Origin of the sequence: Castellaniella sp., from assembly GCF_036379515.1 — a bacterium.
GTDB lineage: Bacteria > Pseudomonadota > Gammaproteobacteria > Burkholderiales > Burkholderiaceae_B > Castellaniella.
This window is the reverse complement of sequence record NZ_DASVGN010000027.1, coordinates 170,113-227,555: the sequence shown is the minus strand read 5'-3', so window position 1 is coordinate 227,555 and position 57,443 is coordinate 170,113. Positions and strand designations below refer to the sequence as shown.

At 62.4% G+C, this 57,443-nt stretch carries 49 protein-coding genes, 1 tRNA gene and 1 riboswitch (1 of these 51 running past the window's edge); of the genes, 29 read left to right on the top strand and 21 right to left on the bottom strand.

Annotation, left to right across the window (positions count from 1 at the left end):
• The 7 genes from murG to lpxC all read left to right on the top strand — a co-directional run.
• Window positions 1-1,004, top strand: the 3' portion of a protein-coding gene (gene murG, locus VF285_RS09270) for an undecaprenyldiphospho-muramoylpentapeptide beta-N-acetylglucosaminyltransferase (RefSeq protein ID WP_346952328.1). It extends 70 nt beyond the left edge of the window; only the last 1,004 of its 1,074 coding nucleotides appear in the window; its start codon lies off the left edge, out of view; its stop codon occupies window positions 1,002-1,004.
• Window positions 1,001-2,407 (top strand): UDP-N-acetylmuramate--L-alanine ligase, encoded by a 1,407-nt coding sequence (gene murC, locus VF285_RS09265; protein WP_346952327.1) that lies wholly within the window; start codon window positions 1,001-1,003, stop codon window positions 2,405-2,407. Before murG ends, murC begins: the two co-directional genes overlap by 4 nt.
• Entirely contained in the window at window positions 2,404-3,351 is a 948-nt protein-coding gene (locus VF285_RS09260; RefSeq protein ID WP_346952326.1) for a D-alanine--D-alanine ligase, read from the top strand. Before murC ends, VF285_RS09260 begins: the two co-directional genes overlap by 4 nt.
• Window positions 3,352-3,360: 9 nt before the next feature.
• Window positions 3,361-4,164, top strand: coding sequence for a cell division protein FtsQ/DivIB (locus VF285_RS09255; RefSeq protein WP_346952325.1), 804 nt, complete (start codon window positions 3,361-3,363; stop codon window positions 4,162-4,164).
• Window positions 4,161-5,387 (top strand): cell division protein FtsA, encoded by a 1,227-nt coding sequence (ftsA, locus tag VF285_RS09250; protein WP_346952324.1) that lies wholly within the window; start codon window positions 4,161-4,163, stop codon window positions 5,385-5,387. The genes VF285_RS09255 and ftsA overlap by 4 nt, the downstream gene beginning before the upstream one ends.
• A 68-nt stretch (window positions 5,388-5,455) precedes the next feature.
• The gene (ftsZ, locus tag VF285_RS09245) at window positions 5,456-6,631 is read left to right on the top strand and encodes a cell division protein FtsZ (RefSeq protein ID WP_346952323.1); all 1,176 of its coding nucleotides are present in this window, start codon (window positions 5,456-5,458) and stop codon (window positions 6,629-6,631) included.
• A gap of 250 nt (window positions 6,632-6,881) precedes the next feature.
• Window positions 6,882-7,805, top strand: coding sequence for a UDP-3-O-acyl-N-acetylglucosamine deacetylase (lpxC, locus tag VF285_RS09240; protein WP_346952322.1), 924 nt, complete (start codon window positions 6,882-6,884; stop codon window positions 7,803-7,805).
• Window positions 7,806-7,820: 15 nt separating this feature from the next.
• Here the strand turns inward: lpxC and VF285_RS09235 are convergent, their stop codons facing one another.
• The gene (locus tag VF285_RS09235) at window positions 7,821-8,318 is read right to left on the bottom strand and encodes a DciA family protein (protein WP_346952321.1); all 498 of its coding nucleotides are present in this window, start codon (window positions 8,316-8,318) and stop codon (window positions 7,821-7,823) included.
• Window positions 8,319-8,330: 12 nt separating this feature from the next.
• Here VF285_RS09235 and VF285_RS09230 point away from each other — a divergent pair, with 12 nt between their 5' ends.
• Both VF285_RS09230 and secA read left to right on the top strand, forming a co-directional pair.
• Window positions 8,331-9,329, top strand: coding sequence for a M23 family metallopeptidase (locus VF285_RS09230; RefSeq protein WP_346952320.1), 999 nt, complete (start codon window positions 8,331-8,333; stop codon window positions 9,327-9,329).
• A 107-nt stretch (window positions 9,330-9,436) separates the two neighbouring features.
• Window positions 9,437-12,184: a preprotein translocase subunit SecA gene (gene secA / locus VF285_RS09225; RefSeq protein WP_346952319.1), complete on the top strand. Its 2,748-nt coding sequence runs from the start codon at window positions 9,437-9,439 to the stop codon at window positions 12,182-12,184.
• 114 nt (window positions 12,185-12,298) lie between these two features.
• On the opposite strand, the gene mgtE is transcribed toward secA, so the two are convergent.
• The 4 genes from mgtE to VF285_RS09205 form a co-directional block, all read right to left on the bottom strand.
• Window positions 12,299-13,786, bottom strand: a complete 1,488-nt coding sequence (mgtE, locus tag VF285_RS09220) for a magnesium transporter (protein ID WP_346952318.1) — start codon at window positions 13,784-13,786, stop codon at window positions 12,299-12,301.
• A gap of 12 nt (window positions 13,787-13,798) precedes the next feature.
• Entirely contained in the window at window positions 13,799-14,203 is a 405-nt protein-coding gene (locus VF285_RS09215) for an acyl-CoA thioesterase (protein ID WP_346952317.1), read from the bottom strand.
• Between the two features lie 73 nt (window positions 14,204-14,276).
• Window positions 14,277-15,485, bottom strand: a complete 1,209-nt coding sequence (locus VF285_RS09210) for a M20 aminoacylase family protein (RefSeq protein ID WP_346952358.1) — start codon at window positions 15,483-15,485, stop codon at window positions 14,277-14,279.
• Between the two features lie 2 nt (window positions 15,486-15,487).
• Window positions 15,488-16,327, bottom strand: coding sequence for an inositol monophosphatase family protein (locus VF285_RS09205; RefSeq protein WP_346952316.1), 840 nt, complete (start codon window positions 16,325-16,327; stop codon window positions 15,488-15,490).
• Between the two features lie 98 nt (window positions 16,328-16,425).
• On the opposite strand from VF285_RS09205, the gene mnmD reads away from it, so the two are divergent.
• Window positions 16,426-18,294 carry a tRNA (5-methylaminomethyl-2-thiouridine)(34)-methyltransferase MnmD gene (mnmD, locus tag VF285_RS09200; RefSeq protein WP_346952315.1) on the top strand — a complete coding sequence of 623 codons (1,869 nt, stop codon included), beginning with the start codon at window positions 16,426-16,428 and terminating at the stop codon, window positions 18,292-18,294.
• A gap of 12 nt (window positions 18,295-18,306) precedes the next feature.
• Here the strand turns inward: mnmD and VF285_RS09195 are convergent, their stop codons facing one another.
• The gene (locus VF285_RS09195) at window positions 18,307-21,183 is read right to left on the bottom strand and encodes a bifunctional diguanylate cyclase/phosphodiesterase (protein WP_346952314.1); all 2,877 of its coding nucleotides are present in this window, start codon (window positions 21,181-21,183) and stop codon (window positions 18,307-18,309) included.
• A 475-nt stretch (window positions 21,184-21,658) separates the two neighbouring features.
• Between VF285_RS09195 and VF285_RS09190 the strand changes: the two genes are divergently transcribed.
• Window positions 21,659-23,629, top strand: coding sequence for a glycoside hydrolase family 31 protein (locus VF285_RS09190; protein WP_346952313.1), 1,971 nt, complete (start codon window positions 21,659-21,661; stop codon window positions 23,627-23,629).
• A gap of 22 nt (window positions 23,630-23,651) precedes the next feature.
• On the opposite strand, the gene VF285_RS09185 is transcribed toward VF285_RS09190, so the two are convergent.
• Entirely contained in the window at window positions 23,652-24,476 is an 825-nt protein-coding gene (locus tag VF285_RS09185) for a metallophosphoesterase (protein WP_346952312.1), read from the bottom strand.
• Window positions 24,477-24,546: 70 nt separating this feature from the next.
• Here VF285_RS09185 and VF285_RS09180 point away from each other — a divergent pair.
• Window positions 24,547-24,622: transfer RNA gene (locus tag VF285_RS09180), tRNA-Lys, on the top strand.
• A 129-nt stretch (window positions 24,623-24,751) separates the two neighbouring features.
• Here VF285_RS09180 and VF285_RS09175 read toward each other — a convergent pair.
• Complete coding sequence (locus VF285_RS09175) at window positions 24,752-25,063, bottom strand: hypothetical protein (RefSeq protein WP_346952311.1); 312 nt, start codon at window positions 25,061-25,063, stop codon at window positions 24,752-24,754.
• Between the two features lie 136 nt (window positions 25,064-25,199).
• On the opposite strand from VF285_RS09175, the gene VF285_RS09170 reads away from it, so the two are divergent.
• Entirely contained in the window at window positions 25,200-26,138 is a 939-nt protein-coding gene (locus VF285_RS09170) for a DMT family transporter (protein ID WP_346952310.1), read from the top strand.
• Between the two features lie 3 nt (window positions 26,139-26,141).
• Here VF285_RS09170 and VF285_RS09165 read toward each other — a convergent pair whose 3' ends face one another.
• Complete coding sequence (locus tag VF285_RS09165; protein WP_346952309.1) at window positions 26,142-26,996, bottom strand: thioesterase family protein; 855 nt, start codon at window positions 26,994-26,996, stop codon at window positions 26,142-26,144.
• A 97-nt stretch (window positions 26,997-27,093) separates the two neighbouring features.
• Between VF285_RS09165 and VF285_RS09160 the strand changes: the two genes are divergently transcribed.
• The 6 genes from VF285_RS09160 (at window position 27,094) to VF285_RS09135 (ending at window position 35,320) form a co-directional block, all read left to right on the top strand.
• Window positions 27,094-27,711: a DedA family protein gene (locus tag VF285_RS09160; protein WP_346952308.1), complete on the top strand. Its 618-nt coding sequence runs from the start codon at window positions 27,094-27,096 to the stop codon at window positions 27,709-27,711.
• Window positions 27,708-28,373, top strand: coding sequence for a response regulator transcription factor (locus VF285_RS09155; RefSeq protein ID WP_346952307.1), 666 nt, complete (start codon window positions 27,708-27,710; stop codon window positions 28,371-28,373). Before VF285_RS09160 ends, VF285_RS09155 begins: the two co-directional genes overlap by 4 nt.
• Window positions 28,349-29,722 (top strand): sensor histidine kinase, encoded by a 1,374-nt coding sequence (locus tag VF285_RS09150; RefSeq protein ID WP_346952306.1) that lies wholly within the window; start codon window positions 28,349-28,351, stop codon window positions 29,720-29,722. The genes VF285_RS09155 and VF285_RS09150 overlap by 25 nt, the downstream gene beginning before the upstream one ends.
• A gap of 62 nt (window positions 29,723-29,784) precedes the next feature.
• Entirely contained in the window at window positions 29,785-31,146 is a 1,362-nt protein-coding gene (locus VF285_RS09145; protein ID WP_346952305.1) for a TolC family protein, read from the top strand.
• On the top strand, window positions 31,143-32,201 hold the full coding sequence (locus tag VF285_RS09140) for an efflux RND transporter periplasmic adaptor subunit (protein WP_346952304.1): 1,059 nt from the start codon (window positions 31,143-31,145) through the stop codon (window positions 32,199-32,201). The genes VF285_RS09145 and VF285_RS09140 overlap by 4 nt, the downstream gene beginning before the upstream one ends.
• Window positions 32,201-35,320, top strand: coding sequence for an efflux RND transporter permease subunit (locus tag VF285_RS09135; RefSeq protein WP_346952303.1), 3,120 nt, complete (start codon window positions 32,201-32,203; stop codon window positions 35,318-35,320). Before VF285_RS09140 ends, VF285_RS09135 begins: the two co-directional genes overlap by 1 nt.
• Here the strand turns inward: VF285_RS09135 and VF285_RS09130 are convergent.
• On the bottom strand, window positions 35,281-36,279 hold the full coding sequence (locus VF285_RS09130; RefSeq protein ID WP_346952302.1) for a sodium:calcium antiporter: 999 nt from the start codon (window positions 36,277-36,279) through the stop codon (window positions 35,281-35,283). The two genes, VF285_RS09135 and VF285_RS09130, sit on opposite strands and share 40 nt — an antisense overlap.
• A gap of 12 nt (window positions 36,280-36,291) precedes the next feature.
• Window positions 36,292-36,480: riboswitch (yybP-ykoY riboswitch) on the bottom strand.
• Window positions 36,481-36,558: 78 nt separating this feature from the next.
• Between VF285_RS09130 and VF285_RS09125 the strand changes: the two genes are divergently transcribed.
• Window positions 36,559-37,203, top strand: coding sequence for a protein-methionine-sulfoxide reductase heme-binding subunit MsrQ (locus VF285_RS09125; RefSeq protein ID WP_346952301.1), 645 nt, complete (start codon window positions 36,559-36,561; stop codon window positions 37,201-37,203).
• Here VF285_RS09125 and VF285_RS09120 read toward each other — a convergent pair.
• Window positions 37,123-38,370: an MFS transporter gene (locus VF285_RS09120; protein WP_346952300.1), complete on the bottom strand. Its 1,248-nt coding sequence runs from the start codon at window positions 38,368-38,370 to the stop codon at window positions 37,123-37,125. The genes VF285_RS09125 and VF285_RS09120 overlap by 81 nt on opposite strands.
• Before the next feature lie 220 nt (window positions 38,371-38,590).
• Between VF285_RS09120 and VF285_RS09115 the strand changes: the two genes are divergently transcribed.
• From VF285_RS09115 to VF285_RS09105, 3 genes are read left to right on the top strand one after another with little or no spacing between them, the layout of a single operon-like run.
• Window positions 38,591-39,604 carry a methionine ABC transporter ATP-binding protein gene (locus VF285_RS09115; protein WP_346952299.1) on the top strand — a complete coding sequence of 338 codons (1,014 nt, stop codon included), beginning with the start codon at window positions 38,591-38,593 and terminating at the stop codon, window positions 39,602-39,604.
• Entirely contained in the window at window positions 39,601-40,254 is a 654-nt protein-coding gene (locus VF285_RS09110) for a methionine ABC transporter permease (RefSeq protein ID WP_414648109.1), read from the top strand. Before VF285_RS09115 ends, VF285_RS09110 begins: the two co-directional genes overlap by 4 nt.
• Before the next feature lie 18 nt (window positions 40,255-40,272).
• The gene (locus tag VF285_RS09105) at window positions 40,273-41,058 is read left to right on the top strand and encodes a MetQ/NlpA family ABC transporter substrate-binding protein (RefSeq protein WP_346952298.1); all 786 of its coding nucleotides are present in this window, start codon (window positions 40,273-40,275) and stop codon (window positions 41,056-41,058) included.
• Window positions 41,059-41,070: 12 nt separating this feature from the next.
• Here VF285_RS09105 and VF285_RS09100 read toward each other — a convergent pair whose 3' ends face one another.
• From VF285_RS09100 to VF285_RS09090, 3 genes are all read right to left on the bottom strand, one after another.
• Window positions 41,071-41,790, bottom strand: coding sequence for a hypothetical protein (locus VF285_RS09100; RefSeq protein WP_346952297.1), 720 nt, complete (start codon window positions 41,788-41,790; stop codon window positions 41,071-41,073).
• 120 nt (window positions 41,791-41,910) lie between these two features.
• Window positions 41,911-42,615, bottom strand: a complete 705-nt coding sequence (gene murU / locus VF285_RS09095) for an N-acetylmuramate alpha-1-phosphate uridylyltransferase MurU (protein WP_346952296.1) — start codon at window positions 42,613-42,615, stop codon at window positions 41,911-41,913.
• Window positions 42,615-43,658: an aminoglycoside phosphotransferase family protein gene (locus VF285_RS09090; protein WP_346952295.1), complete on the bottom strand. Its 1,044-nt coding sequence runs from the start codon at window positions 43,656-43,658 to the stop codon at window positions 42,615-42,617. Before VF285_RS09090 ends, murU begins: the two co-directional genes overlap by 1 nt.
• A gap of 180 nt (window positions 43,659-43,838) precedes the next feature.
• Between VF285_RS09090 and VF285_RS09085 the strand changes: the two genes are divergently transcribed.
• Genes VF285_RS09085 through rsmA form a run of 3 tightly spaced genes read left to right on the top strand, consistent with a single transcriptional unit; the run spans window position 43,839 to window position 48,581 of the window.
• Window positions 43,839-46,211 carry an LPS-assembly protein LptD gene (locus VF285_RS09085; protein ID WP_346952294.1) on the top strand — a complete coding sequence of 791 codons (2,373 nt, stop codon included), beginning with the start codon at window positions 43,839-43,841 and terminating at the stop codon, window positions 46,209-46,211.
• Window positions 46,208-47,764 carry a peptidylprolyl isomerase gene (locus VF285_RS09080; protein ID WP_346952293.1) on the top strand — a complete coding sequence of 519 codons (1,557 nt, stop codon included), beginning with the start codon at window positions 46,208-46,210 and terminating at the stop codon, window positions 47,762-47,764. Before VF285_RS09085 ends, VF285_RS09080 begins: the two co-directional genes overlap by 4 nt.
• A gap of 4 nt (window positions 47,765-47,768) precedes the next feature.
• Window positions 47,769-48,581: a 16S rRNA (adenine(1518)-N(6)/adenine(1519)-N(6))-dimethyltransferase RsmA gene (gene rsmA, locus VF285_RS09075; RefSeq protein ID WP_346952292.1), complete on the top strand. Its 813-nt coding sequence runs from the start codon at window positions 47,769-47,771 to the stop codon at window positions 48,579-48,581.
• Window positions 48,582-48,618: 37 nt separating this feature from the next.
• Here rsmA and gloA read toward each other — a convergent pair whose 3' ends face one another.
• The 6 genes from gloA to glyQ all read right to left on the bottom strand — a co-directional run bounded on the left by gloA (window position 48,619) and on the right by glyQ (window position 54,230).
• Window positions 48,619-49,014: a lactoylglutathione lyase gene (gloA, locus tag VF285_RS09070; RefSeq protein WP_346952291.1), complete on the bottom strand. Its 396-nt coding sequence runs from the start codon at window positions 49,012-49,014 to the stop codon at window positions 48,619-48,621.
• A gap of 85 nt (window positions 49,015-49,099) precedes the next feature.
• The gene (locus VF285_RS09065) at window positions 49,100-49,936 is read right to left on the bottom strand and encodes a SprT family zinc-dependent metalloprotease (RefSeq protein ID WP_346952290.1); all 837 of its coding nucleotides are present in this window, start codon (window positions 49,934-49,936) and stop codon (window positions 49,100-49,102) included.
• Entirely contained in the window at window positions 49,920-50,651 is a 732-nt protein-coding gene (locus VF285_RS09060; protein ID WP_346952289.1) for a lysophospholipid acyltransferase family protein, read from the bottom strand. Before VF285_RS09060 ends, VF285_RS09065 begins: the two co-directional genes overlap by 17 nt.
• A complete protein-coding gene (gmhB, locus tag VF285_RS09055; protein WP_346952288.1) occupies window positions 50,648-51,202 on the bottom strand; it encodes a D-glycero-beta-D-manno-heptose 1,7-bisphosphate 7-phosphatase in 555 nt (184 codons plus the stop codon). The genes VF285_RS09060 and gmhB overlap by 4 nt, the downstream gene beginning before the upstream one ends.
• Window positions 51,199-53,337 carry a glycine--tRNA ligase subunit beta gene (glyS, locus tag VF285_RS09050; protein WP_346952287.1) on the bottom strand — a complete coding sequence of 713 codons (2,139 nt, stop codon included), beginning with the start codon at window positions 53,335-53,337 and terminating at the stop codon, window positions 51,199-51,201. The genes gmhB and glyS overlap by 4 nt, the downstream gene beginning before the upstream one ends.
• Entirely contained in the window at window positions 53,334-54,230 is an 897-nt protein-coding gene (gene glyQ / locus VF285_RS09045) for a glycine--tRNA ligase subunit alpha (RefSeq protein WP_346952286.1), read from the bottom strand. Before glyQ ends, glyS begins: the two co-directional genes overlap by 4 nt.
• Before the next feature lie 154 nt (window positions 54,231-54,384).
• Between glyQ and VF285_RS09040 the strand changes: the two genes are divergently transcribed.
• The 3 genes from VF285_RS09040 to VF285_RS09030 are packed head-to-tail and all read left to right on the top strand — an operon-like array spanning window position 54,385 to window position 56,938.
• Window positions 54,385-55,152, top strand: a complete 768-nt coding sequence (locus VF285_RS09040; RefSeq protein ID WP_346952285.1) for a crotonase/enoyl-CoA hydratase family protein — start codon at window positions 54,385-54,387, stop codon at window positions 55,150-55,152.
• 14 nt (window positions 55,153-55,166) lie between these two features.
• Entirely contained in the window at window positions 55,167-55,970 is an 804-nt protein-coding gene (locus VF285_RS09035) for a CoA ester lyase (protein WP_346952284.1), read from the top strand.
• Entirely contained in the window at window positions 55,967-56,938 is a 972-nt protein-coding gene (locus VF285_RS09030; RefSeq protein ID WP_346952283.1) for a thymidylate synthase, read from the top strand. Before VF285_RS09035 ends, VF285_RS09030 begins: the two co-directional genes overlap by 4 nt.
• Before the next feature lie 49 nt (window positions 56,939-56,987).
• Here VF285_RS09030 and VF285_RS09025 read toward each other — a convergent pair whose 3' ends face one another.
• On the bottom strand, window positions 56,988-57,410 hold the full coding sequence (locus VF285_RS09025) for an OsmC family protein (protein ID WP_346952282.1): 423 nt from the start codon (window positions 57,408-57,410) through the stop codon (window positions 56,988-56,990).
• Window positions 57,411-57,443 lie beyond the last annotated feature (33 nt).

The following is a 57,443-nucleotide window of genomic DNA, read 5'->3' as shown; positions in this document are numbered from 1 at the left end:
CCGAAGTCTTGCAGGCTCAGGGCTGGCGCATTCTCTGGCTGGGAGATCCCGATCGCATGGAAGGGCGCCTCGTGCCGGAGCATGGCATTACGCTCCTGCCGCTGCGTTTTGGCGGCGTTCGCGGCAAGGGGCTGAAAACCTTGCTCAAGCTTCCTTTCACCTTGGCGGTGGCCTGCTGGCAGGTGCGTGTGCTGCTCAGGCAGCATCGCCCTGACGTCGTGCTCGGCATGGGTGGCTATGTGGCCTTTCCGGGCGGGATGATGGCTCGGTGCTCCGGTATCCCTCTGGTGATTCACGAGCAGAACGCCGTGGCCGGGACAGCGAATCGTTGGCTGGCACGGGTGGCCCGCCGTGTATTGGTGGGCTTTCCGGGGGCTCTGCCGGGGGCCTTGATGGTCGGCAATCCGGTGCGAGCCGCCTTCACTGCAGTCGAGCCCGCCACGCAGCGCTACGCCCGCCGTGTAGGCCGTTTGAATCTGCTCGTTCTGGGAGGGAGCCAGGGGGCTGCTCGCCTGAACGAGCTGGTACCGCAGGCCGTCGCGCGCCTGCCGGAAGAATTCCGGCCACGCGTGCGTCACCAGGCAGGTCAGCGCCACGCAGAGGCGGTGCGGCAGGTGTATGAGTCGCTCCCCATCGAAGCCGAGGTCTCCGCGTTCATCGATGACGTGGCGGCTGCCATGGCAGAGGCTGACCTGGTCATTTGCCGAGCCGGGGCGATGACGGTGGCCGAAGTCGCTGCCGTGGGTGTGGCCGCGCTGTTTGTGCCGCTGCCTGGCGCCATCGACGACCACCAGACCGCCAACGCCCGCTATCTCTCTGAGTGCGCCGGAGGCTGGATGATGCGCCAGACCGATCTGGACGACGCCTCGCTGGCCGCCTGGCTGCAGCCGCGCCAGCGGGCCGAGCTGTCCGCCGTGGCGACTCACGCCCACGAACACGCAAGTTTGAATGCTGCACAGCTCATCGCCGAAGCGTGCGTCCATACCCAAGAGGAATCGGCATGAAGCACCGCATACACCATATTCACTTCGTCGGCATTGGCGGCTCGGGCATGAGCGGGATTGCCGAAGTTCTGCTCAATCAGGGCTACGTCGTCAGCGGGTCCGACATCCAGGAAACCGCTGTCACGCAACGTCTGGCGGCGCTCGGGGCGCGCATTATGATCGGCCATGCTGCCGAGCATATCGCCGGCGCGGGTGCCATCGTCACATCCAGCGCCATTCATGCCGACAATCCCGAGGTCCTGGCCGCGCGAGCAGCCCACGTCCCGGTCGTGCCGCGTGCCTTGATGCTCGCGGAACTGATGCGCCTGAAGCTGGGCATCGCCGTAGCCGGTACGCACGGCAAGACGACCACCACCAGCCTGGTCGCCAGTGTGCTGGCGGCGGGCGGGCTGGACCCCACCTTCGTCATTGGTGGGAGGCTCAATGCAGCCGATGCCAATGCTCGCTTGGGGCAAGGGGATTACATCGTCGTCGAGGCCGACGAGTCCGATGCGTCCTTCCTGAATCTGTTGCCGGTGACCGCGATCATCACCAACATCGACATGGACCACATGGACACGTACGGACACGACGTCGCACGTCTGAAAAGTGCCTTCGTCGAGTTCACGCATCGTCTGCCGTTCTATGGCAGTGCCGTGCTCTGCGTGGACGATCCCAACGTGCGCGAGATCATTCCCTTCGTGTCGCGTTCGGTCACCACGTACGGCATTGATGCCCCCGCGCAAGTGCGGGCTCACGACATCCGTACCGATGGTACCGCCATGCAGTTCGTAGCTGAACGCCAGGGACCGGACGGCACCTTGCCGCCCTTGCCGGTGCGACTCAATCTGCCGGGCCGGCACAACGTGCTCAATGCCTTGGCCAGTATTGCCGTGGCCACCGAGCTCGGGGTGTCCGATGCCGCCATTCAGGAAGCATTGGCGCAGTTTCGTGGCGTGGGGCGGCGTTTCACTCAGATTGGGCGTTTCCCGGTATCGGCGGCCCAAGGCGGGGGCACCTATACGGTAGTCGATGATTACGGACATCACCCGGCCGAGATGGCCGCCACCTTGGCGGCCGCGCGCGGTGCCTGGCCCGAACGCCGCATCGTGCTGGCGTTCCAGCCGCACCGCTATACCCGGACCCGCGACTGCTTCGAAGATTTCGTGCGAGTTCTCAGTTCTGCCGATGCGGTCCTTCTGACGGAAGTCTATCCGGCGGGAGAACCCCCGCTGGTCGCTGCCGACGGTCGGTCGCTTGCCCGTGGCTTGCGGGTGGCCGGCAAGGTGGAGCCGGTGTTCGTCGAAAACGTGGCGGACATGGCGCCAGCCATTCGTGAATTCGTGCGCGACGGCGACGTCGTGATCATCATGGGTGCCGGCTCCATCAGTCGCGTGCCGGTTCAGCTGGGGAGCCCGCTATGACGACTTCCTTTGGACGTGTCGGGGTGCTGTACGGAGGGCGCTCGGCGGAGCGGGAAGTGTCGCTGATGTCAGGGACTGGCGTGTGCAAGGCGCTGCGCGACGAGGGCGTGGATGCGCACCTGTTCGACACCGGCTTGCACAGCCTGGCCGAATTGGCCGATCAAGGCTTCGAGCGCGTTTTCATTGCCTTGCACGGGCGGTACGGCGAGGATGGCACGATTCAAGGGGCACTGGAACTTCTGAACGTTCCCTACACGGGGAGTGGCCCGCTGGCCTCCAGTCTCGCAATGGACAAGATCGCGACCAAGCGACTGTGGTTGCAGCATGGCCTGCCGACCCCGGGCTTCACAACCTTGGCATGTGATGCGGACTCGAAGGGGGTGGAGGCCGAACTGGGTTTGCCACTCATCATCAAGCCGCCTCATGAGGGGTCCACGCTGGGGGTCACGCGAGTCGACCACGCTGAGCAGCTGCCTGAAGCGCTGGCCTTGGCCTGCCGCTTCGACGAGCAGGCCCTGGCCGAGCAGTTCATCCAGGGGCGCGAGCTGACGGTGGCGATCCTGGGCGCGGGCGCGCAAGCCCATGCGCTGCCGGTCATCGAGATCGTCGCACCGCAGGGCAATTACGACTACGAGCACAAGTACGTTTCCAACGACACGCAGTATCTGTGCCCGGCTCCGCTGGAGCCGGGCTTGGCGCAACGCGTCCAGTCCTTGTCCGAGCAGGCCTATCGCGCGCTTGGATGCGAAGGGTGGGGGCGTGCCGATCTGATGCTCGATGGTGAAGACCGTCCCTGGCTGCTGGAAATGAATACCTCACCAGGGATGACGGGGCACTCTCTGGTACCCATGGGTGCCAAGGCAGCGGGCATGAGTTATGGCCGCTTGTGTATTGAAATTCTGGCGACGGCGCGCTGCAAAGTGCGCCTGTCGGCCGTGGCCTAGGAGACGGATGTGTTTGCCGAAGCCCGCCTCACCAACCTGATTGCCAATCTGCTGGCCCTGCTGGCCGTGTTGGCGATTGTGGCGGGGGCAGTGAGCTGGGTCGTCCGGCGTCCGTATTTCGCGATCAAGAAAATCGAAATTGCACCGCTGGCCAGCCCCAGTCTGCAGTACATCACGCCGCTGAGTCTGCAGACGGCCTTGGCGGGCCGTGTCGAAGGCAATTTCTTTCTGGTGAATTTGAATCAGGTGCGTAAGCTCATTGAATCCACTCCCTGGGTTCGGCACGTGGCCGTGCAGCGTATCTGGCCTTCCACTTTGCGCATACGCATCGAGGAAGAACAGCCGCTTGCGTATTGGAACGAGAACCAGATGATCAATACCTGGGGTGAGGCCTTCACCGCCAATCGAGGGGAGCTGCCAGACGATCTGAAGCTGCCGCAACTCAATGGTCCGGACAGTTCGGAGCGGCTGGTGGTACAGCGCTACGCCGAGATCGTGCGTTGGTTCGCCCCGTTGGGCCTGAGTGTGCGTGAAGCCACTCTTACCCCGCGCTATGCCTGGGAAGTGACCTTGTCTGACGGGGTGCATCTGACGCTGGGGCGTGACCCGGCGGCTGATGTTGCCGACCCGCATGGCCGCTCAGGCGCATTGCCGTTTGCTACACGGATCGAGCGCTTCGTTCAAGCCTGGCCCGATCTGACCCGTAGGCTGGGAACCCGCCTGATTGCCAGCGCCGATTTGCGCTACCCCAATGGATTCGCCATCACGCTGGCGCCCGAAAACAACGCTACTAAGTCCTCGCCCAAACCATGACCCGTGACATCAAAGACCTGATCGTTGCTCTCGATATCGGCACCAGCAAAGTGGTGGCCGTGGTCGCAGAGATCCTGCCGGATGGCGGGTTTGAGGTGCTGGGCCTGGGGCAGCACGAGTCCGAAGGCATGCGCAAGGGGGTGGTGGTCAACATCGAGTCCACCGTCAACTCCATTCAGCGCGCCCTGGAAGAAGCCGAGCTCATGGCGGACTGCAAGATCCGCGAGGTCTACACCGGAATTGCCGGCAGCCATATCACCAGTTTCAACTCCAGCGGGATGGTGGCGGTCAAGGACAAGGAAGTGACCGCCACGGACGTTTCGCGGGTCATCGAGACCGCCAAGGCGGTGAACATCCCCACGGATCAGCAGGTGCTGCATGTGCTGACGCAGGAATTCATCGTCGATGCGCAGGAAGACATCCGTGAACCGATCGGCATGAGCGGCATGCGCCTGGAAGTCCGCGTGCACATCGTTACTGGTGCCGTCAGCGCAGTGCAAAACATCGTCAAGTGCGTGCGCCGCTGCGGACTCGAAGTGCAGGACCTGGTGCTGCAGCCGCTGGCCTCCAGTCTCGCGTGTCTGACGGTGGACGAGAAAGAACTGGGCGTGGTGCTGGTCGATATCGGTGGTGGCACGACAGACATCGCTATTTATACCGGAGGGGCGATCCGCCATACCGCCGTCATCCCCATTGCGGGGGATCAGGTGACCAGCGACATCGCCGCCATGCTGCGCACGCCCACCCCGGATGCAGAAGAGATCAAGCTGCGGTACGGCATTGCCAAGCAGGTGCTGGCCGACGCCGAAGAGATGATCGAGGTGCCGGGGCTGGGGGATCGCCCCAACCGCAGCGTCAAGCGGCAGGCTCTGGGCGCCGTGATCGAGCCGAGGCTGGAAGAATTATTTGGATTTGTGCAGCAGGTGGTGCGCGAATCGGGGTACGAAGAGCTGCTGTCTTCAGGTGTTGTCCTGACAGGCGGCACGGCGCTCATGCCCGGAATCGTGGAGTTGGCCGAAGACGTGTTTCTCAAGCCGGTTCGGGTCGCCACCCCGATGTATGAAGGGAGTCTGTCCGACGTGATGCGCAATCCGCGCTTCGCGACGGCGATGGGTTTGTTGACCGAGGCACGCATGCAGCGCGCTCGAGGTCGCAAAGTTGCGCAACAGAAAGGGACCGTCAAGTCCATTCTGGCGCGCATGAAGGAGTGGTTCATGAACTAGGCGCAAGCCTGGTCATGAATCTATCAGGGGCAAGTTGTTAAGTATCTCCGTACGTGAGGGAGTCAGTCATGATGAATTTCGAGATGTTGGATACCAGCCGCAACGGCACAGTGATCAAGGTCGTTGGAGTTGGCGGGGCTGGCGGCAATGCCGTCGCCCATATGATTCATTCCGGGGTGCAAGGCGTGGAGTTCATCTGCGCCAACACCGATTCTCAGGCGCTGGTGACCAGCGAAGCACCGGTGCAGATTCGTCTGGGCAACACCGGGTTGGGAGCGGGTGCCAAGCCAGACCAAGGTCGTGCGGCGGCCGAGTCCGCTCGTGAAGAGATCCGATCAGCACTGACGGGTGCACACATGGTGTTCATCACCGCGGGCATGGGGGGCGGCACGGGCACCGGTGCAGGCCCGGTGGTGGCTGAGGTCGCCAAGGAATTGGGCATTCTGACGGTCGGTGTCGTGACCAAGCCGTTCGTATTCGAAGGCAACAAGCGCATGCGCCTGGCCGAAGAAGGCATTCACGAACTTTCCCGCCACGTGCACTCGCTGGTCGTGGTCCTGAACGAAAATCTGTACGCGCTCATGGACGAAGACGCAACACAGGAAGACTGCTTCCGCGCGGCCGACGATGTGTTGCACAATGCCTGCGCCGGCATCGCCGAAATCATCAACGTCGAAGGCAATGTCAACGTGGACTTCGAAGACGTGAAGACCATCATGGGCGAGCAGGGTCAGGCCATGATGGGCACGGCAGTGGCTGCGGGCACGGACCGTGCGCGTGTCGCCGCCGAGCAGGCCATCGCATGTCCCTTGCTCGAAGGCGTGGATCTGCACGGCGCTCGTGGAATTCTGGTGAACATCACGGCCAGCCGTAGCCTGAAAATGCGCGAAACCCGCGAAATCATGGAAACGATCCGTGGCTACGCCTCCGAAGATGCAACCGTTATTTTCGGGACGGCCTATGACGAGACCATGGGTGAGAACCTGCGTGTGACGGTGGTCGCCACAGGGCTGGGGGCTGCGCTCAGCCGTCCGCAGCTGGTGTCGAACAACGCCAACATCGAAGTCCAACGCAATGGCACCGACAACATGCCGATCCATGGCGGGCATGATTTTGCCGGGACCGACGTGCCGTCTGTGATCCGCCATCGCAGCGCCACTGCGACAGCCCAGGTGTCCGCGTTGGAAAAGGCGGGCATGGATCACTTCGACATTCCTGCATTTCTGCGTAAGCAAGCAGACTGATCTTCCGGTTAGGCTTTCCGGAACCTCACATTAGGGCTGCATTCGTGTAGCCTGGCGTCTGGCGCGCATATCCCTGCCCCTGGGGATGTGCGCGTCTTCGCGTCTGGCCGGATTGGGCGAAATATCCGCCTCGTCGTGACGCCGATTGTTGCTTTTATCTCGTGGAAAACCCTCAGAGCGGTTACAATGGGGCCACTTTTGCGGCATGCGCCTTGCGGCGTGGTGCGCGCTTCTTTCGTCAAAGATTTCCATGCTCTTACAGCGCACCCTCAAACAAGCCATCTCGACCAAAGGTGTCGGTCTGCATTCGGGCCGGCGGGTAGAGCTCACCTTGCGCCCGGCCCCGGCAAACACGGGTATCGTGTTTCATCGGGTCGATCTCCCAGAAATCGTGGATCTTCCCGCGCGCGCAGATGCCGTGGGCGACACGCGCATGGCCTCCGTGCTGCAACAGGGAAACGTCCGCGTCTCTACCGTCGAACACCTGATGTCTGCGCTGGCGGGGCTGGGGGTGGACAACCTTCACATCGATCTGGATGCCGAAGAAGTCCCCATCATGGATGGCAGTGCCGGAACCTTCGTATACCTGCTGCGTAGTGCCGGGTTGCTGGAGCAATCCACGCCCAAGCGGTTTCTGCGCGTTCTCAAGCCGGTCGAAGTGCGCGAAGGCGAAGGGCCGGCAGCCAAGTGGGCCCGTCTGGAGCCCTACGACGGGTTCGCCTTGTCGTTTTCCATCGATTTTCGTCATCCCGCCATTAACGCGACGGCCAATGTGGCAGAAGTCGACTTCGCGCGCGACTCTTATGTGAAGACGATCGCGCGCGCTCGCACCTTTGGTTTTGCCAGCGAGGTCGAGGCGTTGCGGTCCATGGGGCTGGCACGTGGCGGCAGCCTCGATAACGCCATTGTGCTCGATGAATACCGCGTCTTGAATTCAGATGGTCTGCGTTACGACGATGAATTCGTCAAGCACAAGATCCTGGATGCGATCGGCGACCTGTATCTGGCCGGTCATCCCTTGGTGGCACGTTATTCGGCCTGCAAGTCGGGCCATGGCCTGAACAACCAGCTGGTGCGGGCTCTGCTGGCTCAGCAAGAATGCTGGGAACTCATCAGCTATGAATCCCCCGAATTGGCGCCGGCGGCCTATACCCGCGACTGGCAGCTGGCCTGACTCGTTGCCTCCGGTTCACCGTTTGTGCGGCAAATCGCCAGCACCCCGTTCGTGGTGCTCGAGCAGGCGGTGAATCGCATCCGCAAGTGGCCCCGGTGCCACTTGCCGCCCCAACGCCTCGAAAGACTGCAAGGCTTGGGTATCCAGGGGCTGGATATCCCGTAGGGGCTTTTCTGTCCGTGGCAGCGGCCCGCGCGCGTCGATCCGGACGACAATCTGTTCGACCGGCCACCCAGCGTCTTGCAGCCGCCGGGCAACGCCCGACACCATCTGGCGCAAGCGTGCGGCATAGGCGGGGCCTGGAACCATCACGATGAGCAGGGGGCCATCTCTTTGCGAGACGTGGACATGGCGGGCGAGCCCGGCAGGAAGCAGGCTCGTCAGCGCGTGTTCAAGTGCGAGCAATTCGTGGGCCTTGGTCAACAAAGGCGCGCCGCTTGTGCTGCGATCCAACCAGCGCAGCGCCTGCACCCCCGCTTGGCGCGATCGCTGCTGCGATGAATTTTTGGACATGAAGGAGTCTGTGTGAAGGGATGGTGGCCGCTGCTGAGCCTCAGCATCAAGAGGCATTCTAGCGTGCGCCTGTTGGGCGGGCTGGCCGTGGCAGTCGCGTTGGCCTTGTCGGCGTGGGCAGGAGCTTCCTGGCAGGCGGCTCGCATGGACTCGATGAGGACCCCTCTGAATTCGGCCGAAGGTGTTCAGTTTCGCCGCGAGGCCGCACTGGTGCAGGGCAGCCTCGCCAGCCTGGCCGGCAAGTTGGGCGAGCTCCAGGGACGCGTGCTCGCCATTGAAGCCTTGCGCTCGCGCGTGGCTCAGGCGGCAGGTCTCGGCTATATCGCTCCCGAGCTGGACCGTGGCCCGGCTCCGAGCGGGTCCGTGGTCATGGACGATATCCTCGCACAGGACGGTGCCGTGAGGTCTGCAGCTCGTCTGGGCCAGCGTATCGATGAGTTGATGGGGCAGCTCGCGCGCCAGGAAGACGCCTATTCGCTGGCTGACGCTGCGCTCTCGCGTCAGATCGGGCGGCAGGCCAGCCTGCCCACCGCGATGCCTGTTGATTACCCTTACCTGAGTTCGTCGTTTGGCTGGCGCCGTCATCCCGTCACGGGCCGATCGGTCATGCACGAGGGGCTTGATTTCGTGGCGCCTTGGGGGACACCGATTCGGGCTGCCTCGGGTGGCGTGGTGGTGCGTGCCAGCATGATTCGTGGCTATGGCCGCATGGTCGAGATCGATCATGGCAATGGTCTGAGGTCACGCTATGCCCATGCGTCCCGGTTGCTGGTCAAGGCGGGTGACCTCGTCCAGCAAGGTGACGTCATCGCACGGGTTGGCAGCAGCGGCAACTCGACGGGGCCTCATCTGCATTTCGAAATCCGCATGGCCGGCCACCCGTTGGACCCCGAGGTCTTCATTCGGCGCGAGGCGCGCGTACGCTTTATCCAGCGATCACTTGCAGGTCGGGCCGGTCCCAGGCAACTGGCTGAGCGTGCGCAAGGGCTGGACCTCCATGCGGGGGGTTGATAGCTGCGTTAAACTGCAGCGTTTGCCTGCGATCGCGTCGATTTCTGCGGTTGTACCTGTCCATTTCTCGGAGCTTGCCGCTGGCAGGCTCTTCATGACGACATATTATGGTTTCTCTGCTCAAAAAATTTATCGGTAGCCGCAATGACCGGCTGCTGAAGCAGTATCGCAAGCAGGTCGCGCAGATCAACGCGCTTGAGCCCGCCACGCAGGGGCTGTCCGACGACGAGCTGAAGGCCAAGACCGATGAGTTCCGTCAGCGGATTGCCGATGGCAAGTCGCTCAATTCAATGCTGCCCGAGGCTTTCGCCGTCGTGCGCGAGGCCAGCAAGCGGGTTTTCGGCATGCGGCACTTCGATGTGCAGATGATAGGTGCCATCGCCTTGCACAATGGCAAGATTGCCGAAATGAAAACCGGCGAGGGCAAGACGCTGATGGCCACGCTGGCTGTTTACCTGAATGCGCTCAATGGCCGGGGCGTCCACGTGGTGACCGTCAACGACTATCTGGCGCGCCGCGATGCCGAATGGATGGGACGCCTGTACAGTTTTCTGGGGCTCACGGTGGGTGTGGTGGTGCCGCAGCAGGAAAACGAAGAAAAGCGTGCCGCCTATCAGGCGGACATCACCTACGGCACGAACAACGAATACGGCTTCGATTACCTGCGCGACAACATGGAGTACCGCGCGGAAGACCGCCGTCAGCGCAGCCTTTCTTATGCCATCGTCGATGAGGTGGACTCGATCCTGATCGACGAGGCGCGTACGCCGCTGATCATTTCCGGGCAAGCCGAAGACAACACCGAGCTCTATATCCGCATGAACGTCGTGCCGCCGCTCATGACGCGCATGACCGAAGAACCCAAGCCGCACGAACCTGAACCCGACGGTGACTTCTGGGTCGACGAAAAGGCTCAGCAGGTTCACCTGTCGGAAGCAGGCCAGATCAAGGCCGAGCAGATCATGGTCGAGAAAGGCATTTTGCCGGCCGGCGAATCGCTGTACGACCCCCGGCACATCGCTCTGATTCATCACCTGCTGGTGGCCTTGCGGGCTCACAATCTTTACCATCTGGATCAACAGTATGTGGTCCAGAATGGCGAGGTCGTCATCGTCGACGAATTCACGGGGCGGCTCATGGCGGGGCGGCGCTGGTCCGATGGCCTGCACCAGGCTGTTGAAGCCAAGGAAGGCGTGCGCATCCAGAACGAGAATCAGACCCTGGCGTCGATCACGTTCCAGAACTATTTCCGGATGTACGACAAATTGGCCGGCATGACCGGGACGGCCGATACCGAAGCCTACGAATTCCAGGAAATCTACGGCCTGGAAACTGTCATCATCCCGACCAATCGGCCGATGGCCCGCAAGGACCAGAACGACCAGGTCTTCAAGACGGACGCCGAAAAATACCAGGCCATCCTGGCCGACATCGTGGATTGTCATAAGCGAGGCCAGCCAGTGCTGGTGGGTACCACCAGCATCGAAAACTCCGAGCGGCTGTCGGCGGCTCTGGACAAGGCGGGATTGCCGCACGACGTGCTGAATGCCAAGCAGCACGCCCGCGAGGCCGTCATCGTCGCTGAGGCCGGCAAGCCGGGCCACATCACCATCGCCACGAACATGGCAGGTCGTGGTACCGACATCGTGCTGGGGGGCAGCGTCGACAAGCAGATCGATCTGGTGCGTGCCGATCCTGATCTGTCAGCCGAAGAAAAAGACGCGCGGGTCGCGCAGATCCGCTCCGCATGGGCGCCGGACAACGAGGCGGTCAAGAAGGCGGGGGGCTTGCGCATCGTGGGCACCGAGCGCCACGAGTCTCGCCGCATCGACAATCAGCTGCGGGGGCGTGCCGGACGTCAGGGCGACCCGGGCTCGTCGCGCTTTTACCTGTCACTCGAAGATTCGCTCATGCGCATCTTTGCCGGGGATCGCGTGCGAGCCATCATGGAGCGTCTGAAGCTTCCCGAAGGTGAACCCATCGAGGCGCGCATGGTGTCGCGCTCCATCGAGTCGGCGCAGCGCAAGGTCGAAGCGCGCAACTTCGACATCCGTAAAGAGCTGCTCGAATACGATGACGTCGCCAATGACCAGCGCAAAGTGCTCTACACCCAACGCAACGAGGTTCTCGAAGCCGCTTCGGTCGCCGACACCATCGCCAATCTGCGCGACGCCGAGATCACCTCGGTATTCCGGCATTATCTTCCTGAAGAAACCATGGAAGAGCAGTGGGACGTACCGGGCCTGCAGTCTTCGCTCGAGTCCGACTGGAACATCGCCATGCCGCTGGCCGAGATGCTCGAAAAAGAACCCAACCTGACCGATGAGGATCTGCATGATCGAGTCGTGGCAGAAGCCCAGCGCATCTATCAAGCCAAGGTAGATCTCGTTGGCAAAGAGGGTTGGGAGCCGTTCGAGCGTTCGGTCTTGCTGCAGGCACTGGATTCCAACTGGCGTAGCCACCTGGCTTCGCTGGACCATCTGCGGCAGGGGATTCATCTGCGCGGCTATGCGCAGATCGACCCGAAGCAGGCCTACAAGCGGGAAGCCTTCACGCTGTTTTCCGACATGCTGGATCGCATTCGTGCCGATACCATCCGCGTCTTGCTCACCGTGCGCATCGAGTCGCGCGAGCAGGTCGAAGTCGAAGAACCCGCCGCACCGGCGCTCGAGAACGTGCGCTATCACCATGCAGACTACGATGCGGCGCTGCGCGGAGATGACCCCGGGCTGGATCAGGCAGAGCCTGGACGCAATCCTGTGCCGCCCGGAGGCTACCCTCGCGTCGGTCGCAATGACCCGTGCCCTTGCGGCAGCGGCAAGAAGTACAAGCACTGCCACGGGCGCCTGGCCTGAGCCATCTGGCGATTCGTCAAGAAAAACCGCCGTGACTGAAGAACACGGCGGTTTTTCTTTGGAAAAATGGAACAGTGGCCGTTCGCGTCGCTTACTAATCCGCCACGCCAGGGCCTACAGCAGGAAGACGGTGGCCAGGCCCAGGAAGAGGAAAAAACCGATTGAGTCGGTGGCGAAAGTCAGCAGAACCGACGAGCCCATGGCGGGGTCTTTGCCAAAGCGATCGCGCAGCAGCGGGATCAGAACCCCGAGTGCCGCGCCGATCAGCATGTTGCCCACCATGGCGGCCATCATGACGAGCGCCACGGCGTATGACTGCGAGATGACCCAGGCAAAGGTGGCCGCCACCAGGCTGCCACAGGTGCCGACCAGAAACGTGACCTGCAGTTCGCGCTTGACCAGAAGCCAGATATTGGCGCCTGTGACACGGCCGGTTGCCATGGCACGGATGATCATGGTCATGGTCTGGTTGCCCGAGTTGCCGCCTATCCCCGCCACGATGGACATGAGAAAGGCCAGGATCACGATGTGGCTGACGGTGTCTTCGAATCGTGATGCGATGAAGGAGGCCGTCGACGCTGTGCACAGGTTGACGAGCAGCCAGGGGGCGCGGTTGCGCAGTGCGGCCAGAATGGGCGCGAAGATGTCTTCTTCCTGCAGTCCAGCACGCGAGAGCTGCTGCTCCTGCGAGTCTTCTTGCAGCACGTCCACCACTTCGTCGATGGTGACCCTGCCAATGAGCCGTCCCTGCTCGTCGACCACAGGGGCTGACACCAGGTCATAGCGCTCGAAGGCGCTGGCGGCATCGGCGTCTGAGTCCGTGGGGTTCAGGCTGAGGACGTCGGGCTCCATGACGGCATTGACCAGCGTGTCAGGTTCACTTAGCAGCAGTTTGGACAGCGACAGCGTGCCCCGCAGCAGGTCGTGTCGGTCCACGACGAAAATCTGGTCGGTGTGATCCGGCAGCTCGTGCAGGCGGCGCAGATAGCGCAGCACGACTTCGAGTGTCACGTCTTCGCGTACGCGCACCATGTCGAAGTCCATGATGGCGCCCACCGTGTCTTCGGGGTAGCCCATGGCGGCCAGCAGCTGAGCCCGCTCTGCGTCGGTCAGCCCTTTCTGGACTTCGGTGATGATGCCGGCTGGAAGATCGGGCGCCAGATCAGCGATCTCATCGGCATCCATGGTGCCGGTTGCTGCGATCAGGTCCTCATGGTCCATGGACTCGATGAGCGACTCGCGCACCCAGTCTTCGACTTCCAGCAGCACGTCGGCATCGAATTCTGCGCTGACAAGCTGCCAGATGGCCTGGCGTTCGTGCACAGGCAGCGATTCGAGGATGAAGGCGATGTCGGCCGGATGCAGCGCGTTGACGATCTGGCGGATCTCGCCTTCGTGCTGACGCTGCAGCATGCCTTCGAGGAGATTGGAGCCGTCCTCGTCTTCGGTATCACGCTGACGCTGCGCGAGCGCGTCCACGACTTCCTGGCGCTTCAGGATGGCCTGCAGTTCCTGCAAGGCAAGTTGGGCGTCCTCCGGATCAAGGCGACGCGGAACCACAACCGGCGTGACAGATGTTTGGGGTGCGCGCTCGTCAGCCATGTACACCAGGGCTCAGAGTGCTGGCAACGGGCGGCTGCGCCGGTTCTCGTCTGTGGCCACGTAGGTGAGGGTGGCTTCGGTGACTTTCACGACCTCGGTTTGCAGGCGCTGGCGTTCTGCGTAGACCTCGACTTCGACGGTGATCGAGGTGCGCCCAGTTTTTACGATGTCGGCGTAGAAGCTCAGGAGATCGCCCACGAAGACGGGTTGCTTGAAGGTGAAGGCGTTGACCGCCACGGTGGCTACTCGTCCGCCCGCGCGCCGAGCGGCCGGGATGGAGGCGGCGATGTCGACCTGAGACATGATCCAGCCGCCAAAGACGTCACCGTGAATGTTGGCATCGCGGGGCATGGGCATGACGCGCAGAACGGCATGCCGGTCTGATGCAGGGAGGGTGACGGGCGTGGAGTCTGACATGGAGACCTCTGTAGACAGACGAGAATCGGGGCGGCCGCGCGGCGACCGTGCCAAGACGCGTATTTTACGGCAATCAGGGCGCGGAGCTTTCAGGCGACTGCAGGAAGCGCCGGACGAGGGATATCCAATACGCGGCTCCCAGCGGGATCAGGGCGTCGTTGAAGTCGTAGCTGCTGTTGTGCAGCATGCAGGGGCCTTGTCCGTGACCTGAGTCGCGGTGGTCGCCGGTACCGTTGCCGATCCAGACGTAGCAGCCCGGGCGCTCTTGCAACATGAACGAGAAATCCTCAGCCCCCATGGATGGGCGCACGCGGGCATTGACCTGGTCGGCACCGACCAGATCGATCAGGACCTGGGTGCAGAGCGCTGTCTCGTCGCTGTGGTTGATGGTGGCGGGGTATTCGCGAATGAACTGAAAATCTGCCTCGCAGCGCAGCGCGCGGCCAAGGTGCAAGGTGATGTCGTGCATGCGGGCCTCGATCAGGTCGAGGGCCTCTGGAGTGAGCGTGCGCACTGTCCCACGTAGCTCGGCGCTGTCGGGGATGACGTTGTCTGCCGATCCCGCCCGGACTTGGGTGACGCTGATGACACCCGCCTCCAGCGGGTCTTGCTCGCGCGTGAGGATGCCCTGATACGCCAGGATGAGTTGCGCGGCCGCGACGACGGGGTCCACGCCCAGGTGCGGCATCCCGCCGTGGGCGCCGCGCCCTTGCAGGGTGACTTTGAAGTTGCTGCTGGAGGCCATGATGGGACCGTCCGTCAGCCCGAATGATCCCACTGGAATGCCAGGCCAGTTGTGCATGCCGAAGACGCCATCCATGGGAAAGTCTTCGAAGAGGCCGTCTTCGATCATGCGCCGTGCGCCGGCCCCGCCTTCTTCGGCCGGCTGGAAAATGACGTGCACGGTGCCGGAGAAGTCGCGTTCCTGCGCCAGATAGCGTGCGGCGGTCAGCAGCATCGTCATGTGACCGTCGTGGCCGCAGGCGTGCATGGCACCACTGTTGCGGCTGGCGTGCGGGAACGTGTTGACCTCGGCCATGGGCAGTGCGTCCATGTCGGCTCTAAGTCCGATCGAACGGCCAGGTTGTTTTCCGGCGATATGTCCGACCAAGCCAGTCCCGCCCAGCCCCGTGTGAGTCGGAATCCCCCAGGATTGCAACAAGTGGTTCAGGGTTTCTGCCGTGCGAGTTTCCTGAAAGGCGAGTTCTGGCCACGCGTGCAGATCGCGCCGGATCTGCGTCATGTCGGGTAGCCATGCGTGGAGTGAGGTGAGCAATGGCATTTTCATAGGTGTTTGCCGATGAGGGCATCGAGCGCAGGAGCAGTGTGCGGGTTGCCTGCATAAACGTAGCCGTCCTCCGGCCAGGGATGCTGGTGGCGGATATCTTCGCACACTCCGCCAGCGGCACGCACCAACGCGGTTCCAGCCGCCACGTCCCAGGGTGCGAGACCCATTTCCCAGTACCCATCGTAGCGCCCGCATGCTGTCCAGGCCAGATCCAGAGCCGCAGATCCCAGGCGGCGGATCCCTCGGGTCTGGTGGATGGCATCGACCAGACCGGGCATGTACTGGGCCTCAAATGAAAAATCACGGAAAGGGAAACCTGTTGCAACCACGCTCTGGTCCAGCGAGGGGGTCTTGGAGCAATAGATTCGACGGCCGTTCAACCAGGCTCCCAGTCCGTACAGCGAAGCAAACAGCTCTTCCCTGTTGGGGTCGTAGATCACGCCGATGAGGGGGGTGTCTTCCGGTAGGGGAGTACGGCCGTCGGGTTGGCACCCGGCATGCCCGATCAGTGCAATGGAGACGGCATAGTGTGGAATCCCGCTGAGGAAATTCGTGGTGCCGTCCAGGGGGTCTATGCACCAGGTGGCCAAGGTGCCGCGTTCGCCGCCCGATTCTTCCGCCATGATGCCGACCGCTGGAGTGCGGGTGTGCAGGATGTCGATGATGGCCTGCTCGGCGTCGCGGTCCGCCTGGGACACCAGATCGTTGCGCATCTTGAAGCTCACTTCGAGATCGTCGCGGTGCAGTGCGTGCGTTTGTAAAATGGCGGCTGCCGTGTGAGCGGCCGTGACGGCGGCATCCAGACAATCGGCAGACAGCAGGTGAGAAGCAGGCATGGGGACAGTTCCTGTGCGGCCACGTTCGGCTCCCGCAGCCTGCGTGGCGGTGATGGATATTGTATGTGACGGACGTGATTCGATGAGGGAGTCCCTGCATGCCAGGTAGTTATGAGCCGCTGGTTCCGGCACGGTGGAGTGTGGATGCGCACGGTGAACCGCGCAGCGATCAGTATGGTGACATCTACCATAGTGCCGAAGGTGCTCTGCCGCAGGCGCGTCATGTCTTTCTGGGTGGCAACCGCTTGCCCGACCGGTGGCGGGAGCGTGAATCGTTCACGGTCTGCGAGCTGGGGTTTGGGCTGGGGCAGAATTTTCTCGCCACCTGGCAGGCCTGGCGTGCAGACGTGGCGCGCTGCCGTCGGCTGCATTATGTCGCCTTCGAAGCGCATCCCTTTGAGGAGGCTGACCTGCGCCGATCCTGCGCTCGCCTTCCAGCAGACTTGCAGTCTCATGCAGCAGCCTTGCTCGCCGGCTGGCCCAGTCTGTTGCCCGGGTTGCACCGGATCGAGTTCGAAGGGGGGGCTCTGACCCTGACACTGGCATTGGGTCGCGTGGAACGCTTCGCGCCTCAGATTCAGGCGCAGGTGGACGCATTTTATCTGGATGGTTTTGCGCCGCGGGTCAATCCGGACATGTGGACACCCCGCGTGTTTGGGCAAATGCGGCGGCTGTCCGTGGCCGGGGCCACGGTGGCCACCTGGTGTGCCGCTGGGCAGGTGCGCAGGGACCTGCGGGATGCGGGCTTTCTGGTCTCCAAAGTGCCAGGCTTTGCCGCCAAGCGTGACATGACGGTCGCCGTCTTGCGACCGGGGTTGGGGAGCCCACTGGCAGAGGATGCGGCCGGTCGTCGCGTCGCGGTGATCGGGTCCGGGCTGGCTGGGGTCGGAGTGGCGCAGTCGCTGGCACTGAGAGGTGACGCGGTGGAGCTCTGGGACCCTGGCGTAGCGGCCCATCCGGATGTCCGAGACGGCCCGCTGGCTGCCGGTGCGCTGGTCCCTGCGCTCAGTCCCGATGATGACACCCGCTCGCGTCTGTCCCGTGTCGGGCTGGAACGCGCGCGGACTCGCTGGATGACCCTGCCGCTCGCGGCCCGGCCAGTGGCATGCGGAGCCTTGGTGTGCAGTCGGAGCGCCGACGGTGCGCGCGAGCAGGAGAGGGCGATGGCACGCCTGCGGTTTCCGCCCAAATGGGTGCGCCGGGTGGATGCTCCCGAGGCCCTGGCGCAGTCAGGCATTGTGGCCCCTGACGGCGGTTTGTGGTTTGCCCAGGCCCTGCGTGTCGATTTTTCTCCACTCGTGGCCGCCTTGCGCGCCACGCCTGGCGTTGTGACTCGGCCCCTGCAACTGGTGGGGCTTGCGCGTCTCGATCGGGGCGGCTGGGCTCTGACGGATGCGTCAGGCAAGGTTTGCAGTGAAGTCGATCAGGTCGTGCTTGCAGCGGGCTGCGCCACGGCACGCCTGCTGTCGACCGTGGTGCCGCCGGACCCATGGCCGGTGCTGCGGACTGCGCAGCCCATTCAGGGACAGCTGAGCCTGTATCCCGTGTCGTGCGACCAGGCCTCGATTCCGCGCTGTATCGTGGCCGGAAAGGGCTACTGCCTGCCGCCGCGGGGGCACTGGGGCGTGGCCGGTAGTACCTACTGGCCACGGTCTGGAGGTGAACCTTCGGTACAAGAAGGGCATCGCGAGATTCTCGATCAGTTGGGGGGTTGGCTTCCGCAAGGGGAGGTGCCTTGGCTGGGAACGGGTTCCCCGCAGCCGTGGACCTCATGGCGAGTGGCGACCCGGGATCATTTGCCTGTGGTGGGCGAGGTCGCAGGGTGCGCAGGGCTCTGGCTTGCGTGTGCCTACGGCTCAAGGGGGCTGACGTGGTCGGCCCTGGCTGGTGATGTGATTGCGGCATCTCTGCACGGAGAGCCCGCCCCTCTGGAGCGTGAGCTGTTGCACCGGATACGCGTGCGTTGATCGGAGCGCCAATCAGCCAGGTACGCTGGCTTCAGGGGCCGCGTTGCTTTGGTCGCTTTGGCGGACGAATTGCTCAAACGCCTCGGGAGTCAGCGGCCGGCTCAGGAAATAGCCTTGGATGACGTCACAGCCTGCCGCCTGCAGAAAACCGAGTTGTTCAGCCGTCTCTACCCCTTCGGCGATGGTCCTCATGCCCAGGCGGCGCGCGAGTTCGATGATGGCGCGGACGATCGCCTGGTCGTCGGGATCTACGTTGAGATCGCGCACGAAGCCCTGGTCGATCTTCAGTGTGTGGATTTTGAACTGCTTGAGCCGACTCAACGACGAGTAACCCGTGCCGAAGTCATCGATTGCGATGCGGATTCCTGATTCGTGCAGCTCCAGCATGCGTTGCGCGACACCTTGAGGGTTCTTGATGGTGGCAGCTTCTGTGATTTCGAGGGACAGGCAGTCCTCCGGAATGCCTGCCTCGGCCTGGACCCTTTTGATGAGCGTGGGCAGGTCTGGCTGCTCGAACTGGGATGCGGAAAGGTTGACTGCAATCGTGATGTTTCGCAGGCCCTGGTCCTGCCAGTGGCGAATCTGACCCGCCGCTTTGCGCAGGACCCATTCGCCGATCGACAGGATTTGTCCGCCTGATTCGGCTGCCGGGATGAATTCGGCAGGGCTGACAGCGCCCAGAGTGGGTGAATTCCAGCGTAGAAGCGCCTCGGCACCCGTGATGTGCCCGGTGGCCAGGTCTTGTTGCGGCTGGTACACCAGGAAGAATTCATTGCGTTGTTGTGCTTGTTTCAGACCGTTGTCCAGGGCCAGCGCCCGGCTTGCGTGGCGTTGCATCTCGGTGGTGAAAAAGCAAAAGCCGTTGCGGCCGTTGGCCTTGGCCCGATACATGGCAGCTTCTGCGCTGGCAAGCAGCGTTTCGAATTCTTGTCCGTCCTCGGGGTAGTGTGCCAGGCCAATGGATGCGGTCATCATCACGTTCTGCTCCACCAGCAAGACGGACTCCGACAGGATGCGCATGATCGCCTGGGCTTGCCCCACTGCTTGAGGCTGGTTGAGGTTGGGGAACAGCCCGACGAAGTTGTCGCCGGAATAGCGTGACAGCGTGCCAGCGTCCCCTACTTCGGCACGCAGGCGCTGCGCGATGCTCTGCAGCAGCAGGTCGCCGGTCGTGTGCCCCATGGCATCGTTGACCGACTTGAAATTGTCGAGGTTGATCCAGATCGCCGTGAACGAGTGGTGTGTAGCGCTCACGAACTTGAAGCGTTCTTGCAGCAGGATGCGGTTTGGCAGGCCGGTCAGCGTGTCGTATAGCGTCAGCTCGCGAATGCGGCTTTCGGCGTTTTTACGGTCGGTGATGTTTTCCTGGTGTTCCAGGTAGTGGGTGATGTGGCCGTTGGCGTCGCGCACGGGGTAAATCAGCGCGAGTTCGATGTATTCCGTGCCATCTTTGGCTCGATTGATGATTTCACCCTGCCATGGTTCACCGCGATTGAGGTGCTGCCACATGTCTTCGTGGGTGGCTGCGGGCGTGCGGTGGGAGGTCAGGAGCTCGTCCGGGGTGCGGCCCAGAGATTCGGACAGCGAGTAGCCGCTGAGGCGGGTAAAGGCGTCGTTGGCGAATTCGATACGGGTCTGTGCATCCATGATGATGATGGAAACCGGGCTTTGCATGACGGCCTGAGACAGAAGCTGCAGCGTGCGTTCGCTTTGGACGCGCTCGGTGACGTCGCGTGAAATCACGACGAATCGGGGGGAGGCCTCGGTACCGGATGCCATGCGTGAGACCGAAAGTTCGAACCAGTGCGGTGTGCCATCGCGCCCGGGGATGCGCAGGACCTTTCCACGTGAGACCCCTGTGTGCTCCGCTTCCTTGAGCGCAGTGAGTACGACCTGGGCTTCGCCGGGGTCGAGAATGTCGCCCAGGGTGTGACCGATCAGCTCCTGTTTTGGATTGGACAGGTCTTGTGGTCGATCGGTGTATACGGCCAGATAACGGCCGTCGGCGTCCATTTCGAAGACCAGGTCCGGCATCGCGTCCAGCGTGGCTCGGAGTTGCTCGCGCGAGCCTTGCAGCTGGGTGTAAGGGTATTGCACTGCCTCCACGAAGACGGCGCGAAACAGCATCATGTAGGCCAGCGCTTTATAGATGTGTCCCAAGAAGATGTAGACGTCGGTCAGTTCACCATAGAGCGTGAAGAAAAACTCGCTCAGGGCCATGACACAGGCCGCGGCCGATAGAATCGCCGCATTGAAGTGCCGGGCCCCCCGCAGTGGCCGCCAGAGCAGCGCCGCAGCGCCCAGGTAGAGCCCCATCAGCAGGTACTCGGCCGCGACCTTGAATGGGGTCAGCCCATATCCAGGGATGAACAGGTTTGGGACATCGTCGGGGAATTCGAAATACAGAGCTGCCAACGCAGTCACGCCCACGAGTACCAGGGCCACCTGGAGCCCGAATGGGACTTTGGGAGTCCGGGAGTCCCAGGGCCTCCAGGCGATCGCCAGCAGCCCCGCGGCACAGGAAAAGCGTGCAAGCAGCCAGAAATAGAGGGTTTCGTCGGCGGTGCCCGGCGTGATGAAGGGCGGCATGCCGGGGAAGGAGAGCAGATGCAGGAAGTCGAATAGCGCCACGGCCAGAAACGCGCTTCCCAGAAGCTTCAGGTTGGCGGGCAGAGCCTCGTGCCGGGTGCTCCACACCACGCCAAAGATGGCCATGGACACCACGACCGAGAGGGTTTCGAGAGCGGTGTGTAACGGGAGGTAATTGGCGATGTGACGGCTTGACGCAGGCATGGGCACGGTTGCCGCTACCAGCAGGACAACCAGCAGAGCCCCCGCCATGACCCATGAGCGATGGATGTTCGGTGGCTGGCTGATGTGAGTCGACACGGCATGCTCCATGGCAGGAAGGTCGCTGCGAGTGAACCAGGTCTCGTGCCGCCGACCGTCTTTGAAATCGGACCGTTACATCAAGTAGTGTGCAGTGCCCGCTCGGTTCATTATAGGGGTGCGAGTGTTGCGGCGAACCGCCATCCGGCCGAGTTTTGAAGCGTGTCAAAGTCGTTGATCGACGCCGGATTTTATTTTATGACGTAAATCCGTCAGAATAATGTCTTTTACAAGACTCGTGCGGGCTCGGTGCCCAGAGGACCACGCTGTGTCGCCCACCATTGAACTGGCGGACTCAATTTTTGAAACCGGCCCGATCGCCTCGTCGCCGTCTAGCGTCGAATGGGCTCTTCATTCAGACGAATGGAGATTGCGAATCGAAGCGCACGCGCCCGGAGTATTTCGGCTGCGCTGCGGCCCTGTCAATTGGCTGGCTCCCGCAAAGCCTTCGGCCCGGGCGCAAAGGCACGCGGCCATGCTGTTGGCCCGCGAAGAGCCTGTAGGGGAATTCGAAGCGCTGTCTCCCGAGCCAGGGTGTTGGCGTCTTACGCAAGGGGATACTGCCCTTGAAATCAGTGGCGCAGCGCCTACCCTGAGGCTGCTGCATCTGGGCCAGCCGGTGGGCGAGGCCCAGCTGTTGCTGCCGGAAGCGGGTGGCGAGCCCTGGCACCTGGACTGGGATCTTGGCGACGACGAGGCGCTCTTCGGCTTGGGCGAGACCTTGACGGATCTGGATCGGCGCGGGCAACGGCTGGTCTCGGGCCAGCAGGCTGACCGATGCCTGCCCTTGGCGTGGAGCCCCCGCGGCTGGGGGGTGTACCCCAACAGCCTCGAAGAGGTCGTCCACGATGTGCAAGAGCCGGGGCGCTATGGCGTCCAGGTCGCCGCGGCGGGCCTCGACGTCTTTCTGTTCGTGGGTGAACCCTCCGAGATCTTGAATCAATACACGGCTCTGACCGGGCGGGCCGGGCAACCCAATCTGTGGCCTATGGGCGTCTGGCTGGACCAGGCCCCGGGCCAGTCTCTGGAAGACAGTCTGGCGCAGGTCCGCAGTCTGCGGACGCAGCAAATGGCGCTCGATGTGCTGGTGTTGGCCGATCCGGCCGTTCTCGGGTTTCAGGCGGATAAGCCGGTGTTCGAGTGGTCGGCTAGGGTATCCGACTGGCGCAGCTGCGCCGAACGCGCGCAGGCGCTGAATCTCCATCTTGCGGGATCCTGTTTCCCGGGCGTGCTGCAGGGTACTACCCTGTTCGACGAATGGGCGGATCGTGGCTGGCTGTTGTGCGATGCCGAGGGCGATGTCTGGGTCCATCCCGGCAATGCTGCATCAGGCGGCAAGCCGTTTGGTTTGCTGGATCTGACGCACAAGGACACACGTAGGCTCTGGACTGAACGTCATCTTCAGGTCATTGAAGAGGGGCTGGATGCCTCCGTTTGTCAGGCAAGGATCGACTTTCCGGCCGAGGTCGAGGCCCGGGGCGGCGAATCTGGCACTGTCCTGCGCAATGTGTATCCGTTTCTCGCGCGTCAAGCGCTCTTTGATGCCGTAGCGGGGCCGCGTACGCCCCAAGAAGGCGTCATGCTCAGCCGAGACCTTTTTCCGGGGGTACAGCGCTTTGCGTGGCAGCAGGGGCCTGCGGTCGACAACACCTGGCAGGGCTATGCAGCTTCTTTGAAAGCGGCGCTTTCTGTCGGTAACAGCGGGGTGGCAGTCCAGACGCACCGGCTGGGAAATCCCGAGCGCCCTACAGGCAGCATGACCCCTGAGCTCTATCTGCGCTGGCTTGCCATGTGCGTGTTCTCGGGCAATTTCAGCCTGCAGGGGCATCCGGCACTGATGCCGGACGCTTTCGACGACGATACGCGTGCGCTCGTCGCGCACTGGCTGCAGTGGCGCTATCGCCTGCTCCCATATGTGGCAGGCATCGTCGACGATGCGGTGCGCACCGGCTTGCCGGTCCAGCGGTCCATGGCGCAGGCCTTCCCGGCAGATGCGCAGGCGCACTTGTGGGACACACAGTACCTGCTGGGGCCGGCGCTGCTGGTTGCTCCTGTCATGCACGCTGGCGACACGGTCGAAGTTTACCTGCCGCAAGGGGCCGCCTGGTGGGATCTGAACACGGGCTGGCGCTACGAAGGCGGCACTCGCTGGACTCTGCATCCTGGCCTGGACACTATCCCCGTCTTTGGACGCGAGGGCCACATCTTGTGTCTGGGACCGACGGCGCAGCATACGGGTGAAATCAATTCGGCCCGCATTCTTGAAGAGGTCTGGATGTTTGGGATGCCCGAGCATAATCCTGTCGTGATGCGCAACAAGATCCGTGTCATGCAGATGCAGGGGTCGAGTTATATCAAGGGCCTGGAGGGTCTGAAGATTTTGTCTTCCGAAGGGCTGGAGGTGAAGCGGCGCGGCGCCGAAGTGCGTATTTCGCGCGCGCGCTGACCTTTTCCGGTGTCGTGCAGCGTCAGGACGGGGTGTCTGCAGGCTCTACGGCCGCCTTGTCTTGTTCATGCAAGGGGATGTCGACGCACAGGCTGGCATCGAAGTTGGGGTTTTCGTTGACACCGTCGCGGCAGTAGCCCCGGGGGTTGCACAGAACGCGAGTGCCGTAGACTTTGTAGTCAAAACTGTCGTGTGTATGGCCATGGACCCACAGCGCGGAGCGGCCCAGCAGGCTGGTGCAATCAGAGACGAACCCGGCGCTGACCAAGGAATCCGCAAAGCGTGGGTGCACGCTGCGGATGCTGGGGGCATGGTGGGTGATGACCACGGTCGGTCCCTCGAATGGGGCGTCGAGCATTGCGTCCAGCCAATCGTATTGTTCACGAAAGAGTGCGATGGAATCTTGTGGCGTGTAACGCGAGTAGTCTGCGTTGCGGATCACCTGAAAATCGCGCATGAATTCTGCAGATTTTTCCATGGCAAGGTCTCGGCATTCGGGACCGAAGAGTTCGAAGTCGGTCCAGAGCGTGGTGCCCAGAAAGCGCACTCCGCCTATTTCTATGGACCCTTGATCCAGGAAGTGGACACCACATTCGGCTGCACAACGAGCGAGTTCGGCGCGCACCTCGGGGATGCATCCCCCGTAGAATTCGTGGTTGCCCGCGATATACAACACCGGACGGCCGAATTGCGCGGCCCATTGCATGGCCGCCTTCGGGCGGGCGATGTCACCCGCCAGAACGGTGACGTCGGCCTCGATCGCCGGCAGAGGCATCCCCTGGACACCCAGGTGAAGATCCGAAAGAATGTGCAGCTTGAGCGGCAGCGAGTCGTGCGGATGGGTCATGGTTTACCTCGTATCTGGGGCTGAAACTTGACGTCTTTTTTTTATACTGTCAGAATGCTCGATTCTTGTTGGGTCGTTAGCTCAGTTGGTAGAGCACCGGACTTTTAATCCGATGGTCGCGCGTTCGAGCCGCGCACGACCCACCAACGCCGCTTTTGATGCCCAGGCCGCACGGCCTGGGCATTTTTCATGGGCGTTGCAGATATTCTGATGCTCGATCGTGGGGATGGGAATATGTGTTTCCCCGCATAGTATGTTTCCCGACGTTGGAAGCTCTACGCCCGTATGTACACCCACCCTGCCTGCTGCAACAGGGCCAGTTCCAGCACGGCGGGTTTGTCCAGCACTTGAAGCGGTTCGCGTGCCGGTCTGCCTATCCGGGTCAGCGTGTTCGGACACAACCACGTGATGGGGTCCTGGTCTGCGCGGACCACATCGAGCGCGGCCGCGACGGCCTGCGCGTTGACTATGACGCGGACATCTGCTTGCGGGTCTGCTCGCCGCAGGTTGGCGGCATTGTTGCGTGCCCGCTCCAGCGCCGCCGGCGTCGGTGCGTGCAGGATGACTTTCAGCGGTGGATGTTCCATGATCTTTCTCGGTTCGGGTGGGTTGCTTTACCCCCTATACTAGTGTCCCCTTTTCAGTCTGCTCAAGCGTTTTTGGATCGGGGCGGTGTGTGGCCGGCTGTCGTTCTGCCATGGCAGTCTAGTAAAGGTTGCAGTCATGTCATTCACCCATGTCCCTGGGTTCGTGGGCTCGGTTCGATCCGCCTCTTCGGCCACCAAGGGATATTTGCTGATTCACTTCTGTGTGGTTCTGTGGGGCTTTACGCCCATCATGGGCCGTGTCATTTCTTTGGATGCGGTGTCGCTCGTCTGGTGGCGCATGCTGCTTGCGGCGCTGGTGCTGCTGTTTCTTCCCTTGACGTGGCGAGGCATCCGAGAGATGTCCTGGCGGGTGTTCGCAGCCTGTTGTGGTGCCGGTGTCATTCTGGCGATCACCTGGGCGTTGTTCTATCTGGCCGTCAAACTCACCAATGCTTCGGTTGCCGCCGTTTGTCTGGGCACGGCACCCTTGTTCATCGCAATCTTCGGGCCTCTTCTGACGCGCCGGCCGTATCAACGCGGGGATCTGATCCTGGCGGTCGCCATCATCCCCGGGGTCGCGTTGGTGGCAGGTGGCATTCCCCACGGCATGTATCTGGGGCTGGGGGTTGGCCTACTGTCTGCGGCGACGTTGACGGCCTTCAGTGGCACGAACAAGCTTCTGGCCAACCGGACCCATCCTATCAGTGCGACCTGTGTCGAACTGGCGGCCGGGACCTTGTTTCTGTCCGTCGTGCTGGCGGTTCTGCCTGGTTCGCAGGCAGAATTCAGCTTTCCTCATGGTTGGGACATCGTGTTTCTGCTGGTGTTTGCCGTGACGATGACTGCCTTGCCCATGGCGCTGCTGCTGGTGGCCCTGCGTTACATCACGGTGTTCGCGCAACAGATGGCGACCAATCTGGAGCCTGTCTATGCCGTACTCTTGGCCATCCCCTTGCTGGGTGAGCAGCAGGAACTGGGTGCCTTGTTTTATCTGGGGGTTGTCATGATCATCGGGACGGTGATGGTGGAGCCTCTCAATCGCTGGCTTCGCACCCGGTCGCGACGCAAGTCATGAGTACTAGCCTGTTGCGGCACCTGATCGGGAATGGCCGGGGTGGTCTTCGCCGCTGCGGACGGTCAGGCTCTGGACGGCCGTGCCCACGGGCCCTCGAGCGTCGCTCAGGGCGGACAAGGTCTCACCGAGCCCGGACGGGCCAAAGCTGACTCGGGTGTCGAAGCCCACCCAGCCGGCCTCGGGGGCGCGGAAGAAGTGCACGGTCAGATCGACATTGGCAAAAAAGACGCTCCCTGGACGTTCGCGCACGGCAATCCCGTTGGCGGTGTCTATCAGTTTCAGAAACCCGGCGACGGGGGGGTCGGCTTCTCCGGCCACCAGCGGAAGGGCACTGCGAACCCACGCGAGGCTATGGCCAGGACGAGCGTCTGCATTGCGCCGCGTTTCGATTGAGGCCACGTAGCCGCCACCCCAAATCGATGAAAGAGCCAGAGGTGGCATCGAATCCGGAGCTGGCAGACGTGCGCGTTCGTCCCCCGCAATGCGGGTGGTGTCGTTTGCTGCAAGGCGCCAGATGCGTGCGCTGATGCTGGTCTGGTCGCCATGCCGCATGCGGGCTTCCAGGAGTTCGATTGAGCGTCCGGGACGCAGTACCTGGACGTCGATCGTGAATTCGCCAGAGTGGATGACCCCAAGGATGTCGAAGGACACGCGCGACACCAGTTTGGAACTGGGGAGGCGGCGTTCTGCTTCGGCCAGCACCAGGCCGGATGCTGGAGCCATATGCTGCTCTCCCGGCTGCCAGGCACCCTGGGCATGAAGGGTGGAGACGAAGCGATCTTCGGCGAGGCGTACGTAGTACGCGTCCGGGTAAGGCTCACCTGTGTGGCCAAGATGGCGGTTGGTTGCAGTCGGCATGACGCGAGTGTAGTACGGCCGCTGCGGATCTTGCCAGCCTCAGCCTCTCCTAAGTCGGGCTTTGCTAAGCTGCAGGAAAGTGATTCTAATGCCACCAATGGACATTGCAACCCTGATCCACACTTACGGCTACTGGGCCGTCGCAGTGGGCACCTTTCTGGAAGGAGAAACGGTGCTGCTGGCGGCGGCTGCGGCAGCGGCTCGAAATTACCTGTGGTTGCCTGGGGTGGTGGCCGTGGCGGCGCTGGGAGGCTTTGTAGGGGATCAGTTCTTTTTTTGGGTGGGTCACCGCTATGGCGCGCGCCTCGTGAGGCGGTATCCGGCGCTCGAGCGCCGCACGGCACGGGTTCAGGCGCTGCTCAAGCGCCACAATGCCCCCATTATCCTGGTCGTTCGCTTTCTGTATGGGCTGCGTGTTGCCGGCCCTGTCGCCATTGGCATCAGTGGGGTGTCCTGGGGCCGGTTTGCTGCTTTCAACGCGGTGGGCGCGGCGCTCTGGGCTTCTCTTGTGGGCGGCCTTGGATACGGTCTGGGGGAGGGGCTCGATCGTCTGATCCCGTTATTGGGTGACTTCGACGCCGACGAACTTCGGGGGATCGCCGCCATCGTTGCGGGGCTGGTGGTCGTGTGGTTGACCCTCGAGGGCGTGCGCGCCCTTCGTGCCAGGAGCGTGTGCCAGCAGCCCGATATTCATCATGAGGACCGGCCCCGTTGAGAGTGCTATTGGTCGAGGACGACGCCATGATTGGCGAGGCCGTTCAGGACGCCTTGAAAGAAGCGTCGTATGCCGTGGATTGGGTCAAGGATGGGCTGGTGGCCCTTTCGTCGCTGGCCGCGCAGCGTTACGACCTGGTCTTGCTGGATCTTGGGCTCCCGGGGAAGGATGGGCAGGATGTGTTGCAGTCGATCCGCGCGCACGACAATCCGGTTCCTCTGCTGATTCTCACGGCGCGCGATGCGCTCGATGACCGCCTTCGGGGTCTGGACGGTGGCGCCGATGATTACCTGGTCAAGCCTTTTGAGGTGGAGGAGCTGCTGGCGCGGATGCGCGCAGTCCTGCGCCGCAAAGAGGGCAGCGGGGCACCGCTGCTGACCAATGGCCGTGTGACGCTGGACCCGTCCACGCGCGAGGCATTCATGGAGGGCGGCTCGCCGGTGCGCCTGACGGGGCGCGAGTATTCCCTCTTGCGGGCGCTGCTGGCACGGCCGGGTGCCATCCTCTCGCGCAGCGACCTGGAGGACCGCATCTACGGCTGGGGCGAGGAAGTCGAGAGCAATGCCATCGAGTACCTCATTCACTCGCTACGCAAAAAGTTGGGCAATGAAGTGATTGAAAACGTGAGGGGACTCGGATGGATGGTCTCAAAAGTCGCTTGAAGACTTCGGTTCAGTACAGGCTTTCCTTCACCCTGTCTTCGGTTCTGATTTTCGTGGCGGTGGTGGCCGGTGTCTTTTCGTTTCTTTCAGTGTTCGACGAGGCGCATGATCTGCAGGATGACGTGCTGCGCCAGATCGCCACGCTGATCGATCAGCAGCGCCTGTCGTGGCAGCCGACGGCGACCGGCCCTCGTATTGAAAATGCCGACGACGATTCCACGGTCTATGTGCAGGTACTGGGAGCATCAGGCCTTTTCGCAGGAAAGACCAGGAACAATCAGGCGCTGCCTTTGCCGGCTGATTTGGTGGACGGCTTGCAGACCTTGAACCTGGGAGGCGAGTCGTATCGCGTCCTGGTGAAGATGATGCGCTCCGGGGCGCGCGTGGCCGTGTCCCAGGAGACCGATGCACGCAACGAGATGGCCACCAACAGCGCACTGCGGACGCTGCTGCCATTTCTGGTGTTGGTGCCGGTGCTGCTCATGCTCATTGCACGGCTGATACGCACGATGTTTCGACCGATCACGGGTCTGTCCCGGCAACTGGATGCACGCAGTGACGACGATCTGCGGCCTATCCGGGCGGACCACCTGCCTTCCGAGGTACGGCCTTTCGTGCTTGCGATCAATCGCCTGCTTGCGCGGGTGGCAGAATCGATCAAGTCGCAGCAGCGGTTCGTCGCAGATGCGGCCCACGAATTGCGTTCGCCGCTCACGGCGCTGTCCTTGCAGGCCCAGCGCATGGACCATCTCCAGATGTCCGAGGCGGCGCGCACTCGGTTGGCGATCCTGCAGAAAGGCATCGAACGCGGGCGCAACCTGCTCAATCAATTACTGAGTCTGTCCAAGGTCCAGGCGGGCTCGGGTACATCCGCTCACCAGATTTCGGTAAGTTCGGTCTACCGCACCGTACTGGAAGATCTGATGCCACTGGCGCGGGCCAAGCACATCGATCTGGGGGTGCTTGAGGGGCCCGATGCAGCCTTGCGAGCGTCGGAACTCGACCTCTGTACCTTGGTGAAGAATCTGGTGGATAACGCGATCCTCTATACGCCGGACTATGGCCGCGTGGACCTGTCTGTCGGCGTGACGCACGACGCTGTAGTGTTGCAGGTGGCAGATACGGGCCCGGGGATTGCCGAGGCCGAGCGCGCGCGCGTCTTTGACCCCTTCTATCGCGTGTTGGGGAGCGATCAACCGGGCTCCGGGCTGGGCCTGGCCATCGTCAAGGCGATCGGGGATCGCCTGGGTGCGCGGTTGGAGCTGAGCGACACGGATGCGGTGGCGCGTACCGGGCTGACGGTTCGTGTGATCGTGCCTGTAGCCTCGCCGCAAGTGCCCTCAGTTTGACCTAAGTCTGGTTCCTTATCCTGCCTCGCATTCGTCGTCGACGATGATCGAGGTGGAACTAGATGAGAAGGGCTTTATTGAGTGCCGGCGCCTGCGCACTGCTGTTGGCGGGGTGTGCCACGTACCAACCGCTACCCTTGCCTCAGCAGGCAAAGCTGGCGGTGCGAATCACGGAGGTGCGGCACGTCTTGCCATCCAAAGAGGCGGGAACCTCAGTGGCCATTGACGTGAGTCGACCGCTGTTGCCTTCCCAGGTGGGGTTGCTGGCTGTTCTCAATGCCCCGGAGCTGCGCTCCGAACGGGGCGAACTTGATCTGGCACAAGCCACAGCCTTGCAAAGCGCCTTGTTGCCGAACCCTTCGGTGAGTCTGGGTTATGCCGCAGTCCTCAGCGGGCCGGCAACAGCCGCTGCCTATACCGCGTCATTGGCTCAGGACATTGCCTCGTTGGTCACCTATCGCAGCCGGAAGGCGGCTGCGCAGGACCATGTGGCGCAAGTCGATGCGGATCTGCTCTGGAAGGAATGGCAGGTGGCGCAGAAGGCTCGGCTGCTGTCCGTGGGACTGTATTGGAACGGGCTGGCGCTTTCGGCCAACGAGTCCCGCCGAACGCAGGTCACACAGGCGACGGCACGGATGCAGGCTGCCGTCGCGCGCGGCGATGCGAGCCTATCCGATCTCACGCCGCTTCTGTCTGCCCACTCGTCCCTGGAGCAGGCAGTTTCTGCACTTGAATTGCAGCAGGCTCGGGACTGGGCCGAGCTGGACGGCCTGCTGGGTCTGACGCCTGAGGCCCGTTTTGCGATTGCGCGCCCCCGGGTGCCAACACCGCCGGGGCCCCTGCAAGCCATGGTGGTCAGCGCCCCTCACCGCCGCCCGGATCTGCTGGCTCTGCAATTGGGCTACCAGTCTGCGGATGAAAGTGTGCGGGCGGCCATTCTCGGGCAGTTTCCTGCCTTTGCTCTGGGGGGGGCGTGGGGATCGGATACATCGCAAGTGCGTTCCGCCGGCCCCACGGTGACCTTTGATCTGCCCATCTTCAACCACGGACAGGGTGCGGTCGCTCAGGCACGCGCCACGCGACTTTTGCTCCATGAACGATACCAGGCACGCTTGGACGCCCTGGCCTCCACGGTGCTCGCGTTGCAGAGTCGTAGCCGGTATTTGCGTACGCATCTGACGGCGGCCTTGAAGGATGCGTCCTCTGCTCAGACCCGCGAAGAAGCGGCTCGCGCAGCGTTCGAAGCCGGCAATCTCGACGAGCGAGCTTTTGCCGACTATGCATCCACCGCGCTGGCAGCCCGTTTGGCGGTGATCGATTTCAATCGTGGGCTCGATGAGGCCCGTATTGGTTTGCAGTTGGAGCTTGGATTGGGCCTGCCGCAGGTTCGAATCGCTCCATTGGATTCTTTGGAAAAATCATGATGAAAAAATGCTCCTCTTTGATTGCCGTCGCGTTGCTGGCGGCGTGGTCCGGCCTTGCGCTGGCCACCGAGGCCATCAGTGCCAAGCCCAGTGTCCTCGTGACCACCACGCCCTTGAGGCAAGGGGGTCTGGCACGTACGGTCACAGCCTACGGAACCGTCGTGTCCCTGCCGTCTGCTACCCAGACCCTGTCTGCACGGTCCTCTGAGGTGGTGGGCCAGGTCTACGTGCGCGAAGGCGATGAAGTGACCGCTGGTGCGCCACTCCTGCAGTTGGTGCCAGGCGCTCAGACGGGTGCCAACTATGCTCGGGCACGGACAGCCTTGCGGGATGCGGAGCGGCAGCTTGCTCGCACTCGCCAGTTGCTCACTCAGCATCTGGCGACGGCACAGCAACTGGCGCTTGCGGTGAAGACTCGTGAAGATGCGCGGGTTGCACTGGCGGCGCTGACGGCACAAGGGGCGAGTGGTCCACAGATCCTGCGTGCTCCGTTTCGCTCCATCGTCTCGAAGGTGGCAGTCACTCCCGGAGCGTTGGTTTCTGCGGGGAATTCTTTGATGGACTTGGCGGACCCGGGGCGTCTGACGCTACGCGTGGGTGTGACTCCACTGGACGCCCGGCTCATCAAGCCGGGGGATGCAGCTGCCGTGACGGCTCTTGCTGGGCGTGAGACGCTCGCAGGTGTTGTGTCGCGCCGGGGGGCTTTGATTGATCCCGCGACCGGTCTGGTGTCAGTAGAAGTCTCCCTGCCGCTGGATCACTTGTTTCCGGGCGAGGCTGCCAGCGCGGCCATCACGGTGGGGCAGGTTCATGGGTTCGTGGTTCCCCATGATGCCATTCTGGTCAACAACCAAGGCCAGCCCTACGTCGTGCAGGCCGACGGCAGGACGGCTCGCAAGGTACCGGTACAGGTGGCGGGCAGTCACGGGAATCAGGATGCCATCCATGGCAGTGGTCTGAAGGCCGATCAGCCTTTGATTCTTGCCGGCAATTATCAGCTCGAAGACGGCATGCAGATCCGTCTTGCAGATGCATCGGCAGGGAGTGGGAAATAATGTTCGTGCGTTGGCTGCATCGTCACCGCCTGCCGGTGCTCTTCGTATCGTTCGTCCTTTCTGTGGCGGGAATCTACGCGGCACTCAACCTGCCGATTGGCCTGTTTCCGTTGACGAATTTCCCCCGGATTCGCATCGAGGTGAGTGCCGGCAGCATGCCGGCCCGGCAGATGCTGGCCGACGTGACACAGCCGCTGGAAGCAGCCGCACGATCCGTGCCCGGAGCCGTAGGGGTCACGTCTCGAACGTCACGCGGTTCGGCGCAGATCTTCGTGAATTTTCCGTGGGGGTCGGACATGAACCGTGCGCTGATGGCCGTTGATTCCGCGTTTTCGCAACGGGTCCCGGACCTGCCGTCCGGGACCACCTACGATGCCATCCAGATGAGTCCGAATGCCATCATGCCATTCGTGTCGTATGCCTTGACCTCTGACAAAGTGCCGGCATCTCGCTTGCGCGAGATCGCGCAGCGACAGATTCTGCCTCTGCTTACCGGAATTCCCGGCGTGCGGCGCGTGGGTGTGCTGGGCGGCGAGACTCCTGAGGTTCAGGTGTCCGTGGCGCCGCAGATGCTGCAGCACTATGGGCTGACGTTGCCTGACGTGGCCGGCGCGCTGTCGGCGGCCAACGCGCTTCAGTCGGTGGGTCACGTGCAGGACAATGGCCTGCTCTACCTCACCCTGGGCAACAGCGCCTATACCTCTGTACAGGCGGTGGCGGATACGCCCATTCGGACGCGCCAGGGCGGAGTGCTCACGTTGTCGCAGATCGCCACTGTAAAAATGGGGACCACGCCCGGCTGGTTGCTGGTGAACAACAACGGTCGACCTGCCGTGACCTTCGATGTGTTCCAGCAGGATCGGGCTGACTCGCTGGCACTGGCCAAGACGGTACAGCAGAAGCTGTCTGCCTTCATGAAGACGCAACCTGCCTCCATCCGTTTGGACAAGTGGTACGACCAGACGCAGTTGGTGCGCTCTTCAATCTCGGCGCTGGAAGAGGCTATCGGGATTGGCCTTCTATTTGCTGCTGGCGTGCTCTTCTGGTTCCTGCGCAATTGGCGCGTCACGGCCGTGGCCATGCTGGTGGTGCCTATGGCCGTGCTGTGCAGCATCCTGGTTTTGTGGCTTCTGGGCATGACGCTCAACATCATGACGCTGGGCGGTATTGCAGCGGCGATCGGCCTGCTCATCGACGATGTGATCGTCATGATCGAGCAGATTGCCAGACGGGTGGGCAGCCCGGATGTCGTGGATTCACGCACCGGGGTACTCAAGGCCGCGCGTGAATTTCTCTCGCCGCTCGTGGGTTCGTCGCTGGCGACAGTCGTGATCTTCATTCCCCTGGCGTTCCTGTCGGGCGTTACCGGGTCGTTCTTCAAATACCTGTCACTGACTATGGCGTCGGCCCTGATCATCTCATTTTTGCTCACGACCTTCACGGTGCCCCTGCTTGCACGCAGCTTGGTCGACTTCAGCCAATGGACAGATCCTGGCCATGGAAGGGAGAGCCGGACGCGGCGCCTGCATGGCCGTCTCCTTGACCGCTTCTTTCGGGCACCGTGGCTGGTGGCCATTGTATTGGTGATGCTCTGCGGCGTCGGGTATGTCGGATATCTTCAGGTCGGCACGGGCTTTCTGCCGCGAATGGACGAAGGCGGCTTCGTGATCGACTATCAGACCGCGCCCAGCACCTCCTTGCGGGAAACCAATCGAGAGCTGAAGCAGGTAGAGGCCATCCTCAAGTCGAACGCTTATGTGGCCACGTACTCACGACGTACCGGGGCGGGCTTGGGCGGTGATCTGGCCGAAACCTATCAGGGCGACTTCTTTGTGCGCTTGGTGAACCCCGCGCGTCGGCCGGACATCTGGAAGGTCATGGATGATGTGTCCAACCAGATCACCCAGAAAGTTCCCGGAGTCAATTTCGACACGCACCAGTTGATGAGCGACATGATTGGCGACATGGTAGGACGGCGCCAGCCGGTGGTGATTCAGTTGGGTGGCGATGACCCGAGCGTCCTGGGCAGCGTTGCCCAGAAGGTCGCACAGGCGCTCGCGGCGGTGCCCGGGGTCGAGTCCGCGTCGGTGGACAGTGGTGTGACGCCCGCTGGCGATGCGCTCGAGATCCATGTGGATGCGCCGGCGGCTGCCATGAAAGGCATGACGCCGGCCGCTGTCGAGGCTCAGGTTTCTCAGTATTTGAAGGGCGTCGTGGCCACGCGCTATCTGGGCGCGCACCAGGACGTTGGCGTGCGCCTGCGTTTGCAGGCACCACTGGGCTCGATCTACCGGGATCAGTTGGGTGACCTGCCCATTGCAGGTCCATCAGGGGCGATCTTTCCGCTGCGCGCCGTGGCCACGGTCCGGTTCGTCTCGGGCGAGCCGCAACTGACGCGAGACAACCTGCGGCAAATCGTTGCGGTGACTGCGCAGACGACAGCGGCCCGCGATCTGGGCTCGACCATTGCTTCGGTCAGGCGGATGTTGGCTGTGCCGAACCTGCTTCCTGCCGGGGTGCATTACGTGCTGGGCGGAGCCTACAAGCAGCAGCAGATGGCTGCCAGAGGCATGGTGAAAGTCTTTGCTGCGGCCGTGATCGCTGAAATCGTGCTGCTCATGTTTCTGTATCGCAGCTTTGCGATTCCGCTCATCATCATGGCGACTTCGCTGGTATCTACAGGAGCGGTTTTCGTGGGGCTGTGGGCCACGGGGGTGGAACTGAACATCACCGCCATGATGGGGATGGTCATGATCATTGGCATTGCGACGGAAATGGCGATCTTTCTGGTGTCCGAATACCAGAACTTGCGGGGGTCGTTGCCGCCGCGCGAAGCCTTGAAGACGGCGGCCCTCAACCGCCTTCGGCCCATCCTCATGAGTACGTTGGCCATGGTGCTTGCCCTCATTCCGTTGGCGGCCGCTGTCAGTGGCTCCGGCGACCAGATGCTGCAGCCGCTGGCGATCGCCATCATTGCAGGCGCCGTGGTGCAACTGCCTCTGGTGTTGCTCGTCATGCCGGTCCTGATTGGGCTGACGGTACGTGGTGGGAAGGCGCAGACGGATGACTCAGCCTGGGGTCATCCCAGCCAGAATGCCCCTAGCGCGAATACGGCGTAGAACGCACTGGCCGTGATCAGAGTTTGGGCTTTCACCGCGCCGCGTCGGAACAGGAACCACATGAAGATGATCGCCATCAGGGTGACGGCGCCTGAGAGGATCAGTGCGGGGTCGAACAGCCAGGGGGTGAAGAAGATGCCCAGGGCGCTTGGGATGGTGGCCTGAATCATCATGGAGCCCGAGATGTTGGCCAGCGCCAGGCGCTCTTTACCCTGACGCACCCAGATGAGGGCATTCATGACCTCGGGTAGCTCCGTGGCGATGGGGCTGAGGATGAGCGCTACCAGCTGTGCTGACCAACCCAGGCCGTGGCCGATGACCTGGAGCTGGTTGACGAAGATGTGAGAAGCGAAAGCCACCACCAGCATGGCGCCTACGGATTGCAGCGCCGCCCAGGCCAGGGACGGCTCTGCCGTATGCGGGCGCAGTTTGAGCGGTTCCAGAATTTCTTCTTCCAGAGCCGTGTGGGCGTCACGGATTTCCGAAAACACGTAGACCGCGTAGGCCAGCAGGAACAGGATGCCCAGCCAAGGCTTGAAGGCAAAGACCACCAGACCCAGTGCGACCTTGAAGACGAAGATCCACAGGAAGGCGGCTTGGTCGCGGCTCAAGCGGGCGCAGTCGGCCTGTAGTGCGTAGGTGGGCCGTTTGAGGTGCTTGTGGTTGATCATCAGCGCCAGGCCCACAATGGAGTAGGCCAATGTCGAGAGCACCAGCGGGCCCCCCATGGCGGCCCCCACGCCGACGTTTTTCATGGCAGGGGTGTCGCCGAATACGACGGCGATGAACGTGACCGCGCTTTCGGGCAGTGCGGTTCCGAAGGCCGCCAGCACAGAGCCCACGGCCGTTGCGCCCAGATTCAGGCGCCGGCCCAGCCATTCGATGCCATTGACGAAGTACTCACTGGCAAGGTAGATCGCCAGAGCGGAAAGAAGGAAGAGGGTGATGGCAAGCAGCACGGAGACACTCCAGCCGGATGAGCGACAACCAATGGCCCGACGACGCGGCTCGCCCGGCAGGCATGCGCATCGCGGCCAAAGGTCTCGCCAGGCTGGCGCTGCTTTCGCGGCGGCTGCCCGCGCCATGAAGTCAGTGCTCCAAGTGTGTTGACGCGGGCTTCCCGGCAACGCCGGGAACGGCTACTCCCCAATGACAGGGGTGACTTTATAACAGCATTTGGCGGTGGCGTCACGCGAGCGCGCATCCTATGATGTCCTGAGTGTGCGCAAGAGTTCCTGATGATGCGATTCCCCCGTGACCGAAGCACCTTCTACCTGACGGTGTGTGCCCATCTGTGCGGCGTTTTCCCTGTCGTGTGGTGGTTCGTTCTGGGCTACCAGGGCGACCTGACCGCCAACCCGCCCGAGTTTCTGACGCGATCATCGGGAACTTGGGCGCTGGTGATGCTATGGGCGGCACTGTCGGTGACTCCGCTCAGACGCCTGACGGGGTGGTCGAAATGGGTGCGTTGCCGCCGCGCCTTGGGACTCTACGCATTCTTCTACACGGTATTGCACGTGATTGCCTGGGGGCTGTGGGACCGGGGCGGGGTCTGGTCGTCAATGTGGCACGATCTCTGGCAGCGCGATTTCATTGGCATCGGTGCGCTGGCCGTCCTGTGCCTGGTGCCATTGGCCTTGACGTCCACTCATGGCTGGATGCGCCGGTTGGGCCGGTGGTGGACGCGTTTGCATTGGCTGGTGTATCCAGCCGCAGTCCTGTCCGTATGGCATTTCGACTGGATGCGTGCAGGCAAAAATGATTTTTTCGAGCCGCATCTTTACGCTTGGATACTCGCCGTGCTACTGGGCATCCGCGTCGTGTGGTGGTTGTGGGCTCGGTACGGGCGACAGTCCGGGAACCGGCACTTCCGAGCGGAATAGCGACCATGCCACGATTGCAGCGATCAGTGCGATCACACCGAAGGTGGACAGGGCGCTTGCAAAGCCAAGTTTCAATGCGGCCTGAAAGAGCAGGCTGCCAAGGCCAAATCCACTGAAGAGAGAAAATGCCATCAGGGCCACGGCCTGGCCTTTGGCAGCCCCCTTGAGACTGGTCGCGATACCCGCCAGCAGCGGTTGAGTCAGATCGAAACCCAGAGACAGGAAGATGATGGCGACTTGCACGAGCACCAGAGGCAGGGACGGAATCAGCGATAGCGTGCAGAGCCCCGTCAGAGCCACGCCAAGCGGGATGATGCGCGCACGCCCACATCGATCGGCAAGTTTTCCGATGAGAGGGCCGAATATCAGGCCCGGGATCCCGTACCCCAGAAGTGCGAGCCCGATGTGTGCTTCGTCGAGCCCGAATCTGGCGTGGAGATAAACTCCCAACCAGGTGAAGACCCCCGACTGCAAGATGGCGTTGAGCAGCACATAGCCGTAGGTACGCAGCGCGCGCAGCTGGGTCAGCAGCGCGCGGTAGCCCTTCAGTGTGGCCGACCATGGAGCCGGAGCATTGTGGCGAGCCGAATGAGGGATGACCGACGCCGAGATTGCGGTAAGCAGGACGAGCAGGCAGAGCGCGCCCACACAGAGAAACAGGCCTTGCCAACCGAGCAGGGGCTCGAGAAGCGCGCCTGCAGCGGCACCTGCTGCCGTACCGCCTGCAATCGCGCCAAAGAGCCACCCTACCGCGCGGCCCCTGTCCTGGTAAGGAATCACGTCCCCGATCAGCGTCAGGCTGATGGGCACGATGCCTGCGGCCACCACCCCTGTGGCCAGGCGCCAGCGGATGAAAGAGGTCACGTCAGTCGCTGTTGCGGTGGCAAGTGTCAGTGCGCAGAAAAGGCTGAGCGAGCCCAGGATGACGATCTTGCGCCCCATGCGGTCAGAGAAGGGGCCGACGAACAGGATGGAGAGCGCTTGCGGGATGACGTAGGCAGGGATCGCCAACCCGACCGCATCGGTGGAGGCTCCCAATAACGTGGATAGGCGGGGGATGAGCGGCGCGACCATGAAGGTCTGCGCGAATACCAGGAATGCAGCACTGCAAAGGGTTGGCAGCATCCAGCGCGAGCCCATGCTTGTGGCGCCGGACGCGGGAATCATGGCCGAGGCCACCGCGAGATCCTCTTTTCGTATGAGGCCTTCATAGTAGTTCCAGGCACGTGCGGTGGGTGCCCGATCTTTTCGAAATTCCTGGAATTTCGGGCCTGTTATTTCCTTAAGTAATAAGTTATTCGTTCTTTCTATGAAACCTGCATGGTAAATTCACGTCTCGCGTCTCGTTGATCCGAGAGCGCGCTCATTTTCAAAGTGACTCTGTATCTTGATCGATCTCGAGAACATCCGTAAGACGTATCAGTCGGCGGGGCGTGCCGTGCACGCGCTGGCTGATGTGTCACTCAGCATCCACGAAGGCGAGGTCTTCGGCATCATTGGCCGTTCGGGCGCAGGCAAGAGCACGCTGATCCGCTTGCTGAACCTGCTGGAGCGGCCCTCCGAAGGCCGCGTACGCGTCGACGGTGAAGACATCACCGCTTATACCGACGCCCAGTTGCGCGAGTACCGCCGTACGGTCGGCATGATCTTTCAGCACTTCAACCTGTTGCGTTCGCGCACTGTGCTCGACAACGTCTGCTTTCCGCTGCGTCTCTCGGGGATGCCGCGCGCAGAGCGTCTGGCTCGAGCGCGCGAGGTGCTCGACCTCGTGGGCTTGGCCGACCACGCCCATAAGTACCCGGGCCAGCTCTCGGGCGGGCAGCAGCAGCGGGTGGGCATTGCACGGGCGCTGGCCAGCCGGCCGCGCATCCTGCTGTGCGACGAGGCGACGTCGGCGTTGGACCCTGAAACCACACAATCCATTCTGCGGCTGCTGCAGGACATCAATCTGCGCCTGGGCCTGACCATCGTGCTCATCACGCACAGCATGGATGTGATTCGGGCTGTCTGCGACCGTGTGGCTGTCATCGAGCGCGGGCATATTGTCGAGACCGGGCCGGTACTCGACGTGTTCCTGCACCCAGGGCATGACGCCACGCGGGCCTTGTTGTCCGAAAGCGGCCTGGATGGTGGCGAGGGGTGGCGCACGCTGGCCGAAGGTGTCTCGGGACGCCTGGTCAAGCTCAGTTTCCGGGGCGAAGCCACCGGGCGGCCCTTGCTCAGCCGCCTGAGCCGTGATCTGTCGCTCGACCTCAGCATCCTGCAAGGGTCGGTGGGCCGGATCAAGGACACGCCTTATGGTCAGCTGATCGTGGCCATTGAAGGGTCCGACGAACATCTCCAGGCACTGGCCCCCGTGCTGGAGCAAGCAGGTGTGCATTGTGAGGTATTGCGGTCATGATGAATCTCGATTGGGGCATGATTCTCGAAGCCACCATCGATACCTTGTTGATGACGGGGTTTTCGTTGTTGTTTACGGTGATCATCGGCTTGCCCGTGGGTGTCCTGCTGTTTCTGACAAGTCCTGGGCAGGTGATTGAAAACCGCAGCCTCTATCAAGGCGTGGCCTTCGTGGTCAACGTACTGCGTTCGGTGCCGTTTTTGATTCTGCTTATTGTGATGATTCCGCTGTCGCGAGTGCTGGTGGGCACCGCGCTGGGGGTACAGGGGTCGATCCCGCCGCTGGTGGCCAGCGCGGCCCCGTTTTTTGCGCGGCTGGTTGAAAACGTGCTGCGTGAGCTCGACCCCGGCGTGAGCGAGGCCTGTCGTGCCATGGGCGCCACGTCCCGTCAGACGGTGCTGTGGGCGTTGCTTCCAGAGGCCACGACCGGCATTTTGTCGGCCGTCGTGGTCACCTGTATCGCGCTCGTGGGCTATTCGGCCATGTCTGGCGTGATTGGCGGCGGCGGGCTGGGTGACTTGGCCGTGCGGTACGGCTATCAGCGCTATCAGGGCGACGTCATGGCTGTGACCGTGGTGATCCTTGTCATCATGGTGCAAGTGTTTCAGATCGTTGGCGACCGCTGGGTGGCCAAACTCAATAGACGATAATCTTCAGGAGGTTTTTACATGTTCAAGAAATTTGTGCCGGTTCTGGCGCTGGCTCTGCCGCTGGTGTTTGCGGCACCGTCTCACGCTGAGAAGTTGACGATTGCGGCGACTCCGGTGCCTCACGCCGAGCTTCTAGAATTCGTCAAGCCAGAGTTGGCCAAAGAAGGGGTGGACCTGGACATCAAGGTCTTCACCGATTACGTGCAGCCCAATCTGCAGGTCGACGGCGGGCACATCGATGCCAACTTCTTCCAGCACAAGCCGTATCTGGATTCGTTCAACAAAGATCACGGCACGCACCTGGTTTCGGTAGGCGCGGTGCACGTAGAGCCTTTTGGCGCCTACTCGCAGAAGATCAAGAACATCAAGGATCTGAAGGACGGCGCCCAAGTGGCGATCCCCAATGATCCTTCAAATGGGGCACGGGCCTTGCTGTTGCTCCAGAAGCAGGGCTTGATCAAGCTGAAAGACCCGAGCAATATCCTTGCGACTGCGCGCGACGTGGTCTACAACCCCAAGCACCTGAAGTTTCGTGAGCTCGAAGCGGCTACGCTGCCGCGTGTGCTCCCGGACGTGGATCTTGCGCTCATCAACACCAACTACGCGCTGGAAGCAGGCTTGAACCCGATCAAGGATGCGCTGTTCATTGAAGACAAGAATTCGCCCTATGCGAACCTTGTCGTCACGCGCCAGGACAAGGTCAACGACCCGGGCATTCAGAAACTCGTGAAAGCCCTGCAAAGCGAGCGGGTCCGTCAGTTCATCCTGACCAAGTACAAGGGTGCCATCGTCCCGGCGTTCTGATCAGATCAGACGTCAGTGTCGTGTCACCCGGAACGTCCGGGTGGACACGACCTTGTTCGACCCATCGGCCATCACCTGCACGGTGATCTGGTACGGGCGGAAGCCCTTGGGGATGTCGGTCCAGTCCCCCTTGACCACGGTGTAGCGGCCCATATCCAGGGGCTGAGTGGTGACGTCCTGGTAACCCCGGTTGCCGTTGGGGTATGAACCGGCTGCAATCAGTTTGATTGTCCCCTGCAGGTTCGGGGCCTCGGTTTGGCCCGTGGGAATCTCCTGGATCAGCAGAATCTGATATTGCAGGCCGTCTGCACTCAGGATCGCATCACCCGCCCGGATTCCGGGGGTCCCCCCGCGGGGATCGTTGGGGATGGCCTCGATCAGGCTGGCGACTCCTGCTTGCATGTCGGCTGCGTGCTTGCGCGCCTGCTCCATTTGCTGCTGCGCGTCTTTTTGGTCCTTTTCTGCCTGTGCCAGCGTTTCGTGCAATTTTTTGGACTCGGCGCTCAGGCGCTGGTTGTCCATGGTAGACGTGTTCAGATCGGTACGCAGCTGCTCTGACTGCTCGATGGTCAGGCGCTGCGGCCCGTAGCTGCGCTGCAGAAACAGCACCCCGCCTGCTCCCAGCACGACGCCAGTGATCAGCAGCAAGAGCCAGCGCGGAATGCCACGGGTGCGGCGAGAGTAACCGTAAGGGGTGGGTCTGAAGGTGGGATGTTTGGGGCCAAAGGGCATAGTGAACGAGTTCCTGAACGGCTGAGGCAGCGGCCGCGCGCGGTCGAAATTCTCAAGGATAAACGTATTGCGGGCCTTGTTGATAGCTCATCAACACATGGTTTCCATTTGTGATGCAGTTTAGCAGTCGCGCGTGGGGCGGGCCCTGAGGGCGCAATCCAGTTCAGCCAGGCGTTGGGGGGTTCCCACGTCTGTCCACGCACCGGCATGGCGTTCGCCCGTCACCGCGTGGCGCTCCATGGCGGCGCGCAGCAACGGCGCGAGTGGGGCGGGCCTGGACAGTGAAAGCGCCGCGAAGAGGCTGGGGTGAAAGACGCCGATGCCCGCGTAGGTCAGCGTGCTTTGGCCTGACACTGGCAGGGCGACCTGGCAATCGGGTTGCAAGACGAAGTCGCCTGCCGGATGGTGCACCGGGTTGTCGACCAGCACCAGGTGGGCCTGGTGCGTCTCGGACATCCCCTTTTCGGCAACGATGGCGGTGCCGGGGTCCCAGTCGCACCAGATGTCGCTATTGACGACCAGAAACGCGTGCCCCTCGAAGAAGTGGAGTGCGTGGGCAATGCCTCCCGCTGTCTCCAGTGCCGGGGATTCTGCACTGTAGTGCAGCCGGACGCCTAGCGCTTCGCCGTGGCCGAGCGTGTCCAGAATCTGCTCGCCCAGCCATGCGTGGTTGATCACGATATCGTGAAAGCCTGCCTGTGCAAGCCGCAGAATATGCCAGACAATCAGTGGCTTGCCGGCGACTTTCAGCAGTGGTTTTGGGCAGGTGTCAGTCAGCGGTCGCATGCGCTCACCGCGCCCAGCGGCCAGAATCATGGCCCGCATCAGAACGAGAACCCGTGCGTGACGGGCGTCTGTTCGACACGGTCGAGTAAGCGAATCACCGGGTGAAAGACTCGGTAGCGCTCGGCGACCTGGCGCACGTAGCGCTGCACTCTGGGGAGGTGCTCCAGATAATGATGCTTGCCGTCGCGGTGCGACAGGCGTGCAAACACCCCCAGAATGCGCAAATTGCGCTGCAGCCCCATCCACTCGTACTGCATGTGAAACTCGGCAAAGTCGGACGCGACGGGCAGGCCGGCCGCGCGCGCGTATTCCCAGTACCGGATGGCCCAGTCCAGTTGCTGCGGCTCGTCCCAGGTGGTTCGGGCATCCATGACCAGCGACACAATGTCGTACGTGATGGGTCCGTGCAAGGCATCCTGAAAATCGATGATGCCTGGTGAATAGTCGGGTTCACCGGCCCCCAGCATCAGGTTGGGCGAGTGGTAGTCGCGATGCACAAGAATCCTGGGCTGCGCACTGGCCTGATGCACCAGAAGGGTGAAGACTTCGGCCAGCTGAGCCTGTGTGTCAGCCTCCAGGGTAAGCCCATGGTGCACCTGGAGGTACCAATGTGGGAAGACAGTGAGTTCTTCCTGCAGACGCGCTTCGTCATAGACCGGCAGATCGGCCGATGAGCACTGCTGCAGTTTCACCAGCGCACGGAGGGCTCCCCGATAGTGTTTTTGCAGCGCGTCGGGGTTACCCGTCAGCTGTGGGATTGCATCAAAGAAGTTCAAAGTGCCCAGGTCTGACAGCAGCAGGAACCCCTGGGCCAGGTCGTGGGCGTGGATGATGGGCACGTGCAGCCCTCCCCGGTGCAGGCGCTCGGCGATCCGCATGAAAGGCCGGCAATCTTCGTGGGGCGGAGGGGCGTCCATGACGATGTAGGGACCGTCCGCCGCCTGAATGCGGAAATAGCGCCGGAAGCTCGCATCGCCCGAGACCGGCACCAGCGTAGCGGGATTCAGGTGGGCAGGCGCGTGGAGTTGTTCCAGCCAGCGGTGCAGCGCGGCGAAGCGAGGATCTTGGGGGGATGACGTCATGGAATGGTACAGTCGGACACGAGTGGGCGCCGGGCAGTGGACGCCCGGCTTCTCTATAATACTGGGTCGCTGGTCATCGTGGATACGGGGCCAGCTGCGGCGCCTGGGCGGGTCTGTGCTCGAATTCACGAGAGGATCAGGGTTGGGCGCTTCACATCAACCATAGGAGAGCCGCCCTTCGTGCGTGGGATCAGCCGCCTCATTGTGACGAGTCTGTGCCTGTCGGCAACGACGCTGGCGGCTGAGCCGCCGGTCGAGGTCAACGGCTTGCGCATGGTCGACAGCCTGGGCCTGCATCCGGTCAAGCAGGAAGACACGCTGCCATCCTTCCTGATTGGCGACGACATATCCCGTGATGCAGACGGACGCGTCATCCTTCAAGGTCACGCCGAGGTTCGCCGGCTGGATTCCGTCGTCAAGGGCGACCGCATCGAATACGACCAGAGCACGGGCGACGCCGATGTGCGCGGCGATGGGCTGGTCATGAGAGCCGGCAACATCGTGCGGGGCCCGCACCTGCGCTACAACGTCAATCGCAGCCAGGGCCTGGTCGAAGACCCGAGCTTCTGGTTGGGTGGGGTCGGAGGCAACGGCAAAGCCAAGAAGGCCGACATTCTCAGTCGTCAGCATCTGCGCCTGGAAGACGTTCAGTACAGCGGCTGGTCCGGCCCCAACCCGGCCTGGTACATCGATGCTTCCCGCGCCGATCTATATCTGGACGAGAACGAGGGCGTCGCGCACAACGGGGTGTTGTACTTCAAGGGCGTGCCTATCCTGTATTCGCCTTACCTGACGTTTCCCATCAGTAACCAGCGCAAATCCGGGTTTCTGCTGCCTACGTATGGGACGTCGAGCAACGGCGGGTTCGAAATCACGACGCCGTATTACCTGAACCTGGCGCCGAACTACGATGCTACGCTGATGCCGCGCGTCCTGAGCAAGCGCGGCCTGCTCATGGGAACCGAGTTTCGCCATCTGGGTGACGATTCGCATACCGAGCTCTTTGGCACGTACATCATGCATGATCGGCAGACCGGAACCGATCGCTGGATGTTTTCGGGGCAGCACACCCAGTCCCTGGGGCACAACCTGAACCTGTACCTCGATGCCCGCAAGGTGTCTGACGACAATTACTTCCGGGATTTCTCGTCGTTCGGCCTGACGGATGCCGCCATTACCTACATGCCCAGCCAGGCTTTGCTGACCTGGAACGGCAACCAGTACCTGAGCGGTTCGCTGCAGTTCTATCACTATCAGACCTTGCAAGACAGCACGGGCACGTTCCTGGCCCCGCCCTACGACAAGCTGCCGGAGCTGAGCTTCGTCGCGCAGCGTTACGGCTGGAACGGGCTCGATGTCGTGTCCACCAATACCATCACCCGTTTCATGGCGCCTCGGTACTTTGGCGATGCCTTCCCGGCCTACGCAGGCTTGCGGCTGATGCCCAATGGCACGCGGGCAACGTCCTACACCACGATTGCGCGTCCGTTCGTTACGCCGAGTGCGTATTTCACGCCCAAGATTGGGCTGCACATGACCCACTACGAGACACAGTGGTTCACCGACCTAGGCAACGACGTCAATGGCATTCCGTATTCCGACCGACCCAGTGGTCAGTCGCGCGTGCTGCCGATTGCGTCGGTAGACAGCGGCCTGACGCTGGAGCGTGACACGACGCTCTTTGGGCATGCAGCAACTCAGACGCTGGAACCCCGCCTGTATTACCTGTATGTGCCTTACCGTGATCAGTCCACGCTGCCGGTGTATGACACAGGGGTGGCCACGTTCAATTACCTGCAGGCATTCGACGAAAATCTGTTCAGCGGGGGCTGGGATCGCATCGCCAACGCCAACCAGCTCACGGCAGGGCTGACGACACGCTGGCTGGACGCCGATACGGGGTTCGAGCGCCTGTCCTTGTCGTTGGCGCAGCGGTTTTATTTCACCAATGAGCAGGTGTCATTGCCCAGCCAGACGGTCAGGCAGGGTTCCAAATCCGACTATCTGGTGGGTGCCAATGCAGCCCTGACCGATAAGTTCTCGGTCAATTTCGATGGTCAGTTCGACTACCGTACCCAGCAGAAGCAGCGTTTGAGCACCGGCGTCCGCTGGACCCCCAAACGACTGGCGACGGTGTCGCTGTCCTATCGTTACGAGCGTGATCCCAATGTGTATACCGACCCGTACGCGATCCTGGCGTCGGGGGCGACGTCGCAGCCTACAGAGCAGGTCAGCCTGAGCGGACAATGGCCATTGTCGCGCCGCTGGTATGGCGTGGGCCGCTACGACTATTCTCTGGCCGACAAGCGCAACACGCAGACCATCGTGGGCCTTGAATACCGAGGCGACGGCGGCTGGGCCGCACGGGCGGTGATGCAACGCTACGCTGTGGCCGCTACGCAAACCAATACGGCCTTCTTCCTGCAATTAGAGTTGACGGGGTTGGGGTCTCTGGGTAACGATCCTATGTCTTTGCTTGCAGACCGTGTCATCGGCTATCAACCTGTGACTCCCCCTACGCCTGAAAAAACTGTTTTCGAGAGGTATGAATGATGTCCGGATTGCGTCATCCCGCTGGTGCGCTGGCGCTGGCTCTCATGATGGGGATCTGTGCCTGGGCTCCAGGCCAGGCGGTCGCCCGCACGTCGCACGCTCAGGCGTCTGCGCGCCATCAGGCAGTCAAACCGGCCGCCTCCCAGCAGTTCGTGGATGGCATTGCCGCCGTGGTGAACCAGCAGGTCATCACGTTGGGCCAGCTGGAAGAGAAAGTCGGGCAGGTTCGCGTGCAGTTGCAGCAGCAACGGGTGCCGGTCCCCGACGAGGCCACCTTGCGCCACCAGGTGTTGCAGCAGATGATCAATCAGGCCTTGCAGGACCAGGCAGCCCAGAAGGCAAATATCCATGTATCGGATGCCCAGCTCGATCGTGCGATTCAGGATGTCGCTCGGCGCAATCGGTTCACGGTCGATCAGCTGAAGGTTGCGGTCCAGCGCAGCGGGCTGAACTGGGATCAGTATCGCAACGAGTTGCGCACGCAGATTCTGGATGATTTCGTGCGGCAGCATTTCGTCGAAGACAAGATCAGCATCACCGACAGTGATGTAGATTCGTTTCTGAACATGTACAAGGGTGAGCCGCTGCCTGTCCCTGCGGCCCCGGCACCACAGCCGGAGCCCAAGCCCGAGCCTCCGCGTCCGCAGCAACCTGAACGGGTGCCATTCGGGCCTGAACTTTTTGAACTGTCCCAGATCCTCGTCGAAGTCCCGAACTTCTCCTCCACCGAGGTCGTTGCTGAAAAACGCAAAAAGGCAGAGGCCATTTTGCGCAAACTCAAGGCGGGTGGCAATTTTGCGGGTTTGGCTGCGTCTTCGTCGGATGGCCCTCAGGCATTGCAGGGTGGCGACATGGGAATCCGGCCGCTCAAGGATTGGCCCGACCTTTTTGCCAGGGCCGTCAAGAATATCCCGCCGGGCGGCATCACGGGAATTTTGCAAAGTGGGCGTGGCTTTCACATTTTGAAGGTCGTGCGTCGCGGGTATCAGACGCGGCCAGCCCCCAAAGCCAAAGCGCGTCCTCAGCCCAAGCCAGAGCCTCAACCTCAGCCTGCCGAGCAGCCGGCTGCGCCGCAGATTCCTGCCAATGGCCCCATGATGGTGACGCAGACGCATGCCCGCCACATCCTCATCAAGGTGACCAAGGTCGTGGACGATGCCAAGGCCAAGCAAATTCTCGAAAATCTGCGCCAGCGCATCGAGCATGGGGAGTCCTTTGCGGAGCTTGCCAAGCGCTATTCCCAAGATTCGACGGCGCCCCTGGGTGGCGACCTCGGGTGGTTGAATCCGGGTGATACGGTACCGGCATTCGAGCAGGCCATGAACAAGCTCAAGGACGGCCAGGTCAGCGAGCCCGTGAAGACGCCATTCGGCTGGCACCTGATTCAGGTCGAGGGGCGTCGCACCAAGAACATGGAGCAAGAGTACCGTCGCGTCCAGGCGCGTCGCATCCTGATGGATCGCCGCATCGGCCCGGCCTACGAGGACTGGCTGGATCAGCTGCGTGCGCAGGCCTATATCGACAACCGCCTCGACAAGAAGCCTGGGCAGTAAGCGTATGACGCATCAGGCGCGTAAACGCTTTGGGCAGCATTTCCTGAGCGATCTTTCAGTCGTGGATGCCATCATCCATGCTATCGATCCTCAGGCCTCCGATCGCATGGTCGAGATCGGGCCCGGGTTGTCAGCGCTGACCCAGCCGCTGTTGCAGCGGTTGGACCGTCTGGTGGCGGTCGAACTGGATCGGGATCTGGCTGCGCGCCTGCGCAACCAGTGGCCACTCGAGCGGCTCGAGATCGTCGAGGCAGATGCCTTGAAAGTGGATTTTGGTGCTCTGGGGGCAGGCCATCAGCCGCTGCGGGTGGTGGGCAATCTGCCCTACAACATTTCCACGCCCTTGCTGTTTCATCTGATGCACTGGTCGGATCAGATCCGCGATCAGCATTTCATGCTGCAGCGCGAAGTCATCGACCGCATGGTGGCACAGCCTGGCGACGGCAATTATGGGCGTCTGTCGGTCATGCTGCAGGTACGCTATCGCATGAGCCATCTGTTCGACGTGCCGCCACAGGCCTTCGATCCCCCTCCCAAGGTGATGTCTGCCGTGGTCCGGATGCGGCCGCTGCCGTCTGATCGACTCAGGTTGCCCCGTGATCCGTCTGTCTTCGAGGCCTTGGTTGCCAAGGTGTTCGAGCAGCGCCGCAAGATGATTCGAGGCAGTCTGGCGTCCTGGGTGCGATGGCTGGACTGGGATGCGCTGGGGGTCGCTCCTACGGCGCGTCCCCAGGAGCTTTCGGTGGGGCAGTTTTTGGATATGGCCGATGCGCTGGCGACCGCGGGGGTGACGAACCTCGCAGCCAGGTCCGTCTGAGCGCACCTGGCTGGCTGCGATCGACGGATCCGGGCGGTCAGTCTTGACGCGAATTGCGTTGGATGAGTTCCACCTTATAGCCATCTGGATCTTCGACGAATGCGATGACCGTAGTGCCATGCTTCATGGGTCCTGCTTCACGGACCACGAGGCCCCCGCGTGCCTTGATCGTGGCACAAGTGTCGTAGGCGTCTTCAACCTCGATGGCGATATGGCCGTACCCGTTGCCGATGTCGTAAGTGCTGGTGTCCCAATTGTGCGTCAGTTCCAGCACGGCACCCTCGGCTTCGTCCTGATAGCCCACGAAGGCCAGGGTGAAACGCCCTTCGGCGTAGTCCTTGCGGCGCAGCAGATGCATGCCCAGGATTTCGGTGTAGAACATGAGCGATCGATCCAGGTTGCCGACCCGCAGCATGGTGTGTAATAGGCGCATGGTGAAGCCTCTCTATGGATGCCAGCCTTCATCATACGCAAATGCCGCGTGCGGCGTGCGCCTGCCGGCACACACAGTCGGTGCTTCAGAACAGTGGCTGGGTCTGGGGGGTGTGTTGCGCCAGGATGTCGCGCGCGCGTCCCGAATTGGGGTAGAGGTGATCCACTTCGCGCCAGAAGGCGGCGCTGTGGTTCATGTGGCGCAAATGAGCCACTTCATGCGCCACCACATAGTCGATGAGCGGTATCGAAAAATGAATCAGGCGCCAGTTCAGGCGGATGTGGCGGCTGCTGGTGCACGACCCCCAGCGTCCCTGTGCCGACGAGAGGCTCCATCCGTTCATGACCTCGCCTGACAATTCGAGGTAATGCTTCAGCCTGTCTTCGAAGACCTTGCGCGCGCGCGTCTGCAGCCAGGCTTGGGCGCGTTCCCGGATGCGTTCTGCGTCCGCGTCGAGGGGCAGGGGCAGGTACAGATGATCGTCTTCGGTCGGGGCCAGCAGATTGCCTTCATAGCGCGCCGAGCGGCTTCCATCGAGCTGCAGATGTATGCGTTTCCCCAGATAGGGGATATGACCCCCGTCGCGCCATTGCGAGGCCTGTTGCGTGATCTGCTCCAGCCGTTGGTCACGCTTGCGCAGCTTCTCGTGGATCCAGCGCGCCTTTTGGACAATGACTTCGTCGATCTGTTGCTGGGTTGCCCAGGTAGGCGCCTGGATGAGCAGACCCGAATCGCGCACGACCAGGCCCACCGATTTGCGCCGGGAGCGACGCAATGCATAGCCCAGAGGCTGGCCGGCCAGAGTCACGGTGTGCCAGCTGCAGTCTTTGGGGAGGTTGGCGGGAGCCGCCGTCGGGTTGGTAAAGAGGTTGAGCTGCCCCGACTGCGTAGCCTGCTTGTGCGAGTCAATGGCCTTCTTCATAGCGTTCTGGGTTGAGTACACGCATCTCCGCCTCGATCCAGTTGCGTACGGCGCGGTTCAGTGTGGCGGGGCTGTACCCCTCTGGGTTGATGGCCTCGCCGAAGGACACCGTCACAAGCCCGGGCGTCTTGATGAAAGCATTGCGGGGCCAGCGCTCTCCCGCGTTGTGTGCGACGGGCACGACAGGCACTCCCGTGCGGCAGGCGAGCAGGGCGCCGCCCTGCTTGTAGCGCCCTGCTTCCCCTGGTGCCGTGCGGGTGCCTTCCGGGAACAGGACGGGCCAGCGACCCTCGGCCAGTCGCTGGCTGCCGATGCGCACGACCTGATCGAAGGATTCGCGCCCCTTGGTGCGGTCGATGGGGATCATGCTGAGCAGCGCCAGGCTCCAGCCAAAGAAGGGCACGTGGTGCAGTTCCTTTTTATAGACAAACACGACGTCGCGCGGCATCTTGACTGCAAAGTACAAGGTTTCCCAGGCAGATTGGTGCTTCGAGAGGATGATCACGGGCCCGTCCGGCAAGTGCTCCATGCCTTGCTCCCGGTAGCGGATGCCGAGAATCCAGGTAGCGGCCCAGAGCGCCATGCGTGGCCATCCCAGCGTGAGCCGATAGCGCCATGACAGCGGAAGAGGCGCCCACAAGACGCAGCACAGGGCATAAGGGATGACGGTCACGATCAGGAAGATCATGTAGGCCAGCGAGCGGACGAAGGTCATGGCGCGGCCTTGAGCAGCGCGTCGGCGACGTCGGCGAGATTATCGCGGACTTCCGTGCCGGCAGGCAGCTCGCCGCTGGTGCCTGAGGTCTCCCACGTCTTGCGGCCTTTTCCGGTCAGGACCAGCCAGGGTGTGCAGTGGCACGCAGCGGCGGCCTGCAGGTCACGCAGGCTGTCACCGACCACTGGCACGTCCTGCAGGTGAACGTCGAGGCGCCGGGCAATGTCGTGCAGCATGCCGGGGTTGGGCTTGCGGCACGAACAGTGTTCGTCCGGGCCATGCGGGCAGAAGAAGATGGCGTCGATGCGCCCCCCCGCCTGCGCAATGACGCTGCGCATGCGGGCGTGGATGTTTTCCAGGGCTTCCATGGTGAGGAGCCCTCGGGCGATGCCCGACTGGTTGCTGGCAATCACCACGGTCCAGCCAGCCTGGGTCAGGCGCCCGATGGCTTCGGGGCTGCCCGGGATCGGGTGCCACTCGTCGGGCGTCTTGATGAAGTCATCACTGTCTTCGTTGATGACCCCATCGCGGTCCAGGATGATGAGCTTCACCGGGCGAGCCTCGACAGATCCGCCACCTGGTTCATCAGACTGTGCAGTGATTGCAACAGTGCCAGGCGGTTGGCACGGATGCGTGCGTCTTCTGCCATGACCATGACGTCGGTGAAGAATTGGTCGACGGCCGTGCGGGCTTGCGCCAGGATGGTCAGATTGCTGGTGAAGTCGCCGGCCTGGAAGGCCGCTTCCGCCCGAGGTGCCAGCTGCGCCAGGGTGTCGGCGAGCGCCCGCTCGGCGGGTTCTGCCAGAAGCCCCGGGTCGAATGCCGGCAGAGTGGCTTCTACCTTTTTCAGCAGATTGCTTACACGCTTGTTGGCAGCAGCCAGCGCTTCAGCTTCGGGAAGCGCGGCGAAAGCGATGCAGGCCTGGACTCTGGCACCGACCTGATGCAGAGGTGGGTGCAGCGCCAGGACGGCGTCGATGGCGGTGCGGTCATCACCAGTGGCGGCGAGCTGGTTGCGATATCGCTCGTAGACGAATTCCAGCACGGCCGCCACTGTGCCATCCGCCAGAACACCTGCCGTGAAGCCCTCGGCCGCACGGGCCAACAGGGCGGCCAGCCGGGCAGGGGTGTCGTGGCTGGCCTGGAGGATTCCGCCTGCTGTGAGCTGTTCATAGGCACTGATGAGCCCCAGCGCCGCACGTCTGAGTCCATAGGGGTCGCGCTCGCCCGTGGGGGCGGAGCCTATGCCCCATATGCCCACCAGGGTTTCAGCGCGTTCGGCCATGAACAGGACCGCAGCAGTCAGTGTGTCGGTGGTGACGGCTGCATCCAGCCGGATACGGTACTGGTCGCGCAAAGCCTGCACGACGGGCGCAGGTTCGCCGTCGTGCGCAGCGTAGTACGCGCCCATGATGCCTTGCAGTTCAGGGAACTCGCCTACCATCTGGGTTCCCAGATCGGCATGCGCCAGCCAGGCGGCTCGTCCGGCGTGATCGGCATTGCCTCCGAGCAACGGAGCCAGCCAGCGTGCCAGCGCCTGCACCCGCTGTGTGCGCGCCAGCTGCGAGCCCAGCTTGTTGTGGTAGACGCTGTGCTCCAGCGCCGCCACGCGACTTTCCAGGGACGTCTTCAGGTCGGTGCGGTAGAAGAATTGAGCATCCGCCAGACGCGGGCGCACGACGCGCTGGTTGCCATGGATGATGTTGCTGGGGTCTTGCGGCCGCATGTTGCTCACGATCAGGAAGCGGTGCGTGAGCCGAGCCGTCGTGGGGTCGAAGAGCGGGAAGTATTTCTGGTTCAGCCGCATCGTCAGGATGAGGCACTCGGGGGGCACTTCCAGGAACGCCTGCTCGAAGGCGCCTACGTAGACCGTGGGGTATTCCACCAGTGCGGTGACTTCATCGAGCAAGGCGTCGACTTCCATCCCGGAACCAATGGTGGCGCCCACGCCGGCCGAGGCGTCGGCCAGCTGCTGCGCGATGCGAGCCCGGCGCTCATCAAACGAGGCCACGACATGGCCCGCCTGCAGGCGTTCTTGCCACTGATCGGCCTGGGCCACCGTCAGGGCGCCGGTGCTCATGAAGCGGTGGCCCAGCGTGGTGCGTCCTGCCCGCAGCCCGAGCGCGTGCACGGGCACTACGTCTGGGCCCCAGAGGGCCAGCAGATGATGCGCGGGGCGCACGAATTTCACGCTGGTGTGCCCGTCGGCCAGCTGGTATTGCATGACCTTGGGGATGGGCAGGTGCGTGACGGCGTGATCCAGCGCCTGTTGCAGGCCGTCGGCCAGCGTGGCACCTGCTGCGGTGCCTTCTGCGTAGAGAACTTCCTGCTTGCCGTCGTTGCGCCGAGTGAGTGCGCTGACCGGCAGCTGCTCCAGCCCGCGTGCCTTGAGCTTCTTCAGCAGGGCCGGCGTGGCGGCGCCTTGCGCGTCCAGACCTACGTGGACGGGCATCAGCTTTTCGGCGTAGGCTTGGTCGGGGGCCTGACCCAGGATGCCGTCGATGGCGACTGCGAGGCGGCGCGGGGTGGCGTAGGCTTGCCACTGCGCATTGTCGGCAAGCAGATGTTGGGAGCGCAGCGTGGCGCACACCCCTTGTGCGAAGGCGTCACCCAAGGCCTTGAGTGCTTTGGGCGGGAGCTCTTCGGTGACGAGCTCGACGATCAAGGGACGGATTTCAGTAGTCATGCGGCCTCCCGGTTCAGCATGGGGAAGCCCAGCCGCTCACGCGACTCGAAGTAGGCCTGTGCGACGGCGCGCGACAGTGTGCGGATGCGGCCGATGTAGGTTGCGCGTTCAGTCACGCTGATGGCGCTGCGGGCGTCCAGCAAGTTGAACGTGTGGGCGGCCTTGAGGGTGGCCTCGTAGGCAGGCAACGCGAGCGGGACTTCGATCAGACGTTTGGCTTCGGCCTCATAGTCGTTGAAGTGGGCAAACAACATGGTCGTGTTGGCGTGCTCGAAGTTGTAGGTGGACTGTTCCACTTCATTCTGGTGGAAGACATCCCGGTAGTACACGCGGTGTCCGTCGGGGGCCTGCGTCCAGACCAGGTCGTAGACCGATTCCACGCCCTGCAGGTACATGGCGAGGCGCTCCAGGCCATAGGTGATCTCACCCATGGTCGGGTTGCAATCCAGCCCCCCCACCTGCTGAAAATACGTGAATTGCGTGACTTCCATGCCGTTGAGCCAAACCTCCCAGCCCAGGCCCCACGCGCCCAGCGTGGGGTTTTCCCAGTCGTCCTCGACGAAGCGGATGTCGTGCTGCTGGGGGTCTATGCCCAGCGCGCGCAATGAGCCCAGATACAGATCCAGAATGTTCAGTGGTGCCGGCTTGAGCACCACCTGGAACTGGTAATAATGCTGCAGGCGGTTTGGGTTTTCGCCATAGCGACCGTCTTTGGGGCGGCGTGAGGGCTGCACATACGCGGCGCGCCAGGGCTCCGGGCCTATGGCCCGAAGGAACGTGGCGGTGTGCGACGTACCGGCACCGACCTCCATGTCGTAGGGCTGCAGCAGGGTGCAGCCCTGCTGGTCCCAGTATTGCTGGAGCGACAAAATCAGTTGTTGAAATGTGAGCATGACGAGGCGGGGATGGCCCGCGAGGATAGCGTTCGATGGGACCGCAGTTCTTGCGCACCCAAAGCGCCCATTTTATCCACTTCACGCATCTTGATGGAAAAGCATTCCATGGAGACAAAATGGTATCGTTTCTTTGTTATGTGCGGAGATCACTATGAGCGATTGCGTCGAGGTGCAGCGTCTGGATGCAGTATGGGTCATGCGGCTCAATCGGCCGCAGGCTCGCAATGCCGTCAATCTTGAAACGGCCCAGGCGCTGGCGGCGGCGCTGGATGCGCTGGATGCCGATCCCGAGCTCCGGATCGGGGTGCTCACCGGCGCGGGCGGAAACTTCTGCTCAGGCATGGACCTCAAAGCTTTCGCGGCGACGGGCGAGCGCCCCTATGTTGGCAATCGCGGTTTCGGCGGTCTGTGCGAAAAGCCGCCTGCCAAACCCCTCATTGCGGCCGTCGAGGGCTATGCGCTGGCCGGGGGGTGCGAGCTCGCGCTGGCCTGCGACCTCATCGTGGCCTCGCGCGAGGCGCGCTTTGGGGTACCAGAAGTCAAACGAGGGCTGGTGCCGGGGTCGGGCGGCATGTTGCGTCTGCCGTCGCACATTCCTTACCATGTGGCCATGGAAGCGGTGCTCACGGGCGATTTTTTCGACGCAGAGCGCTTGCACCAGCTCGGGCTGGTGAATCGTCTGGCCGAACCGGGTCAGGCGTTGGATGCCGCCTTGGCGATGGCGCGCACGATTGCCGACAACGGCCCGCTTGCCGTGCGCACGGCCAAGTCCATCGTTTCGCAGTCGCGCAATTGGCGGCCCGAAGACCGCTTCGACCTGCAACGGCCCCGCATTGCGCACATCTTCGTGTCTGAAGACGCACATGAAGGCGCTACGGCTTTTGCCGAGAAACGTAAACCCGTCTGGAAGGGAAAATAATGCCTGAAGCTGCCATGCGTTCTGCGCTCTTCGTGCCTGCCACGCGTCCCGAGCGCTTTTCCAAGGCGATTGCCAGCGGGGCCGATGCGGTGATCGTCGATCTCGAAGATTCAGTGGCGCCCGAGCAAAAGGCGGCGGCACGGCGTGCGCTTGAGCAACACGCGCACGAGCACCCTGAAGAATCGGTGTGGGTGCGCATCAATGATGGCACTACTCCCTGGTTCGAGGATGATCTCGCGTTGTGTCGGACGCTGCCCTCCGTGGTCGGGATCGTCCTTCCCAAGGCACAACAGGCTGAGCATGTCTACATCGTTTCGGGCGCCGGCAAGCCACTCATGCCGGTTATCGAGTCTGCAGAAGGCATTCACGAGCTGGCTCGCATTTCTGCCGCCAACGGGGTGGTGCGCCTGTCCTTTGGCATCCTCGATCTCATGGTCGAATTAGGAACACGGCCGGGCACGCAGGCAGCTCGCCTGGTGCTGGATCAGCTGCGTTTCCAGATTCTGGTGGCCAGCCGCATGCATCATCTGGCTGCACCGCTCGACAGCGTTTATCCTGATTTTTCAGACCCCGAGGGCCTGACGGCCATGGCTACCGTTGCAAGGGATATGGGCTTTGGCGGCATGCTGTGCATTCACCCCAGTCAGGTTCCCGTCGTGCATCAGGTCTACCAGCCCTCTGCGCAGGACATAGACTGGGCTCGGCGCGTATTGGCTCATGTCGAAAAGACGGGAGAATACGCGTTTCGTCTCGATGGCCGCATGGTCGATCGGCCCTTGATCGCGCGCGCGGAGCGTATCGCGGAGCAATCTCGGTGAAAGCCTATCTGGATCTGGTTCGGTCGATCTTCGAACAGGGCTCGTGGCAGGACAACCGTACTGGGGTACGCACCTTGAGCCTGCCGGGGGCTTGTCTGCGCTTCGACTTGCAAGAAGGTTTTCCCGCCGTCACGACGAAGCGGCTGGCGTTCAAGTCTGTCGTCGGTGAACTGGTGGGTTTTTTGCGAGCGACCGACAGCGCGGCCGGGTTTCGCGCGCTAGGGTGCCGGGTCTGGGATCAGAATGCCAATGAAAACGCAGCCTGGCTGCAGAGCCCTTGGCGCGATGGTCCCGACGACCTGGGTCCCGTCTATGGCGTGCAATGGCGGCAGTGGCCGGCCTACAAATTGCTGCCCGTCAGCGCTACCGAGCGGGTGCGTGATGCGCAGCAGCGCGGCTATCGGCAGGTGGGCGTCGTCGAAGAACACGGCGTACCCCATGTCCTGCTCTACAAGGCCGTCGACCAGCTACGCGCCTGCCTGGATGCGCTCATCCATAATCCTGGCAGTCGGCGCATTTTGTTCCATGGCTGGAACTGCGCGCAGATTGAAGAAATGGCCTTGCCGCCGTGCCACCTGCTCTACCAGTTTCTGGCCAACCAGCAGACTCGCGAGCTTTCGCTGTGTCTGTACATTCGCAGCAATGACGTCGGGCTGGGTACGCCCTTCAATCTGGCCGAAGGGGCGGTCCTGACTCACCTGGTAGCGCGGCTCACGGGGTTCAAGCCCCGGTGGTTCACGTATTTCATTGGTGATGCACACATCTACGAAACGCACGTCGACATGCTGCGCGAGCAGCTGCAGCGCGAGCCGTATCCCGCGCCTACGCTGGTCCTTTCGGATCGCATCCCCGCGTATGCGCAGACAGGGCGCTATGAGCCCGAATGGCTGGAGCAGGTAGAACCGGCCGATTTCACGCTGCAGGGCTACCGGCACCACGCCCCGCTGACGGCGCCCATGGCCGTCTGAAATCCGGTGTCGCGGCGCCAGGCTGCCGGGTGCCTGCGTCGTGTCTCGCTCAGCCTTCGACGATTTCGATTGAAAAGGTGATCTTCGCGGTCTTTTCGAGCATGCCTACCGCCGAGCAGTACTTGGTGTGCGACAGCTCTACCGCGCGTTCGACGGCGTCTTTGGGCAGGTTGTGGCCCGTGACCTTGAAGTCATAGTGGATGCGGGTGAACACCTTGGGGTCGGTTTCGGCGCGTTCGGCCGTCAGCTTGGCCTGGCAGTCCGTGATGGCGTGCCGCCCCCGCTTGAGAATGAGCACCACGTCGTAAGATGCGCAGCCGCCGGCCCCTACCAGCACCAGTTCCATGGGGCGTGCAGCCAGATTGTTGCCTCCGCCTGCCGGATTGCCGTCCATGGCCAGTACGTGGCCGCTGCCGGTGCGTGCGATGAACAGCATGCCTTCGGGGCCTTGCCAGTCGATGGTGCATTCCATGGTGTGGATTTGTCCTTGCGTGTGTCGGTTGGA

Coding starts and splice junctions, on each gene's coding strand:
- murU (WP_346952296.1), bottom strand. CDS start 42,615: ATGCGGGCCATGATTCTGGCCGCTGGGCGCGGTGAGCGCATGCGACCG.
- VF285_RS09215 (WP_346952317.1), bottom strand. CDS start 14,203: ATGTCAGACTCCACGCCCGTCACCCTCCCTGCATCAGACCGGCATGCC.
- VF285_RS09135 (WP_346952303.1), top strand. CDS start 32,201: ATGTTCGTGCGTTGGCTGCATCGTCACCGCCTGCCGGTGCTCTTCGTA.
- VF285_RS09090 (WP_346952295.1), bottom strand. CDS start 43,658: ATGACGTCATCCCCCCAAGATCCTCGCTTCGCCGCGCTGCACCGCTGG.
- VF285_RS09150 (WP_346952306.1), top strand. CDS start 28,349: ATGGATGGTCTCAAAAGTCGCTTGAAGACTTCGGTTCAGTACAGGCTT.
- ftsZ (WP_346952323.1), top strand. CDS start 5,456: ATGATGAATTTCGAGATGTTGGATACCAGCCGCAACGGCACAGTGATC.
- VF285_RS09080 (WP_346952293.1), top strand. CDS start 46,208: ATGATGTCCGGATTGCGTCATCCCGCTGGTGCGCTGGCGCTGGCTCTC.
- VF285_RS09145 (WP_346952305.1), top strand. CDS start 29,785: ATGAGAAGGGCTTTATTGAGTGCCGGCGCCTGCGCACTGCTGTTGGCG.
- VF285_RS09060 (WP_346952289.1), bottom strand. CDS start 50,651: ATGACCTTCGTCCGCTCGCTGGCCTACATGATCTTCCTGATCGTGACC.
- VF285_RS09110 (WP_414648109.1), top strand. CDS start 39,601: ATGATGAATCTCGATTGGGGCATGATTCTCGAAGCCACCATCGATACC.
- lpxC (WP_346952322.1), top strand. CDS start 6,882: ATGCTCTTACAGCGCACCCTCAAACAAGCCATCTCGACCAAAGGTGTC.
- VF285_RS09105 (WP_346952298.1), top strand. CDS start 40,273: ATGTTCAAGAAATTTGTGCCGGTTCTGGCGCTGGCTCTGCCGCTGGTG.
- VF285_RS09120 (WP_346952300.1), bottom strand. CDS start 38,370: ATGATTCCCGCGTCCGGCGCCACAAGCATGGGCTCGCGCTGGATGCTG.
- VF285_RS09160 (WP_346952308.1), top strand. CDS start 27,094: ATGGACATTGCAACCCTGATCCACACTTACGGCTACTGGGCCGTCGCA.
- glyS (WP_346952287.1), bottom strand. CDS start 53,337: ATGACTACTGAAATCCGTCCCTTGATCGTCGAGCTCGTCACCGAAGAG.
- ftsA (WP_346952324.1), top strand. CDS start 4,161: ATGACCCGTGACATCAAAGACCTGATCGTTGCTCTCGATATCGGCACC.
- VF285_RS09035 (WP_346952284.1), top strand. CDS start 55,167: ATGCGTTCTGCGCTCTTCGTGCCTGCCACGCGTCCCGAGCGCTTTTCC.
- VF285_RS09165 (WP_346952309.1), bottom strand. CDS start 26,996: ATGCCGACTGCAACCAACCGCCATCTTGGCCACACAGGTGAGCCTTAC.
- rsmA (WP_346952292.1), top strand. CDS start 47,769: ATGACGCATCAGGCGCGTAAACGCTTTGGGCAGCATTTCCTGAGCGAT.
- VF285_RS09260 (WP_346952326.1), top strand. CDS start 2,404: ATGACGACTTCCTTTGGACGTGTCGGGGTGCTGTACGGAGGGCGCTCG.
- secA (WP_346952319.1), top strand. CDS start 9,437: ATGGTTTCTCTGCTCAAAAAATTTATCGGTAGCCGCAATGACCGGCTG.
- VF285_RS09170 (WP_346952310.1), top strand. CDS start 25,200: ATGTCATTCACCCATGTCCCTGGGTTCGTGGGCTCGGTTCGATCCGCC.
- mnmD (WP_346952315.1), top strand. CDS start 16,426: ATGCCAGGTAGTTATGAGCCGCTGGTTCCGGCACGGTGGAGTGTGGAT.
- VF285_RS09185 (WP_346952312.1), bottom strand. CDS start 24,476: ATGACCCATCCGCACGACTCGCTGCCGCTCAAGCTGCACATTCTTTCG.
- VF285_RS09065 (WP_346952290.1), bottom strand. CDS start 49,936: ATGAAGAAGGCCATTGACTCGCACAAGCAGGCTACGCAGTCGGGGCAG.
- mgtE (WP_346952318.1), bottom strand. CDS start 13,786: ATGGCTGACGAGCGCGCACCCCAAACATCTGTCACGCCGGTTGTGGTT.
- VF285_RS09210 (WP_346952358.1), bottom strand. CDS start 15,485: ATGCCATTGCTCACCTCACTCCACGCATGGCTACCCGACATGACGCAG.
- gloA (WP_346952291.1), bottom strand. CDS start 49,014: ATGCGCCTATTACACACCATGCTGCGGGTCGGCAACCTGGATCGATCG.
- VF285_RS09205 (WP_346952316.1), bottom strand. CDS start 16,327: ATGCCTGCTTCTCACCTGCTGTCTGCCGATTGTCTGGATGCCGCCGTC.
- VF285_RS09125 (WP_346952301.1), top strand. CDS start 36,559: ATGATGCGATTCCCCCGTGACCGAAGCACCTTCTACCTGACGGTGTGT.
- VF285_RS09025 (WP_346952282.1), bottom strand. CDS start 57,410: ATGGAATGCACCATCGACTGGCAAGGCCCCGAAGGCATGCTGTTCATC.
- VF285_RS09140 (WP_346952304.1), top strand. CDS start 31,143: ATGATGAAAAAATGCTCCTCTTTGATTGCCGTCGCGTTGCTGGCGGCG.
- VF285_RS09190 (WP_346952313.1), top strand. CDS start 21,659: ATGCTGTTGGCCCGCGAAGAGCCTGTAGGGGAATTCGAAGCGCTGTCT.
- VF285_RS09235 (WP_346952321.1), bottom strand. CDS start 8,318: ATGTCCAAAAATTCATCGCAGCAGCGATCGCGCCAAGCGGGGGTGCAG.
- glyQ (WP_346952286.1), bottom strand. CDS start 54,230: ATGCTCACATTTCAACAACTGATTTTGTCGCTCCAGCAATACTGGGAC.
- murC (WP_346952327.1), top strand. CDS start 1,001: ATGAAGCACCGCATACACCATATTCACTTCGTCGGCATTGGCGGCTCG.
- VF285_RS09040 (WP_346952285.1), top strand. CDS start 54,385: ATGAGCGATTGCGTCGAGGTGCAGCGTCTGGATGCAGTATGGGTCATG.
- VF285_RS09175 (WP_346952311.1), bottom strand. CDS start 25,063: ATGGAACATCCACCGCTGAAAGTCATCCTGCACGCACCGACGCCGGCG.
- VF285_RS09100 (WP_346952297.1), bottom strand. CDS start 41,790: ATGCCCTTTGGCCCCAAACATCCCACCTTCAGACCCACCCCTTACGGT.